47 protein-coding genes (1 of these 47 running past the window's edge) are annotated in these 57,119 nt (G+C 72.5%); 25 read left to right on the forward strand and 22 right to left on the reverse strand.

The features are described from left to right. Positions 1 to 9: 9 nt before the first annotated feature. Positions 10 to 636 (reverse strand): TetR/AcrR family transcriptional regulator C-terminal domain-containing protein, encoded by a 627-nt coding sequence (locus AB0L06_RS37025; protein ID WP_500235866.1) that lies wholly within the window; start codon positions 634 to 636, stop codon positions 10 to 12. Here AB0L06_RS37025 and AB0L06_RS37030 point away from each other — a divergent pair. Then, complete coding sequence (locus AB0L06_RS37030; RefSeq protein WP_500235867.1) at positions 616 to 1,371, forward strand: CocE/NonD family hydrolase C-terminal non-catalytic domain-containing protein; 756 nt, start codon at positions 616 to 618, stop codon at positions 1,369 to 1,371. The two genes, AB0L06_RS37025 and AB0L06_RS37030, sit on opposite strands and share 21 nt — an antisense overlap. Here AB0L06_RS37030 and AB0L06_RS37035 read toward each other — a convergent pair. The 4 genes from AB0L06_RS37035 to eno form a co-directional block, all read right to left on the reverse strand. Then, positions 1,368 to 2,291: a Ppx/GppA phosphatase family protein gene (locus tag AB0L06_RS37035; RefSeq protein ID WP_500235868.1), complete on the reverse strand. Its 924-nt coding sequence runs from the start codon at positions 2,289 to 2,291 to the stop codon at positions 1,368 to 1,370. The genes AB0L06_RS37030 and AB0L06_RS37035 overlap by 4 nt on opposite strands. After that, positions 2,288 to 2,842 (reverse strand): DUF501 domain-containing protein, encoded by a 555-nt coding sequence (locus tag AB0L06_RS37040; protein WP_500235869.1) that lies wholly within the window; start codon positions 2,840 to 2,842, stop codon positions 2,288 to 2,290. Before AB0L06_RS37040 ends, AB0L06_RS37035 begins: the two co-directional genes overlap by 4 nt. Positions 2,843 to 3,114: 272 nt before the next feature. Then, positions 3,115 to 3,579, reverse strand: coding sequence for an FtsB family cell division protein (locus AB0L06_RS37045; RefSeq protein ID WP_500235870.1), 465 nt, complete (start codon positions 3,577 to 3,579; stop codon positions 3,115 to 3,117). A gap of 62 nt (positions 3,580 to 3,641) precedes the next feature. Continuing rightward, the gene (eno, locus tag AB0L06_RS37050; protein ID WP_500235871.1) at positions 3,642 to 4,925 is read right to left on the reverse strand and encodes a phosphopyruvate hydratase; all 1,284 of its coding nucleotides are present in this window, start codon (positions 4,923 to 4,925) and stop codon (positions 3,642 to 3,644) included. Positions 4,926 to 5,182: 257 nt separating this feature from the next. On the opposite strand from eno, the gene AB0L06_RS37055 reads away from it, so the two are divergent. The 4 genes from AB0L06_RS37055 to AB0L06_RS37070 all read left to right on the forward strand — a co-directional run bounded on the left by AB0L06_RS37055 (position 5,183) and on the right by AB0L06_RS37070 (position 9,497). After that, positions 5,183 to 6,229 (forward strand): ABC transporter substrate-binding protein, encoded by a 1,047-nt coding sequence (locus AB0L06_RS37055; protein WP_500235872.1) that lies wholly within the window; start codon positions 5,183 to 5,185, stop codon positions 6,227 to 6,229. After that, positions 6,226 to 7,020, forward strand: a complete 795-nt coding sequence (locus AB0L06_RS37060; RefSeq protein ID WP_500235873.1) for an ABC transporter ATP-binding protein — start codon at positions 6,226 to 6,228, stop codon at positions 7,018 to 7,020. Before AB0L06_RS37055 ends, AB0L06_RS37060 begins: the two co-directional genes overlap by 4 nt. After that, positions 7,010 to 7,906 (forward strand): ABC transporter permease, encoded by an 897-nt coding sequence (locus tag AB0L06_RS37065; protein WP_500235874.1) that lies wholly within the window; start codon positions 7,010 to 7,012, stop codon positions 7,904 to 7,906. Before AB0L06_RS37060 ends, AB0L06_RS37065 begins: the two co-directional genes overlap by 11 nt. A 139-nt stretch (positions 7,907 to 8,045) precedes the next feature. Beyond that, positions 8,046 to 9,497, forward strand: a complete 1,452-nt coding sequence (locus tag AB0L06_RS37070; protein WP_500235875.1) for a sensor histidine kinase — start codon at positions 8,046 to 8,048, stop codon at positions 9,495 to 9,497. A gap of 41 nt (positions 9,498 to 9,538) precedes the next feature. Here the strand turns inward: AB0L06_RS37070 and AB0L06_RS37075 are convergent, their stop codons facing one another. Next, on the reverse strand, positions 9,539 to 10,294 hold the full coding sequence (locus AB0L06_RS37075; protein WP_500235876.1) for an alpha/beta fold hydrolase: 756 nt from the start codon (positions 10,292 to 10,294) through the stop codon (positions 9,539 to 9,541). Positions 10,295 to 10,334: 40 nt separating this feature from the next. After that, on the reverse strand, positions 10,335 to 11,330 hold the full coding sequence (locus tag AB0L06_RS37080; RefSeq protein ID WP_500235877.1) for an ArsR/SmtB family transcription factor: 996 nt from the start codon (positions 11,328 to 11,330) through the stop codon (positions 10,335 to 10,337). Positions 11,331 to 11,391: 61 nt separating this feature from the next. Between AB0L06_RS37080 and AB0L06_RS37085 the strand changes: the two genes are divergently transcribed. From AB0L06_RS37085 to AB0L06_RS37095, 3 genes are all read left to right on the forward strand, one after another. Beyond that, positions 11,392 to 12,567 carry an MFS transporter gene (locus AB0L06_RS37085; protein WP_500235878.1) on the forward strand — a complete coding sequence of 392 codons (1,176 nt, stop codon included), beginning with the start codon at positions 11,392 to 11,394 and terminating at the stop codon, positions 12,565 to 12,567. Positions 12,568 to 12,647: 80 nt separating this feature from the next. Further along, a complete protein-coding gene (locus tag AB0L06_RS37090; RefSeq protein ID WP_500235879.1) occupies positions 12,648 to 13,832 on the forward strand; it encodes a thioredoxin family protein in 1,185 nt (394 codons plus the stop codon). Between the two features lie 114 nt (positions 13,833 to 13,946). Continuing rightward, complete coding sequence (locus tag AB0L06_RS37095; protein WP_500235880.1) at positions 13,947 to 14,537, forward strand: dihydrofolate reductase family protein; 591 nt, start codon at positions 13,947 to 13,949, stop codon at positions 14,535 to 14,537. Positions 14,538 to 14,568: 31 nt separating this feature from the next. On the opposite strand, the gene AB0L06_RS37100 is transcribed toward AB0L06_RS37095, so the two are convergent. Then, complete coding sequence (locus tag AB0L06_RS37100) at positions 14,569 to 14,928, reverse strand: tetratricopeptide repeat protein (protein WP_500235881.1); 360 nt, start codon at positions 14,926 to 14,928, stop codon at positions 14,569 to 14,571. A 55-nt stretch (positions 14,929 to 14,983) separates the two neighbouring features. Next, complete coding sequence (locus AB0L06_RS37105; protein ID WP_500235882.1) at positions 14,984 to 16,366, reverse strand: glycerophosphodiester phosphodiesterase; 1,383 nt, start codon at positions 16,364 to 16,366, stop codon at positions 14,984 to 14,986. Positions 16,367 to 16,546: 180 nt separating this feature from the next. Here AB0L06_RS37105 and AB0L06_RS37110 point away from each other — a divergent pair, with 180 nt between their 5' ends. From AB0L06_RS37110 to tatA, 5 genes are all read left to right on the forward strand, one after another. Further along, positions 16,547 to 16,825 (forward strand): hypothetical protein, encoded by a 279-nt coding sequence (locus AB0L06_RS37110; RefSeq protein ID WP_500235883.1) that lies wholly within the window; start codon positions 16,547 to 16,549, stop codon positions 16,823 to 16,825. A 169-nt stretch (positions 16,826 to 16,994) separates the two neighbouring features. After that, positions 16,995 to 17,975, forward strand: coding sequence for a hypothetical protein (locus AB0L06_RS37115; protein WP_500235884.1), 981 nt, complete (start codon positions 16,995 to 16,997; stop codon positions 17,973 to 17,975). A 20-nt stretch (positions 17,976 to 17,995) separates the two neighbouring features. Continuing rightward, the gene (locus AB0L06_RS37120; RefSeq protein ID WP_500235885.1) at positions 17,996 to 18,931 is read left to right on the forward strand and encodes a threonine/serine dehydratase; all 936 of its coding nucleotides are present in this window, start codon (positions 17,996 to 17,998) and stop codon (positions 18,929 to 18,931) included. A 25-nt stretch (positions 18,932 to 18,956) separates the two neighbouring features. Continuing rightward, the gene (locus AB0L06_RS37125; protein WP_500235886.1) at positions 18,957 to 19,499 is read left to right on the forward strand and encodes an isochorismatase family protein; all 543 of its coding nucleotides are present in this window, start codon (positions 18,957 to 18,959) and stop codon (positions 19,497 to 19,499) included. A gap of 45 nt (positions 19,500 to 19,544) precedes the next feature. Then, positions 19,545 to 19,829: a Sec-independent protein translocase subunit TatA gene (tatA, locus tag AB0L06_RS37130; protein WP_500235887.1), complete on the forward strand. Its 285-nt coding sequence runs from the start codon at positions 19,545 to 19,547 to the stop codon at positions 19,827 to 19,829. A gap of 31 nt (positions 19,830 to 19,860) precedes the next feature. Here tatA and AB0L06_RS37135 read toward each other — a convergent pair whose 3' ends face one another. Beyond that, positions 19,861 to 20,202, reverse strand: a complete 342-nt coding sequence (locus tag AB0L06_RS37135) for a hypothetical protein (RefSeq protein ID WP_500235888.1) — start codon at positions 20,200 to 20,202, stop codon at positions 19,861 to 19,863. 293 nt (positions 20,203 to 20,495) lie between these two features. On the opposite strand from AB0L06_RS37135, the gene AB0L06_RS37140 reads away from it, so the two are divergent. Continuing rightward, positions 20,496 to 20,858: an ArsR/SmtB family transcription factor gene (locus tag AB0L06_RS37140; RefSeq protein ID WP_500235889.1), complete on the forward strand. Its 363-nt coding sequence runs from the start codon at positions 20,496 to 20,498 to the stop codon at positions 20,856 to 20,858. Continuing rightward, on the forward strand, positions 20,842 to 23,703 hold the full coding sequence (gene mgtA, locus AB0L06_RS37145; protein WP_500235890.1) for a magnesium-translocating P-type ATPase: 2,862 nt from the start codon (positions 20,842 to 20,844) through the stop codon (positions 23,701 to 23,703). Before AB0L06_RS37140 ends, mgtA begins: the two co-directional genes overlap by 17 nt. Here the strand turns inward: mgtA and AB0L06_RS37150 are convergent. After that, on the reverse strand, positions 23,692 to 23,943 hold the full coding sequence (locus AB0L06_RS37150) for a hypothetical protein (RefSeq protein ID WP_500235891.1): 252 nt from the start codon (positions 23,941 to 23,943) through the stop codon (positions 23,692 to 23,694). The genes mgtA and AB0L06_RS37150 overlap by 12 nt on opposite strands. A gap of 87 nt (positions 23,944 to 24,030) precedes the next feature. Between AB0L06_RS37150 and AB0L06_RS37155 the strand changes: the two genes are divergently transcribed. After that, a complete protein-coding gene (locus tag AB0L06_RS37155; RefSeq protein WP_500235892.1) occupies positions 24,031 to 24,384 on the forward strand; it encodes a hypothetical protein in 354 nt (117 codons plus the stop codon). Positions 24,385 to 24,409: 25 nt separating this feature from the next. Here AB0L06_RS37155 and nhaA read toward each other — a convergent pair whose 3' ends face one another. From nhaA to mfd, 6 genes are all read right to left on the reverse strand, one after another. After that, positions 24,410 to 26,293 carry a Na+/H+ antiporter NhaA gene (nhaA, locus tag AB0L06_RS37160; RefSeq protein WP_500235893.1) on the reverse strand — a complete coding sequence of 628 codons (1,884 nt, stop codon included), beginning with the start codon at positions 26,291 to 26,293 and terminating at the stop codon, positions 24,410 to 24,412. 41 nt (positions 26,294 to 26,334) lie between these two features. Then, a complete protein-coding gene (locus AB0L06_RS37165; RefSeq protein WP_500235894.1) occupies positions 26,335 to 27,279 on the reverse strand; it encodes an NADP-dependent oxidoreductase in 945 nt (314 codons plus the stop codon). Positions 27,280 to 27,375: 96 nt separating this feature from the next. Then, positions 27,376 to 29,580 (reverse strand): transglycosylase domain-containing protein, encoded by a 2,205-nt coding sequence (locus AB0L06_RS37170; protein WP_500235895.1) that lies wholly within the window; start codon positions 29,578 to 29,580, stop codon positions 27,376 to 27,378. Positions 29,581 to 29,723: 143 nt separating this feature from the next. Continuing rightward, the gene (locus AB0L06_RS37175) at positions 29,724 to 30,698 is read right to left on the reverse strand and encodes a nucleoside triphosphate pyrophosphohydrolase (RefSeq protein ID WP_500235896.1); all 975 of its coding nucleotides are present in this window, start codon (positions 30,696 to 30,698) and stop codon (positions 29,724 to 29,726) included. Further along, entirely contained in the window at positions 30,695 to 31,363 is a 669-nt protein-coding gene (locus AB0L06_RS37180; protein ID WP_500235897.1) for a SurA N-terminal domain-containing protein, read from the reverse strand. The genes AB0L06_RS37175 and AB0L06_RS37180 overlap by 4 nt, the downstream gene beginning before the upstream one ends. A 28-nt stretch (positions 31,364 to 31,391) precedes the next feature. Next, positions 31,392 to 34,940: a transcription-repair coupling factor gene (mfd, locus tag AB0L06_RS37185; protein ID WP_500235898.1), complete on the reverse strand. Its 3,549-nt coding sequence runs from the start codon at positions 34,938 to 34,940 to the stop codon at positions 31,392 to 31,394. A gap of 236 nt (positions 34,941 to 35,176) precedes the next feature. Between mfd and AB0L06_RS37190 the strand changes: the two genes are divergently transcribed. The 5 genes from AB0L06_RS37190 to AB0L06_RS37210 all read left to right on the forward strand — a co-directional run bounded on the left by AB0L06_RS37190 (position 35,177) and on the right by AB0L06_RS37210 (position 41,233). Beyond that, positions 35,177 to 35,770 carry a TetR/AcrR family transcriptional regulator gene (locus tag AB0L06_RS37190; RefSeq protein WP_500235899.1) on the forward strand — a complete coding sequence of 198 codons (594 nt, stop codon included), beginning with the start codon at positions 35,177 to 35,179 and terminating at the stop codon, positions 35,768 to 35,770. Continuing rightward, positions 35,767 to 37,335, forward strand: a complete 1,569-nt coding sequence (locus AB0L06_RS37195) for an MFS transporter (RefSeq protein ID WP_500235900.1) — start codon at positions 35,767 to 35,769, stop codon at positions 37,333 to 37,335. The genes AB0L06_RS37190 and AB0L06_RS37195 overlap by 4 nt, the downstream gene beginning before the upstream one ends. A 126-nt stretch (positions 37,336 to 37,461) precedes the next feature. After that, positions 37,462 to 38,460, forward strand: coding sequence for a class I SAM-dependent methyltransferase (locus AB0L06_RS37200; protein WP_500235901.1), 999 nt, complete (start codon positions 37,462 to 37,464; stop codon positions 38,458 to 38,460). 112 nt (positions 38,461 to 38,572) lie between these two features. Beyond that, entirely contained in the window at positions 38,573 to 40,105 is a 1,533-nt protein-coding gene (gene cysC / locus AB0L06_RS37205) for an adenylyl-sulfate kinase (RefSeq protein WP_500235902.1), read from the forward strand. A gap of 153 nt (positions 40,106 to 40,258) precedes the next feature. Further along, positions 40,259 to 41,233, forward strand: a complete 975-nt coding sequence (locus AB0L06_RS37210) for a sulfite exporter TauE/SafE family protein (RefSeq protein ID WP_500235903.1) — start codon at positions 40,259 to 40,261, stop codon at positions 41,231 to 41,233. Positions 41,234 to 41,991: 758 nt separating this feature from the next. On the opposite strand, the gene AB0L06_RS37215 is transcribed toward AB0L06_RS37210, so the two are convergent. From AB0L06_RS37215 to AB0L06_RS37225, 3 genes are all read right to left on the reverse strand, one after another. Continuing rightward, the gene (locus tag AB0L06_RS37215) at positions 41,992 to 43,275 is read right to left on the reverse strand and encodes an MATE family efflux transporter (RefSeq protein ID WP_500235904.1); all 1,284 of its coding nucleotides are present in this window, start codon (positions 43,273 to 43,275) and stop codon (positions 41,992 to 41,994) included. After that, a complete protein-coding gene (locus tag AB0L06_RS37220; RefSeq protein WP_500235905.1) occupies positions 43,275 to 45,944 on the reverse strand; it encodes a TrbL/VirB6 family protein in 2,670 nt (889 codons plus the stop codon). The genes AB0L06_RS37215 and AB0L06_RS37220 overlap by 1 nt, the downstream gene beginning before the upstream one ends. A gap of 332 nt (positions 45,945 to 46,276) precedes the next feature. Next, positions 46,277 to 47,341, reverse strand: a complete 1,065-nt coding sequence (locus AB0L06_RS37225) for a glycosyltransferase family 4 protein (protein ID WP_500235906.1) — start codon at positions 47,339 to 47,341, stop codon at positions 46,277 to 46,279. 232 nt (positions 47,342 to 47,573) lie between these two features. On the opposite strand from AB0L06_RS37225, the gene AB0L06_RS37230 reads away from it, so the two are divergent. Together AB0L06_RS37230 and AB0L06_RS37235 are read left to right on the forward strand one after the other, a co-directional pair. Beyond that, on the forward strand, positions 47,574 to 48,719 hold the full coding sequence (locus tag AB0L06_RS37230) for a DUF1972 domain-containing protein (RefSeq protein ID WP_500235907.1): 1,146 nt from the start codon (positions 47,574 to 47,576) through the stop codon (positions 48,717 to 48,719). A 65-nt stretch (positions 48,720 to 48,784) separates the two neighbouring features. Further along, entirely contained in the window at positions 48,785 to 49,648 is an 864-nt protein-coding gene (locus tag AB0L06_RS37235) for a phosphotransferase family protein (protein ID WP_500235909.1), read from the forward strand. 73 nt (positions 49,649 to 49,721) lie between these two features. Here the strand turns inward: AB0L06_RS37235 and AB0L06_RS37240 are convergent, their stop codons facing one another. Beyond that, positions 49,722 to 51,371, reverse strand: a complete 1,650-nt coding sequence (locus AB0L06_RS37240) for a PQQ-binding-like beta-propeller repeat protein (RefSeq protein ID WP_500235910.1) — start codon at positions 51,369 to 51,371, stop codon at positions 49,722 to 49,724. A gap of 249 nt (positions 51,372 to 51,620) precedes the next feature. Continuing rightward, on the reverse strand, positions 51,621 to 54,941 hold the full coding sequence (locus AB0L06_RS37245; protein WP_500235911.1) for a LamG-like jellyroll fold domain-containing protein: 3,321 nt from the start codon (positions 54,939 to 54,941) through the stop codon (positions 51,621 to 51,623). A 215-nt stretch (positions 54,942 to 55,156) separates the two neighbouring features. Between AB0L06_RS37245 and AB0L06_RS37250 the strand changes: the two genes are divergently transcribed. Then, positions 55,157 to 55,729: a hypothetical protein gene (locus AB0L06_RS37250; RefSeq protein ID WP_500235912.1), complete on the forward strand. Its 573-nt coding sequence runs from the start codon at positions 55,157 to 55,159 to the stop codon at positions 55,727 to 55,729. A gap of 3 nt (positions 55,730 to 55,732) precedes the next feature. Then, positions 55,733 to 57,119, forward strand: the 5' portion of a protein-coding gene (locus AB0L06_RS37255) for a right-handed parallel beta-helix repeat-containing protein (RefSeq protein ID WP_500235913.1). 371 nt of this gene lie beyond the right edge of the window; 1,387 of the gene's 1,758 nt are visible here — the first part of the coding sequence; the start codon lies at positions 55,733 to 55,735; its stop codon lies beyond the right edge, outside the window.

Raw genomic sequence — 57,119 nt, forward strand, 5'->3', positions numbered from 1 at the left:
TCGGTCAACTCATGACGACGAATCACACCCGCCATCACACCCCGACACCCTGATCAACCTCAGCCAAACACCAAGATCCAACGGACACGCCCTAGGGAACGAGGCCGTCGAGAAGGCGGTCCAGGGGACGGTCGAAGGTGCCGTCCGGCGGCGGGGCGGGGTCGGATCGGCTTCGAGCAGGGCGGCGAGGGCGGTGAGTCCGCCCGCTTTGGTGGCCCTGCGGAGGTGGCGGAGCTGGGCCTCGGGGTCTTGGGCGGCGACGTGGCGTTGGCCCGGTTCGTAGCCGACGTGGCTCGCGACGAAGCCCGTGACCAGCGAGAACACCTCCAGGGCCACGCCCGACGGCAGGCCGGTGGGCGCCAGGACGATCAGGGCGTGTTCCAGCACGCGCAGGGTGTTCGGGCCGAGGGTCCGGCGCGCGGGGAGGGCCGCGGAGAGCCAGGGGTGGGCGAGCATGTTCGCCCGCTGCACGCCCGCCAGGGCCCGCAGGTCGGCGCGCCAGTCGCCCGTGGCCGGCGGCGGGGCGTGCTCCCCCACCACGTGGTCGATCATCAGCTCCAGCAGCGTCTCCCGGTCGGGGACGTAGGTGTAGAGCGACATCACGCCCGCGCCGATGTGCGCGGCGACCTTGCGCATCGTGACGTCCGCGGCGCCGGACGGCCCCGCCGCGTCCGCGACCGCCGGACGCACACGACCGCCCTCGGCCAAGTCCTCCCCGAGGTCTTCGACGCCGCCCTCACCTGGCTCCGCGCCCCTCTCACCAAGGAGGTCCCCGTCCCCGCCAAGCCGCCCCGCCTCCACATCGGCGACGAGTGGCGCGACCTCGACACCTGGTCCGGCGCCCCGCCGGACACACGGTCGGCCCGCCAAGACGGGCCGGGTGCTTGGTGTCTCGAGATTTCGGAGGGGGCGGCAACGCCTGCGACGTTGCACACCGCGCCTGAACGGCCGCTGCCGTCCGCGGGTCCGCGGGTGGGGCGGCTTCTGTCGGCGCGGGGCGGTGTCAGGCGGGACGAGCGGTTTGCCAAGCGCTCCGACGTGCTGGTCTTCGAGAGCGCCCCGCTCAGCGAGCCCGTGGAGATCATCGGACCGGTGGCCGTGCGAATTCGGCTCTCCAAACCTGGGGATCTGTTCGTGCGGCTCAGCGATGTGGACGGCGACGGCCGTTCGCACAACGTCCGTGACGGCGCGGTCAGGACGGGAGGGGCCGAGGTGGTCGTCCGGCTCGGTGCGGTCGGGCACCGGTTCGCGGCGGGGCGCAGGGTGCGGGTGGTGATCAGCGGGCTGCCCGTGCCCCGGTACGCGAAGGGCGGCGCCGCCCCGTTCACCGTGGCCGCGCCGCCCGAGATCTCGATCGGCGAGGGGGGTTAGCCGAGGAGCGACCAGGCGATGCCGTCGAGGATGTCGTGCTCGCTGACCACGACCGCGCCGAAGCCGTACTCGCGCATGATCCGGTCGATGATGAGCGAGCCGGCGCCGATGACGTCCACGCGGCCGGGGTGCATGACGCCGATCGCGGCGCGCTCGGCGCGGGTGGCGTGCAGCAGGTTGCGGGTCACGTCGTGGACCTGGGCGGCCATGATCCGGGAGAGGTGGATCCGGGACGAGTCGTACTCGGGGAGGTCGAGCGCGATCCCGGCGACGGTGGTGACCGAGCCGGCGAGGCCGACCAGGGTGCGCGCCTCGTCCACCGGGACGGTCGCCCGGACGGTCTCCAGCGCGGCGTCGATGTCGGTGATCGTCGCGGCGATCTGCTCGGGGCTCGGCGGGTCGGCGTCCTTCAGGTGCCGCTCGGTGAGCCGGACGCAGCCGATGTCCATCGACACGGCCGCCTCCACGCCGGACGCGCCGAGCACGAACTCGGTCGAGCCGCCGCCGATGTCGACCACCAGGTAGGGACGGGCCGGACGCAGCGCCGCGAGCTCGCGGGTCGCGCCGGTGAAGGAGAGCCGGGCCTCCTCGTCGCCGGTGATCACCTCCGGGACCACGCCGAAGATGTCGACGACGCCGCTGACGAAGTCGGCCCGGTTCTCCGCGTCGCGGGTCGCGCTCGTCGCGACGACGCGGACCTTCTCCGCGCCGTGCGCCTCGATCATCCCGGCGTACTCGCGCATGGCGGTGAACGTCCGGTCGAGGGCCTCGGGGGCGAGCCGTCCGGTCCGGTCGACGCCCTGGCCGAGCCGGACGATCCGCATCTCGCGCTCGACGTCGGTGAGCGTGTCGCCCTCCACGTCGGCGATGAGGAGCCGGACCGAGTTGGTACCGCAGTCGATGGCGGCGACGCGTGTCACCGTTCCCCCTCCTGGTCTGGCCGATGGTCGTCGGACGCCTCGTCCGTGGTCTCCCCGGGGCAGACGCAGGGGCCGTTGCGCCACCATTCGGGCAGCTCGGCGAGGCCCTCGCGGCCGAACGGGTTGATACCGGGCACGGCGAGCTCGTGCGCGATCAGCGCGTGCAGGCACTTCACGCGCTCGGGCATGCCGCCCGCGCTCTGCATGCCCTCGGGCAGCGGCTCGACGCCCTCCTCCTTCGTCGCCTCGTCGCGGCGGCGCAGGTAGTCGGCGTGCGCGGCCTCGTAGGCGGCCCGGAGGTCCGGGTCGTCCGCGAGCCGGGCCTGCATCCCGCGCATCAGCCCGCCGCCCTCCAGCGTCCCGATCGCGGACGCCAGTTTCGGGCAGGTCAGGTAGAACAGCGTCGGGAACGGCGTGCCGTCCGGCAGCCGTGGCGCCGTCTCGATCACGGCAGGATTGCCGCACGGGCAGCGGTAGGCCACCCGCCGGACGCCGCGCGGCTCACGGCCGAGCTGCGCGGCGATGGCCGCAGTGTCGCGTTCGTCGATCATTTCCCGTCCCCACCCGCGGACCTCGCCGGCCCGCGTCGTGCCGCCTCCCCGCGGCACTGAATGCTCCGGCGTCCCGCGTCGCGGAACACCGTTCTCCAGGCGCCCCCGAGGGCGCCGTATCGGCCCGCCGGATTCCGTCACCCGGCAGGCCTTCGTCCCGAAGGCCCTGGCCCCGAAGGACGCCGTGACCTGCGGAACGTCGTAGCCCCGCGAAGACATCGCCCTCGCGGGGCATCACCCCGAAGGACATCGCCCCGGTGAGGGGCGGTGGCTCAGCGGGTGCGGTCGGCGGTCTCCACCGACCGCCAGAGCGTCTCGTACCACGGCGGGTGCTCGTCCACCCCGCCTCGCCGGACCTGTCCTTCGTCGCCCGCCCCGCCGTCCAGGACGATGTAGCACTTCTCGTGGGGCATGCAGTAGTGCAGCCTGCGCTTCGCCTCACGTTCAATGTACGACTTGTCGGTCAGCCGTTGCTTGCGTTGCGAGAGTTCCGCGACCTGTTTCTGCGCCACGGACTGCTTGTGCTCCAGGTCGGCGATCTCCTGGCGCTGCGCGATGTACTCCCGGACAGGGTAGGCGAGCGTCAGGGCGATGGCGCAGACCACGACGGCGAGGATGGCGGCCCGTCCGGTCAGGGCGGATCCGCCCTGCCTTCCGCGCTGCCTCCCCGATCCGGAGCCGGAGCCGGCCCTGGAGCCGGAGCCCGGGTCCGTCCGTCCGCCGTCGTCCGCCGCCATCACCGCTCCTCAGATCGGGGATCCGGCCGGGACGGGCTCCCGGCCGGTGCTCCGGACCGCGCTCAGGACCCCTGGGTGAAGCGCGGGAACGCGCTCGCTCCGGCGTACCGGGCGGCGTCGTCCAGGATGTCCTCGATGCGCAGCAGCTGGTTGTACTTGGCGACCCGGTCGGACCGGGCGGGCGCGCCGGGCTTGATCTGGCCGCAGTTGGTCGCGACCGCGAGGTCGGCGATCGTGGTGTCCTCGGTCTCGCCGGACCGGTGGCTCATCATGCAGCGGTAGCCGCTCGTCTGGGCGAGGGTGACCGCGTCCAGGGTCTCGGTGAGGGTGCCGATCTGGTTGACCTTGACCAGCAGGGCGTTCGCGATGCCCTCGCGGATGCCGCGGTCGAGGCGCTCGGGGTTGGTGACGAACAGGTCGTCGCCGACGAGCTGGACCTTCGCGCCGATGGCGTCGGTGAGGGACTTCCAGCCGGCCCAGTCCTCCTCGTTCAGCGGGTCCTCGATGGAGACCAGCGGGTAGGCGTCGACGAGCTCGCCGTAGTAGGCGGCCATGTCGTCGGCCGTGCGCTTGGAGCCCTCGAACTCGTAGACGCCCTCGGAGTGGAACTCCGAGGCGGCGACGTCCAGGGCGAGGGCGATGTCGCGGCCCGGCTCGAACCCGGCCTCGCGGATCGCCTCGAGGATGAGGTCGAGCGCGGCGCGGTTGGAGGACAGGTCCGGGGCGAAGCCGCCCTCGTCGCCGAGGCCGGTGTTGAGGCCCTGCCGCTTCAGGACGGACTTGAGCGCGTGGTAGGTCTCGGCGCCCCAGCGGACGGCCTCGGAGAACGTCGGCGCGCCGATCGGCGCGATCATGAACTCCTGGATGTCCACGTTGGTGTCGGCGTGCGCGCCGCCGTTCAGGATGTTCATCATCGGAACGGGCAGCACGTGCGCGTTCGGGCCGCCCAGGTAGCGGAACAGCGGCAGCCCGGACGAGTCGGCGGCGGCGCGGGCGACGGCGAGCGAGACGCCGAGGATGGCGTTCGCGCCGAGGGACGCCTTGTTCGGCGTGCCGTCAAGGTCGATCAGCGTCTGGTCGATCAGCCGCTGCTCGGTGGCCGGGTAGCCGACGAGCTTCTCGTCGATGCTCTCGTTGACGGCCTTGACGGCGCCGCGGACGCCCTTGCCGCCGTAGCGCTCGCCTCCGTCGCGCAGCTCGACGGCCTCGAACTGGCCGGTGGACGCTCCGCTCGGCACCATGGCACGGGACTCGGTCCCGTCCGCCAGAAGGACCTCGACCTCGACGGTCGGGTTGCCGCGGGAGTCCAGGACCTCGCGGGCGAGGACGGCCTCGATCGACGACACGGGCATCTCCCCAGTTGCATAGGCAAGCTCAGAACAGCGCGTCCGCGTGGGCGGACGCTCCCCGAGCCTATCCAGCGCCCCGAGCGGACGACCAACTGGCACGCCGGTACGGGCACGTCAGAACCGACACACCGCCTCTACCGGACGTGACACGACAAACCCGGTACGCAGTCGGGCCTCCCGGCCGCTTGACGCGAGCATTTCCCACATTGTCTACTTAGCGTGTCAATCCGACCTTATTAGTAGGGAATAGCGTGATGCACCGAAGGATCCGCCTGCACGCCGCCGCCGCGGCCCTGACCGTCCTGGCCGCCGCGGGGACGCTCAGCGCCTGTGGCGGCGGCGATGGCGGGTCCGGCGGCGCGCCCGCCCCGCTGAAGCTGGGGTACTTCCCGAACATCACGCACGCGACCGCCCTGGTCGGCATCCAGAAGGGCTTCTTCGCCAAGCACCTGGGCGCCGCGCCGAAGACCGCGACGTTCAACGCGGGCCCGGCCGCCGTCGAGGCGCTGTTCTCCGGCGCGGTGGACGCCACGTTCGTCGGGCCGAACCCGACCGTGAACGCGTGGGCCAAGTCGCACGGCAAGGCGATCAAGGTGATCTCGGGCGCGGCGTCCGGGGGCGTCTCGTTCGTCGTCAAGCCCGGCATCAACGGCCCGCAGGACCTCAGGGGCAAGAAGATCGCGACGCCGCAGCTCGGCAACACCCAGGACGTCGCGCTGCGCTACTGGCTGAAGAAGAACGGGCTGACCGCCAACAAGGACGGCTCCGGCGACGTCAAGGTCGTCCCGCAGGACAACGCGCAGACGATCCAGACCTTCCAGCAGGGCTCGATCGACGGCGCGTGGGTGCCCGAGCCCTACGCGTCCCGGCTGATCCTGGAAGGCAAGGGCAGGAAGCTGCTGGACGAGTCGTCCCTGTGGCCCGGCGGCAAGTTCGTCATCACCAACCTGATCGTCCGGCGGGACTTCGCCGACAAGCACCCGGACCAGGTCAAGAAGCTGCTCGAGGGTGTGGTCGAGACGACCGACTACATCAACGCCGACAAGTCCGGGGCCGAGCAGGCCACGAACGAGGCGCTGACGAGGCTGTCCGGCAAGCCGATCAAGCAGGACGTCCTCGACGCCGCGTTCAAGAACATCGCCTTCACCACCGACCCGGTCGCGTCGTCCCTGGTCGCGGGCGCGCAGCACGCCGAGGAGATCGGGATGCTGGAGAAGGTCGACCTGACCGGGATCTACGACCTCGGACCCCTCAACGACGTGCTCAAGGCACAGGGAAAGGCACAGGTCACCGACAAATGACACAGGCCGTCCAGGCCGCCGCGAGCCGGGCCGTGCCCTCCGGGGCAGCGGTCCGGCTCGACGGCGTCTCCAAAGCGTTCGGGCCTTTGCTGGCCCTCGACGACGTGTCCCTCACGGTCGAGCCGGGCGAGTTCGTGTGCCTGCTCGGCGCGTCCGGCTGCGGGAAGAGCACGCTGCTGAACCTGGCCGCGTCGCTGGACCGTCCGTCCGCCGGGACGATCGACACCGCCGGACGACGCGTCGCGCTGATGTTCCAGGAGCCCGCGCTGTTCCCGTGGCTGACGGTCACGGCGAACATCGAGCTGGCGCTGAAGACGCGTGGCGTCCCGCGCGCCGAGCGCCGCGGGCGGGCCGCCGAGCTGCTCGCGTCCGTGCACCTGGCCGGGTTCGAGAAGAGGCGTCCGCACGAACTGTCCGGCGGGATGCGGCAGCGCGTCGCGCTCGCCCGCGCGCTGGCCTTGACCATCGACACCGAGAACACCGGCACGCTCCTGCTCATGGACGAGCCGTTCGGCGCGCTCGACGCCATGACCCGCGACCTGCTGCACGACGAGATCGAGCGGATCTGGCGGGAGCGGAGCCTGAGCGTTCTGTTCGTCACGCACAACGTCCGCGAGGCCGTCCGGCTCGGCGACCGCGTGGTGCTGCTGTCGAGCCGTCCGGGCCGGGTCGTCGAGGAGTTCCCCGTCCCCCTCGCCCGGCCGCGCCGCATCGACTCCACCGAGGTCGCCGCGCTCGCCGGGACCATCACCGACCGGCTGCGCGAGGAGGTCGGACGCCATGGCGCCTGACGTGCGGACGAAGAGCGACAAGATCGACGCGGGCGCGAGGCCTGAGCTGGAGCGGCAGATCTCGGGGCTGGACGCGCTGGAGCTCGGCGGCGGGACGCGGCGCAACCCGGCCGCCCGCGCGTGGTCGGCGGTGTGGCCGATGGCGAGCGCCGTCGCGATCGGGCTGCTGGCCTGGCAGATCGTGGTGTGGTCGGGGTGGAAGCCGTCGTACGTGCTGCCCGGTCCCGCCGACACGCTGCCCGAGCTGGGCCGCCAGGTCACGACCGGGTCGTTCTGGGGCGCGGTCGGGCTGACGATGCAGCGCGCCGTCCTCGGGTTCGCGGTGTCGGTGCTGGTCGGGACGGTCGTGGGCGCGCTGGTGACGCAGTCGTCGGTGCTGCGCCGGGCGGTCGGGTCGCTGATCACCGGGTTGCAGACGATGCCGTCGATCGCCTGGTTCCCGCTCGCGATCCTGCTGTTCCAGCTGAGCGAGAAGGCGATCCTGTTCGTGGTGGTGCTGGGCGCGGCGCCGTCCATCGCGAACGGGCTGATCGCGGGCGTGGACTACACGCCGCCGATCCTGCTGCGTGCGGGGAAGGTGATGGGGCTGCGCGGGCTGAACCTGTACCGGCATCTCGTCCTGCCCGCGTCGCTGCCGTCGTTCGTGGCCGGGCTCAAGCAGGGCTGGGCGTTCGCGTGGCGGTCGCTGATGGCGGGCGAGCTGCTGGTGGTGATCTCGTCGCACACCTCGCTCGGCGTGCTGCTGTCGCAGGCCCGGGAGTTCTCCCAGACGGACGCGATGATCTCCTACATGATCGTGATCCTGGTGATCGGGATCGTGATGGACCGGCTGTTCGGCCTGGTGGACGGGGCGATCCGGAGCCGCTGGGGGCTCGCGGGGGACTGATCCGGAGCCGCTGGGGGCTCGCCGGGGACTGAGGCGGGACGCCGGAAAGGCCGTCCGGTAAGGGGGTTCCGTCCCGGTGTAACGGATCTTTGCCGGGTCCGGCGGGTCGCGTTTACCGTGCCCGGGGAACCCTCCGGGCGTGAACGGTCCGTCGGCGCGGCTGTGGCAGCGGGTGGCGCGGGACCCGTCGATCCGCACCCGGGTGACCGTCCGGGCGGTGATGATCACGCTCCTGCTGGTGATCCCGTTCTACCTGGTCGCGATGTTGCTGGTCACCGTCGAGGCGCGGCACTCCCAGGAGCAGAGGGTCGCCCGGCGGGCCCGCGTCGTCGCCGAACTCGTCCGGGACGGCCGGCTCGAGTCCCGGATCGCCGCGCCCCGCTCCGGCTCGCTCGCACAGGTCGTGGACGCGTCCGGGCGCGTGGTGGCGGCGACCGACGAGATGCGCGGACGCCCGGCGGTGAACTTCCGGATGCCGGTCGGCCTGGACAATCGCGTGGACGGGATCGGCTGCCACATCGACGCGCCCGGCGGCCGGTGCTTCCAGGTCGTGGCGATCCGGGCCGCCGGCAAGCAGGGCGATCTCGTCGTCTACGCGCTGGAGACGGCGCGTCCGTGGCTGCCGAGGCCGGGGGTGGCCGCGCTCTCTGCGCTGGTCATCCCGGCGGCGGCGGGGATCGTCGGGCTCGGCGCGTGGCGGGCGGCCGGGCGCGCGCTGCGCCCGGTGGACGCGATCCGCCGCAACCTGGACGAGATCACCGCGACCGACCTGGAGCGGCGGGTGCCCGAACCGTCCCGGCGGGACGAGATCCACGCCCTGTCCCGCAGCATCAACCAGACGCTCGACCGGCTGGAGGGGGCGGTGGCGCGGCAGCGCGCGTTCATCTCCGACCTGTCGCACGAGCTGCGCAGCCCGCTCACCGGCCTGCGGACGGAGCTGGAGCTCGCCCGCTCGGATCCGCACGCGTCCGACATGGCCGAGACGACCGAGGCGATGCTGCGCAACGCCGACCGGCTGGAGCAGGTGGTGAACGACCTGCTCGCGCTGGCCCGGCTGGACTCCGACAAGGGCCTCCACAAGGAGCCGCTGGACCTGCACGAGATCGCCGACCAGGAGGTGCTGCGCCGCCCGCGCCGGACGAAGGTGTCGGTCGTCGGCGATGACAAGGTCGTGGTGCGCGGCGGGCGGCTGGAGCTGGCCCGCGTCCTGACCAACCTGATCGACAACGCCGACCGGCACGCGGCCACGGCGGTCACGGTGCACGTCGGCGAGGACGGCGACCACGCGGTCGTGGAGGTCGTGGACGACGGCGGCGGCATCCCGCCCAGGGACCGCGAGCGGGTGTTCGACCGGTTCACCCGGCTCGCCGAGGCCCGGCACAAGGACGCCGGGGGCACCGGCCTCGGCCTCGCCATCTCCCGCGACATCATCGAGGCGCACGGCGGGACGCTCGCGATCGCCGACCGCGCCGACGGCTTCGAGGGCGCCCGGTTCATCCTCCGCCTCCCGAAGAACGGCGGCTCGGACCCGTCCCGGAGGCGGAACAACCACCCCCACGACGACCCGCCGGGATCGGAATCCCATGACTGACCCCGGTCTTTGGCTGACCTGGCCTGTCTGACCTCGGACGGTCAGCTTTCGAGGAACTCCGCGATCGCCCCGGCCAGCTCCTTGCGCGTCACGGCGCTCATGTGGTTGCCGGGGATCTCGGCGTAGCGGCCGTCCGGGAGCACGGTGGCCAGGTCCTTCGCGGAGCCGTTGTCGTGGTCGTCCGCCCCGGCGACGACCAGCGTCGGGAGCGTCATCTTCGCCAGCTCCTCGCGCGGGGTGTTCACGAAGGTGTCCAGGACGCGGAGCAGGGCCGTCCGGTCGCCGCCGACGGTCTTCAGGAACGCCTCGGCGCGCCACTCGGCGGTGCCGCGCTCGAACGTGCCGGGGTTGCTGAGGACGTTCCGGAAGTGGTCGCCGCGCCCCTCGGTCGAGGTGATCCCGGTCAGGCCCATGCCGGCGAGGATCGCCCGCACCGGGGTCGCGCCGCGCGCCAGCATCCGGGCGGTCGTGCGCGCGCCGAGCGAGTAGCCGCCGAGCACGTAGTCGGTCAGGTCGAGGTGCTCCAGCAGGTCGAACCCGTCGTCGGCGAGGACGTCCGGCGGATAGTGCGCCGGGTCGTGCGGCTTGCCGCTGTCCCCGTGCCCCCGCAGGTCGGGCATGATCACCCGGTAGCCGAGGTCGGCGAGCGCCTCGGCGTGCCCGTACCGGATCCAGTTCACCGTCGCGGTGGAGAAGTAGCCGTGGACGAGCACCAGCGGCCGCCCCTCCCCCAGCTCACGGAAGGCCAGCCGCACGCCGTCGCGCGCCGGGAAGTACTGAACGGGCACGTCGATCATCCCCCCAAAATACCCGCCGTCCCCGCCTTCGGGACACGCGTCAGGGTGTGAGCTGGGCGGTGATGAGGGCGTCGCCGGTGCGGGTCCGGTAGTAGAGGACGGAGCGGCCCGAGCGGCGGCGGTCGGCGAGGCGGGCGTCCAGAAGGATCTTGAGGTGGCGGCCGACGGAGCCGAGCGGGAGGCCGGTCAGCGCGACGAGCTGGGTGGTGCTCTTCGGGTCGGAAAGGAGGGTCAGGACGGCGGCGCGGCCTTCGCCGAGGAGGCGGGCGAGGGCCTGCGGGGCGAGGACGGGGTCGGGGGTGGCGAGCTCGCCCGCGCAGGGGTAGTACTTGGCGTACCGGACGCCGTCCGGCGTGGCCCCGTCCGACCAGCTCACCCAGCCTCGGGACGAGGTGATCGGGACGAGGAACAGCCGCACGCCGGAGACGTCGCGCGGCGGGTGCTCGGCGGCGTTGATCCGCAGGCGGCCGTCGCCGAGCCAGCGGATGCCGGGGCTCAGCCCCTCCAGCGCGGCGGCCCAGCCGTCCCGGCTGAGCTGGCGGGTCCGGGCGATGATGTCGGCTTCCAGGACGCGTCGGCGGCGCGTCCAGAACGGTTCGACGGCGTAGCGCCAGACCTCGGCGAGGGCGTCGGCGGCGATGGTGGGCAGGTCGTCGCGGCACAGGATCTCCGGCAGCGGCCCTCCCACCGAGACCGCGAGGTCGGCGCGGGCCTGCGCGGGCGGGGTCGCGCGGACGACCGCCAGTTCGTCCTCGAAGTCCGGTTCGAACGCGCCCCTGGGCGGGGGCGTGAGGAAGTCGGCGTTCCACCTCGTCCTCGAGGGGACGAGGCCCTCGAGGAGGATCCGGTGCGCGACCGGGTTCGCCCTCATGTGCGCGCGGTGGGCGGGCAGGACGGCGTCCATCCAGGCGCGGCGTCCGGGATGGTCGGCCTGTTGCGCTTCGAGGTCGCGCAGGCTGCCCAGGGTCTCGGCGAGCGGCGACAGGACGAACCGCCCGCTCGCCAGGGTGTCCGCGTCGAACAGCCACTCGCCCATGATGTTTCGCCTCCGCGCGAAACACTAAACGTCCCAGGACATGCGGCGAACAATCCTGTTCATGCGTACATATCGGGATCTGTTCCGGACGCCGGAGTACACGCCGCTGTTCGCGGTGGGCTCGGCGAGCACGGCGGGGAACGCGGTGAGCGGGCTCGCGCTCGGCACCCTGGTGTTCGAGGCGACGCGGTCGCCGCTGCTGTCCTCGCTGGCGATGTTCGGACCGTCCTTCGCCCAGCTCGTCGGGGCGACCACGCTGCTCTCGGCCGCCGACCGGCTGCCGCCGCGCGCCGCCCTCACCGTGACCGGCCTGGTGTTCGCCCTGACCACGGGCCTGATCGCGATCCCGGGGATACCGATCGGGGCGCTCTTCGCGCTCCTCGCCGTGCAGGGGCTCGCCGGGTCGCTCGCGGGCGGTGTCCGGTACGCGATGCTCACCGCGATCCTCCCGAAGGACGGATACATCCTCGGCCGGTCGGTGCTGAACATGTCGAGCGGGCTCATGCAGATCGGCGGGTTCGCGACCGGCGGCCTCCTGGTCGCGTTCCTGTCACCGCGTGGAACGGTCCTGGCCGGCGCGGGCCTGTACCTGGCCTCGGCGGTCGGCGCGCGGTTCGGGCTGTCGGCCCGTCCGGCGCACGCCAAGGGGCGCCCGTCCATCGCCGCGACCTGGCAGGGGAACGCGCGGCTGCTGACGTCCCCGTCCCGGTTGTACGTGTACATCGCGCTGTGGGTGCCGAACGGGCTGATCGTCGGCTGCGAGTCGCTGTTCGTGCCGTACTCGCCGTCCCACGCGGGCATGCTGCTCGCCGTCGCGGCCTTCGGGATGCTCACCGGGGACGTGCTCACCGGACGGTTCGTCCGGCCGGAGTGGCGTGAGCGGCTCGGCCCGTACCTGCGGCTGCTGCTCGCCGCGCCCTACCTGGTCTTCGCGCTCGACCCGGCCCTGCCCGTCGCGGTCGCGGCCGTCACCATCGCGTCCGTCGGCTACTGCGCGACACTGCTGCTCCAGGAGCGGCTCCTGGCCCTCACCCCGGACGAGCTGCACGGGCAGGCGCTCGGGCTGTTCTCCTCGGGGATGCTCGCGCTGCAGGGCGTCGGCGCGACGATCGCGGGCGCCGTCGCCCAGTTCACCGGCCCGGCCACCGGGATGGCGGTGATGGGGGGCGCGTCGGTCCTGATCACCCTCGCCGTCGCGCCGGGCCTGCGTCCGCCGGTGCCCGCCGAAGCGGTCTAGACCGTCCCGGATTCTCCAAATCGCGGCCATGTTTCCGCAGGTCGGGCATCCCCCGATCCGCGCGCGGAGATCACCGTGAGGTGACCGAGCAGAGCAGCGGGCAGAACGGCGAGTACGACGAGCGGCTGTGGAACCGGGGCGACGTCGTCCTGCGGTTCCCGGACGACCGCTCCGTGGGCGAGGTGCAGATCGTCGCCGTCGGGACCGAGGACGACGACATCACACTCGTGGACGCGCGCGGCGAGGTGACCGTCCCCGCCGGGCACATGGCGTCCCTGGAGATGCCGGACGGCGCCCCCGCCGGCGACCTGGCGTTCCTGGACGATCTCCCCGAGGACGCCCTCGCCGGTTTCGCCGCGACCGGGGTCATGGCCGCGGGCCTGAACCGCCTGGCCCGCCAGAAGGAGCTGTTCCAGGTCGTCCTTGAGGAGCCCGCCGGCGACGACGCCGCCCTGGGCCGCCTCGCCGACCTCCCCGAACTGGAGATCCTCGGCATCGAGGACGACACCAGCCCCGGCCACTGGTTCGGGCGCTTCGCCGGAACCGGCCTCATGAACCTGGAGGTCTCCCGCCGCAACACCGACCTCGAGGCCCTCGCCGGGATCGGCTCGATCGACGGCCTCTACTCCCTGCGCCTGCTCTCCGACGAGCTGATCGCCGACGGCCTCGACTCCCTCGGCTCCCTGGACGGCCTGGAGTCCCTCACCGTCTGGACCGACACCCCGCTCGAACCGTCCCACTTCATGTTCATCACCCGCCTCCCGGAACTGGAGATCCTGGAGGTCAAGTCGTCCGAGGGCGGCGACCTGCTCCGTCCCGACCACCTGCTCGACCTGATCCGCACCCTCCCGGACGTCGAGATCAACGGCCTCTGGTACCCGGCGGAGAAGCTCCCGTCCCTCACCCCGCAGGACATCGCCCACGTCGGCGACCAGAACGTGGTCGCCATCGACGACGCCGACGACTTCGACCGCCTCGTCGCCCGCGCCGGGGAGAAGCCCGTCCTGGCCTACTTCACCGCCAAGTGGTGCGGTCCCTGCAAGCAGTTCGGCCCCATCGTCGAACGCTTCGCCGCCGACAACGCCGAGCGAATCTCCACCGCCCGGATCGACATAGACGCCGCGCCCGAACTGGCCGAACGCTACGAGATCCAGGGCGTCCCCACCGTCCTGGTCATCCGCTCAGGCGAGGTCGTCGCAGGCCACGGCGGCTCCCTCCCCCGCCGCGACCTCGACCACTTCATCAAACACGCCCTCGAACACTGACCGGTCCGACCCCCCGGTGCCCCCGAGGCCGCAGCTCCCATCGTTGCTTCGAGCCGTCGCGATGAGTTTTCGGGGGCTGGACGGTCAGAAGGGGCGACAGGAAGGAGGCCGCGCATGGGCAAGGTCATTGCGATCGAGCATCTGACGCTGGACGGGGTGATGCAGGCTCCGGGGCATCCGGAGGAGGATCCGCGGGGAGGGTTCCGGCATGGCGGCTGGGCCGCCGAGCGGCAGGATCCGGCGATGCAGGCGGCCATGGGGACTCGGATGACGGAGGCGTGGTCGCTGCTCGTCGGGCGGGTGACCTACGCGCGGTTCTTCGACTACTGGCCCAAGCAGCCGTCGAACCCGATCACGGACGCGTTCAACCGCGTCCAGAAGTACGTGGTGTCGACGACGATGACCGAGCCGCTGCCGTGGGCGGGGTCGACGCTGCTCGACGGTGACGGGGCCGAGGCGGTCGCGAAGCTGAAGCTGCGGCTGGACGAGAACCTGGTGATCTTCGGCAGCGGGGGGCTCGTCCGGTCGCTGCTGCGGGACGGGCTGGTGGACGAGATGGTCCTCGTGATCCACCCGATCCTGCTCGGCTCGGGGATCCGGCTGTTCGCCGAGGAGGGCGATGAGCTGACCGCGTTCGACCTGGTCGGCTCGGTCGTCACCGAGAACGGGGTGTTCGTCGGGACGTACGCGTTCGCGAAAGGCTGAAGGCCCGTCCCGGGCGGGACGGGCCTTCGGATCAGTCGACGAGGTTCGCGGCGGTCACCGAGACCTCGATCTCGCCGGACGGGGTGACCCCCATCGCGGTGGCGAGCTTGCGGTAGCGGGCCGCCTCGTCGGAGCGGTCGCGGCGCTCGAGCGTCCGGGCCATGGCCTCGTACGCCCAGCCGTTGCCCGGGTCGATCTCGAGCAGGCGGCGGAACGCGTCCTCGGCGCGGCCGAGCTGGGCGCTGTGGAAGTACGCGCGGGCGAGCAGCTCGGCGACGGAGCCGTTGCCCGGCTCGGCCTCGGCGACCGGGGCCAGGATGCGCGACGCCGAGATGTAGTCACGCGCGTCGAAGAACATCTGGGCGCGCTGGAACTCGTCGTAGGTGTTCATCTGCTCCCTCCCGGTCCTGCTGTTCGTTGAACCTTCAACCAGGAGGGTCCGCGTTTCATTCCACGGCGACGTCGCGGAAGGAGACCTCAGGGCCGTCCTGCCCGGACGGCTTGATCCGGCCCAGGTAGAGGTACCGCCCGCGATAGGACGTGTCGGACACGGTCGCCCCGCCGGCGCCCTCGCGCCGGACGGTGATCGTCCACGGCGCGACGATCACCTGGACGCCCACCGTCGTGCCGGGCCGGGTGATCGGCGGGGTCCGGACGGACGTCAGCAGCCGGTGGTCCTTGTAGAGGTCGAGACGGCCGTCCTGGCGTAGGGCGAGGTCGTAGCCACCGGTCCGGGCGCCGTACGGGTCGTCCGTGGGTGAGGAGAACTGGATCGCGGCGGCGTCGGCGCGCCGGGCGCTGAGCCGGTCGAAGCGGACGGTCGCGCGCAGCGTGGAGGAGCGTCCGAGGGTGGCCCAGCCCTGCCGGGTGTAGAGGTCGGCGCGGCCGTACGGGATCGTCCACCAGCCGGGGGCGGTGAAGCGTCCGCGCTGGTAGAGGGTCATGGCGGCGGCGGTCTGGTCCTGGCCCATGTGGCCCGGCCAGTACGTGCCGGTGGCGAACGGGTCGGACGTGCGACGGTAGCGGGATCCGTGCAGGTAGACGGGGTCGTCGGTGTCGATCCCGCGCACGCCGAGCCGGTACAGGCGGTCGCGGCGCGTCTGGGACTCGACGTTGAAGCACGCCACGACCAGCCCCGCCCGGACGTACCGGGCGATCAGGGCGTCCGAGAGCTGCGAGTTGATCGAGACGCGCTGGATCCCGGCCTTCTTGACCTGCGAGGGCGTGGCGGCGTCCGCCTGACGGTCGGTGCCGACGAGGAACTGCGCGGTGATGCCCGCCTTCCGTGCCGCCACCGCGTCCGCGAGCCGGTCCGTCTGCATCTGGACGTGCCCGGCGAGGTGGCGTGCGACGACGTGCTTGATGACGAGGCGAGCCGCGCGGGAGTCCTTGGGGTGAGCGAGGAGCTGCTTGCGCGGCGCGTACTTCGCCAGCACCTCGTCCAGGAGGAGCGGGTGGGTGTCCTTGGCCGTCCCGCCGAACCACGCGTGCGCGTCGATGCGGAGCTTCTTGAACTGCTCGCTCGTACGGGCGTCGACGCGTCCGCGCTCTGGCGTGATGCGGTCGACGGACAGGTCGTGCCAGACGCCGCCGACGCCGTCCTTGAGCACCTGGACGTCGAACTCCAGCAGATCGGCGTCCGGATCGCGGATCCCGGCCTCGAACGCCGAAGCCGTGTTCTCCGGCGCGAGGAACGACCCGGACGCCCGGTGCGCGATGAAGAACCGCTGCGGCAACCGGAACCCGGTGCCCGTCTCCGCGCGGGTCGGGGGTGTCCAGATCGGGACAAGGACGACGGCGGTCACGGCGGCGACGAGGGGGCGGCGCATGGCGATCCTCGCTGGTGGGGGGGCGTGCCCCGGACGCTACTGACCCCGAGTGATCACACCGTGTCATTGAGGTGAACTTGCCCCACATACCTGGTTCTCCGTGTTCGCCCTTATAAGCACGGGATTCCAGTTAGATGTGCACCACTTCGTTCATGTCACCTTCACCCCAGAAGGAGCTCGATGCTCAGGAAGCTGCTCGTCACCGCCGCCACCGGCCTCGTGGCCACCGGCGTCGTCACCGGCGTGACCGCCCCGGCGAACGCCGCCCAGGCGTCCGCGCCGACGGTGTCCGCCGCGCGCTGCCACTCCCACAAGGTGCACCAGCACTGGGAGTGCGTCACCCCGGGGTCGTACTGCCCGAAGGCGGCGCGCCTGCACTACGGGTACGCGTACAAGACGGGCAAGCGGTACCGCTGCGTCCGGTACACCAACGGCCAGTGGCGCTGGAAGCGCGCCTGACACCTTGCGGTAGATGCCGCCCCGGCCCGCCCGGGGCGGTTCTTTTATGCCCGTTCGTTCTGGGACCCGGGCGTCGGGCGGTGGCCGGGGGACGGTGGAGGGCGATCGCGTCCGGCCGCCGGGCAGCAGGGTCCGGCGGGACGCCCGCATCCCGCCCCCGGGAGGAGCCTTGCGTACTCACCACTTCGCCGCCATCGCCGCCACCGCGGCACTCGCGGGCGGTGTCTTCGGCTACCTCGTCCACCCCTCGTCCGGCTCGGCGGCCTCCGCCGTGCCCGTCGCGGCCCCGCGACATACGTCCGGGACGCTGCACGTCGCCCTCAACATGCCCGCCTCCGACCGGACGCGGGCCTCGGCGCTCGGCTTCACCCTCTTCGACGTCGGCCCGGACGAGGTCGGCTCGCTGCCCGGGGACGGCCGCGCGCTGGTCTGGGTCGGGAACACCACGTGCGGCGGCTTCGACCAGTCCGCGAGCGACTTCGGCTCGACCGTCCAGCGCCTCGCCCACGACCCGCGCGTCTACGGCTGGTACCTGTCGGACGAGCCGAACCCCGCCGAGTGCCCCGGCATCGTGGGGCAGATCCGTAAGCGCGCCGACCTCATCCACCGGTACGCGCCGGGCCAGAAGGCGTTCGCGTCGCTGACCGACTGGACGATGACGCCGCTCAAGCCGTCCGCGACGCACCTGGACCTGATCGGCCTGGACCCGTATCCGTGCAGGTCGGACGCGTCGGACTGCGATCCGAAGGCGATCGGGAGGATGGTCGCGCAGGCCGACCGGGCCGGGTTCGCGCGGGCGATGATGGTGCCGGTGGTCCAGACGTTCGGACAGGGGTGCAGCGCGGGCGAGAAGAACTGGAAGTTGCCGACCTCCGCGCAGCTCACGACCATCCTCAGGCAGTGGGACGCGCTGGTGCCGCGGCCCGCGTTCGACATCAGCTACTCGTGGGGCCACCAGTCCGACTGGGCCTGCCCGACGCTCGCCGACTCCCCCGGCCTCCAGCAGGTCATGAAGCTCCACAACACTCGTCCGGCGCGGCGTCCGACCACTCCGGAACCGAGCACGCCGGGCACACCCAAGCCGACCTCGCCGGAACCGACGACGTCGCCGAGCTGCGCGGCGACGCCGGGCGGGCAGGATGGGACGTGATCTCACCCGAGGGAGCCTCCATGATCGAGAAGTCGGACGTCCGCGCCGCCGCCGCCCGGATCGCCGGGCATGTCCGGCGGACGCCGGTCATGGAGAGCGACGCGTTCGGCGTCCCGCTGTGGCTGAAGCTGGAGCAGACGCAGCACGGCGGGTCGTTCAAGGCGCGCGGCGCGTTCAACCGGCTGCTCCTCGCCGCCGAGCGGGACGGCCTCCCGTCCGCCGGGGTGGTCACGGCGTCCGGAGGGAACGCCGGGCTCGGGGTCGCGCACGCCGCCGCACGGCTCGGGACGCCCGCGCGGGTGTTCCTGCCGCGCAACGCGCCCGCCGTGAAGGTCGAGAAGCTGCGGGCGCTCGGCGCGGACGTCCGTCCGGTCGGCGAGAAGTACGCGGACGCGCAGGAGGCCGCGCTCAAGGACGTCGCCGACACCGGCGCGCTGCTCTGCCACGCCTACGACCAGCCGGAGATCGCCGCGGGCCAGGGCACGATCGGGCTGGAGCTGCTGGAGCAGACCGGCGGCGCGTTCGACACGGCGCTGGTCGTGGTCGGCGGCGGGGGCCTGATGGCCGGGATCGCGACCGCGCTGGACGGCGAGGCGAAGGTCGTCGCGGTCGAGCCCGAGCGGTGCCCGACCCTGCACACGGCGCTTGAGCTGGGCGAACGCACGACCGTCGCGGTGTCGGGGGTGGCGTCCGACTCGCTCGGCGCGTCCGAGATCGGCGAGATCGCGTTCGATGTGGCGCGGCGGACGGGCGTCCGGTCCGTCCTGGTGCCGGACGAGGCGATCGTCGAGGCGCGGCGGGCGCTCTGGGAGCGGCACCGCCTCGTCGCCGAGCACGGCACCGCCGCCGCGCTCGCGGCCCTGCTCACCGGGGCCTACACGCCCGCGGCGGACGAGCGGATCGCGATCGTGGTGTGCGGGGCGAACACCGACCCGTCCGATCTGGTGACCCGGTAGCCCATCCGGTGCCACTATGTCCGACATGAGCGAAATCACTGTGACTCCTGAACGCACGGCCCTGGTCGCGATCGACCTGATGGAGCGGATCGTCGCGCTGCCGACCGCCCCGCACAGCGGCACGGACGTCCTCGCCCGGTCGCTGAAACTGGCGGACGCCCTGCGCGAGGCCGGCGGGTCGGTCTTCTGGGTGCGCGTCGAGCGTCCCGGCGTGGACGAGCAGCCTCCGGGCAGCGGCCTGTCCCCCGAGATCGAGGTCGCCGCGTCCGACGTGGAGGTCGTGAAGCGGACGTGGGGCGCGTTCCAGGACACCGAGCTCGAGGCCGAGCTGCGGAGGCGCGGCGTCGACACGATCATCCTGACCGGCCTGGTGACCAACTTCGGCGTCGAGTCCACCGGACGCGTCGCCGAAGAGGCCGGGTTCCGGACGATCTTCGTCGAGGACGCCATGAGCGGCGTGGACGCCCACGCGCACGAGTTCGCCGTCGACTACGTCTTCCGGAAGCTCGGCCCGGTGGCGTCCGCGGACGAGATTCACCGGGCCGTTGTTTGCTCGCTTGCGCGATGACTTTAGAGTGGTGATGGAAACGTCCCTGGAAGGAGTCGAGTCGCCATGGGTGAGCTGTCGCCGTCGCACTGGCTGATCGTGATCATCGTGGCTCTGCTGCTGTTCGGCTCGGCGAAGCTGCCCAAGATGGCACGCTCGCTCGGGCAGTCCGCGCGGATCCTCAAGGCCGAGATGAACGGCCTGCACGACAAGGAGAAGGACGAGGACGCCCCCGCGTCCCCGTCCTCCCCTTCACCCGAACCCCGTCAGGTCGCGCAGGCCGCTCCCCCGGCGGAGGCCGCCCCGCGCCTGGTCAGCCAGGACGGCCAGGCCGTCGACCGCCAGGGCTGACCATGACGGGCACGCCCGCCCGGCCCGCCGCCTAGTGCGGGCCGGGGCGGCTGCGTGTGATGATCCAGTCGACCGTGTGCTGGGTGCGGGTGATGCGCTTGCGGACGTGCGGCTTGACCGGCGGCGCGGACGGGCCGGCCACGACACGGCCGGCCGGCGGGACGGCCACCCGGGCGGGCTCACCGGCGCTCTCGGCCGCGACCTCGGCCAGCGCGGACAGCAGGCGGGCGGCGCGGGCCAGTTCGCGCAGCGCCTCCGCCTCACCCGAGGTGGTGTCCGCGGTCAGCGCGCCCGTGTACAGCGCCTCGACCTCCGCCATCCGGACGCCGAGCGACAGCGTGGCGGCGTCGGCCGCCTTCTTCCCCCGCTTCATGCTCAGTGGTGCTCCCTCCGCGTTTCCCCGTACGTCCAGCAGTGTCTCCGCGATCACTCATTTGCGCAATCACTTTAATGTTCTCCGCACTCACCTCGTTTGATGCGCGCCGCAGCCGAGAGGTTGCCCTCCGGAGCCGATCCGGCCGGACGGATCTCACCCCGGACCGGACGGATCCCACCCCCGGTCGGACGGGCGTTTTGGATACCCTCGTACCAGAGCGGCGCCCACGCGGGGGCGGCTCATGGACGGCGCCGCACGGGCGGGGCCACGAACGGGCGGGAGGCGCACCGGTGAAGGAGCGGACGCGGGACACGGCGCGGCCCCCGGAGACGCTCTCGCCCGAGCTGCTCCAGGAGGCGGCGGGCCGCTTCGGCATGCTCGCCGCCACGATGCGCCTGCACATGGTGTGGGTGCTCGCGCAGGGCGAGCAGGACGTCAGCTCGCTGGCCGAGAAGGTCGGCGGCACGGTGCCCGCGGTCAGCCAGCACCTCGCCAAGCTCAAGCTGGCCGGGCTCGTCCGGTCCCGCCGGGAGGGCCGCCACCAGGTCTACGTGGTGGACGACCCGCACGTCGCGGCGATCGTCGCGCAGATGGTCGCCCACCTCCAGGGCGTCCCCGTGGAAGCGGCCCCCGTCCGTGGCCTCGGCGCCTGAGTCCGAACCGTTCGGCCTCGCGGCCCCGGCCGCCGAGGACCTGGTCGTCCCGCCGCCCGCGGACGCGCCGGACGACCTGCCCGACCTGCCCCGCTCCCACGCCATGCTCGCCGGGTACGCGGAGCGTCCGCCGCTGTCGGTGCTGCGCGGCCTGGAGACCTCCGCGCGCGGGCTGACCGAGGCCGACGCCGAGGACCGGCTGCTCCACCAGGAGGCGACGGCCACGTCCGCCGGCTCCGGGCGGGCCGTCCTGCTGCGGCATCTGCTGGTCGTCGCCAGGGACCCGTTCGTGCTGGTCCTGGTGCTGCTGAGCGCGGTCACCGCCGTCACCCGCGACCCGGCGGGCGCGGCGCTGATCGGCTCGCTGGCCGTGCTCAGCTCCCTGCTCCGGCTGCGCCAGGAGCGGCGCGGCAACCGGGCCGCCGCCGAGCTGCGCGCCCTCACCACGACGACCGCGACCGTGCTGCGCCGCGCCGACGCCGGATCCGCCGGCGTCGAGCGGGAGGTGCCGGTCGAGCAGGTCGTCCCGGGGGACGTGGTGCGGCTCGCGCCCGGCGACATGGTCCCGGCCGACCTGCGGCTGCTGAGCGCGACCGGGCTGCGCGTCGACCAGGCCGTCCTGACCGGCGAGTCGCTGCCCGCCGCCAAGCGCGCCGCGTGGACGGGACGGGCCGCGCCGCCGCCCGATCCGGACACGCCGCTGTTCGACCGTCCCGAGCTGTGCCTGATGGGGACGAGCGTGGTCAGCGGCACCGGCACGGCCGTGACGATCGCGACCGGCCCGCGCACCCACTTCGCCGCGCTCCAGCGGGACGTCCCGCGCGCCGCGCCGGAGACCGCGTTCGACCGCGGCGTCCGGACGGTGTCCTGGGCGCTGATCGCGATGGTCGCGGCGGCCGTGCCGATCGCGCTGCTGTTCACCGAGCCCGGCCGCACCCCGTGGTCGCACGCGCTGCTGTTCTCGGTGTCGATCGCGGTCGCGCTCACCCCCGAGATGCTGCCGCTGGTCGTGACGACCACGCTGGCGCGCGGCGCGGCGGCGCTGACCCGGGACGGCGTGATCGTCAAGCGGCTGCCCGCCGTCCACGACCTCGGCGCGATGGACACGCTGTGCGCCGACAAGACCGGCACGCTCACCCTCGACCGGCTGTCGCTGACGTCCCATGTGGACGCGTCGGGCGGGCCGGACGAGGAGGTCCTGCGCTGGGCCCGGCTGAACGCCTGGTTCGCGGCCGAGCTGGTGCCCGAGGCCGCCGGCGACACCATGGACGACGCGCTGCTGGACGGCGCCGAGCCGCCGTCCGACGACGTCCACGCCGTCGACGCCGTCCCGTTCGACTCCGACCGCCGCCGCGCGACCGTGGTGCTGCGCCGGGACGGCCACCTGGGCCGCGACCTGCTGGTCACCAAGGGCGCGGTCGAGGACGTCCTGCCGCTCTGCGACCGCGTCCGGACCGCGGCGGGCGACGTGCCGCTCACGCCGGACGAGCGGGACCGGCTCGCGGCGCTCACCGAGGAGCGGTCCGCGACCGGCGAGCGGCTGCTCGCGGTGGGCGTGGCGGACCGTCCGGCCTCCCGCCGCGACTACGCGCCCGGCGACGAGCGCGGCCTCACGCTCGTCGGATTCGTCGGGTTCCGGGACGAGCCCGACCCGTCCGCCCCCGCCGCGCTCGAACGGCTGGCCGGGCTCGGCGTGGCGCTGGTCGTGGTGACCGGCGACCACCCCCTCGTCGCCGTCCGGACCTGCCGGGACACCGGCCTCACCCCGGGCCGCGTGGTGCTCGGCACGGAGCTGGACGACCTCACGGGCGCCGAGCTGGACGCCCTGCTCACCCGCCCCGACGGCTCGTTCACGCCGGACGGCGCCACCCCGGTGTTCGCCCGGGTCGACCCGCGCCAGAAGGCCCGGGTCGTCGGCGCGCTGCGCCGCACCGGCCGGACGGTCGGGTTCCTCGGCGACGGCATCAACGACGCGCCCGCGCTGCGGGCCGCCGACGTCGGGATCTCGGTCACCGGCGCGGTGGACCTGGCCCGCGAGTCGGCCGACGTGGTCCTGGCGGGCCGCGACCTGTCGGTCCTCGCGCACGGCATCACCGAGGGCCGCCGGACGTTCGGCAACGGCGTCAAGTACATCCGGATCGCGGTGACCTCGAACCTGGGGAACGTCGTGTCCATGCTGGCGGCGAGCGTGCTGCTGCCGTTCATGCCGCTGCTGCCGCTCCAGGTGCTCGTCCAGAACCTGCTGTTCGACGTCTCGCAGCTCTCCCTGGCCCAGGACCGGGTCGACCCGGCGTCCCTGCGCGGCCCCCGGACCTTCGACCCGCGCGACCTGGCCCGGTTCGTGGCCGTGTTCGGGCCGCTCGGCGCGTTCTTCGACCTGGTCTCGTTCGGGCTGTTCTGGTGGCTGCTGGACGTCCGGACGGGCGCGGGCGGCGAGGCGCTGTTCCACACCGGGTTCCTGGTGGAGAACCTGCTCGGGCAGGCCCTCACCCTGCTGGTCCTGCGCGGCCGCGGCCGCCGCCGCGGATCTCCGCGGGCGGCCCGGACGGTCGTCGCGGCGGCCTGGCTGCTCTCGCTGACCGCGCTGCTCGTGCCCCTGTCGCCGCTGGCCGGGCCGCTCGGGCTGGTGCCGCTCCCGCCGGCCGCGATCCCCGTGCTGGGGGCCGTCCTGGCCGGGTACTGGGCGGCGCTGGTGGTCGTCCGGAACCGCTACTTCAGGGCAGAGAACCCCGAAGCGGACGCCCTCGCGGCGGTCGACCCGAGATCAACGGGCGACCCGGGATCAACGGGCGATCCGGGGGCGGCGGGCGATCCGGGGGCGGCGGGCGACGCATCAGTGGCGTGACCGGTCGGTCTTGTCCGGGCTGCCCTCCTCGCCCAGCTGCCTCTTGATCCGGTCGCGTTCGGCCTCCAGATCGGCGATCTGGCCCTCGATCTCCTCGCGCATCTGGAGATCTTGGCCGGAGTCGCCGAAATCCTGCGGGATGGCGCCGTACTCGGCGCCGAGCCCGGTGTTCTGGCCGCGCAGCCGGTTCAGCGCCGCCTCGACGTTCTCCAGCCGTTTTCGCAGGTCAGAAGCGCTCATGCCGGATGATATTCCCGTCCATCAGGGCACATAACGCACGCCAGACCCGGGAATCACTCAAATAAGGGACAAAGGAGGGGGAACGGTATGGTCCGCCGACACGACAACGAGGAAGAGCAGCAGCGGTACGAGGCCGAGATGGGCGACGACGAGCAGGACTACACGACCCGCTCGACCGAGCGCTACATCGAGGATCCGCCCGAGGACCTGGTGATCCAGGACGATCCCGACCCCGGGGACGGACGGCTCGGCATCCTCCGCGAGACCGGCGAGGAGTACCGGCGCGGCGACCGGCGGCGCGAGGAGACCGCCTGGGAGGACCGTCCCGCCGAGATCACCGCCATCCGGGGCCCCGGGGGCGAGTGCCCGGACGAGGACGCCTTCGCCGACGACCTGCACGCGCAGACCCGCCCCGGCGGCTACTCCGCGGAACCGGACTGACCGTCCCGGCCGCCCCTCCTCGCGACTACTCCGATGAACCCGGCCGGCCGTTCCGGCCGCCCGCCGAGGCGATGGCCGCCTCGACGGCGGCGGAGAACGCGTCCAGATCGTGGGAGCCCCCGTACTCGACGCCGTTCAGGAAGAACGTCGGCGTCCCGGTGACACCCGCCCGCTTCCCGCCCCTCCTGACCTCTCCCACCCTGCGTTCCAGCTCCCTGACGTCCTCCCAGGGGAAGAAGCCCAGCCGTTCCGAGTAGGCGAGCAGGTCGCGGTCGTTCAGCGCGAGCTGGTGCTCGAACAGCAGACGGTGCATCTCCCAGAACCTCCCGTGGGACGCCGCGGCCTCGGCGACCAGCGCCGCGGGCATCGCGTGCGGGTGGATCTCCTGGAGCGGGAAGTGCCGGAACACCAGCCGCAGCCGGTCCCCGAACCGCTCCTTCAGCTCGTCCACGACGGGCTGGACGGCCCCGCAGAACGGGCACTCGTAGTCGCCGTACTCGATCAGCGTGACCGGGGCGTCCGGCGGACCGAGGACGTGGTCGGCGGACGTGACGGGCGGCAGCGGCTCGCGCGCGGCGACCGGCACCGCCACGGCCGAGACCGGGGCGCACACGCCTCCCCGGTTCCAGGCCAGCCGGAAGATCACCCAGCCGAGCCCGGCGGCCAGCAGCGACCCGGCCAGGATGCCGATCTTCGCCTGGGACTGCAGGTCCGGCCGGTCGTTGAAGGCGAGGTCGGTGATGAACAGCGACACCGTGAACCCGATGCCCGCGACCGCCGCGCCGCCGAGCAGCTGCCCCCACACCAGGCTCCCGGGCAGGTCGCCCCAGTTCATCCGGAGCGGGATCCAGGTGCCGAGCGCGATCCCGGCGAACTTGCCGACGACCAGGCCGAGCATCACGCCGAGCGTGACCGGGGATGTCGCGGCCCGGCGCAGCGACTCCGGGTCGAGCCGGACGCCCGCGTTGGCCAGCGCGAACAGCGGGACGATCACGTAGCCCGTCCACGGATGCAGCATGTACTGGAGCCGCTCGTTGACCGACACGGTCGACACGACCGAGCGGTGCAGCTCCCGCGCCAGCTCCGGGCTCGGGTTCCGCTGAAGCCTCTGCATCAGCTCCCCGGCGCGCAGCCGCGCGGTGTCGGGCGGCGCGTACACGTTCACCAGGACGCCCAGCAGGATCCCGGCGATCGTCGGGTGGACGCCGCTGCGCAGCACCGCCACCCACATCAGGAACCCGAGCAGGAGGTAGACCGGCCCGCGCCCGACCCGCAGCCACCGGACGGCCACGATCAGCGCGAACAGCCCGAACGCGACGAGCAGCGGCACGACCGCGAGCTCCTTGGTGTAGAAGATCGCGACGACCAGGATCGCGCCCACGTCGTCCACGACTGCCAGGGTCAGCAGGAACACCCGCAGCGGGTCCGGGCAGCGCGCGCCGATCACCGCCAGCAGCCCCAGCACGAACGCCGTGTCGGACGCCATCGGGATGCCCCAGCCGCCCGAGCCGGGCCCGCCGACGTTGACCGCGTAGTAGAGCAGCGCCGGGACGATCATCCCGCCGAGCGCGGCCACCGCCGGGACGGCCACGACGCGCCGGTCGCGCAGCTGCCCGACCTTGACCTCGCGGCTGATCTCCAGGCCGATGACGAAGAAGAACAGCGCCATCAGCCCATCGTTGACCCACTCCCTGAGGGTCAGGCCCAGCACGTGGTGGCCGAGGATGACCGAGAGCTCGGTCTCCCAGAAGTGCTCGTAGGTGTCGCGGAAGGGCAGGTTCGCCCAGAGCAGCCCGGCCGCCGTCGCGGCGAGCAGCACCAGCGTGCTGCCGGTCTCGGTGGCGAGGAAGGCGCGCAGCCCCTCCGGGCCGCCGCGCCCCCGCTCCGCGGCCGGTTCGAAGGACTTCATCAGGCCGGACGCTCCGCCCATCGGGCCGTCTCCAGCCGCGCTCAGAGGCGGATCACGGTCTTGCCGCGCGCCCCGCCGCGCTTGGCTTCGGCGATCGCCGCGGGCGTCTCGGACAGGTCGACCTCGCGGCTGACGCGCACCGAGAACTTCCCGCGGTCGATCAGCTCGGCGAGGACCGTGAGCAGCTCACCGGACGCCTTGTTCTGGAAGTTGTAGGCCTTGATGCCGCGCTTCTTCAGGCCCGCCGTGTTCGCCTGCCCGATCGTGGACAGGACGACGCCGCCCTTCTTCAGCACCCCGGCCAGCAGGTCGAGCCGCCGCTCGTCGTCGACCAGGTCGATCAGGACGTCCAGGCCGTCCGGGTGGGCCTCGGTGATCGACTCGAACAGGTCGCCGTCGCGGTGGTCGACGGTCTCGTCCGCGCCGAGGGTGAGCATCATCTCGGTCATGTCGGGCGGCGCGGTGGCGATCACGTAGCCGCCCTTCAGCGCCGCGAACTGCACCGCGGCCTGCCCGACACCGCCGGTCGCGCCGATGATCAGGACGTTCTTCCCGTCCTCCACCTTGGCCTTCTCGACCATGTTGTAGGCGGTCATGCTCGCCGTCGGGACGGCCGCCGCCTGGCTGTAGACCATCTTCTGCGGCATCGTCGCGACCGGGCCGTCCTGCGCGCCGATGGCGAACTCGGCGTAGCTGCCGAGGCCTCGCGGGATGCCGCCGAACGACCCGTACACCTGGTCGCCCACCCGGAACCGGTCGACGCCCTCGCCGACCGCCTCGACCACGCCCGCGCCGTCCTGGCCGAGGATCAGCGGGAACCGCGCCTCGAGGACGTCCTTCAGGTAGCCGTCGGCGACCTTCCAGTCGAACGGGTTCATCCCCGCGGCGACCAGCTTGACCAGGATCTCGCCCGGTCCGGGCTCCGGCCGGTCGAGGTCCATGAGCGACGGCGTGGCGCCGTACTCCGACACGGCGATGGCACGCATGCGGCTCCCCTCGTCTTCCCCCCGTCGGGGATGATCTACCCAGGGGTTCGGGAAACCACACGACCGCGCAGGTCAGAGCCCTGCACGGCTCTCGGATCAGGGCTGGGGACTCGGCGAGAGGGTCGGGGACGGCGGGGTGGTCGGCGAGGTGCCGCCACCCTTCTTGTCGCCACCCTTCTTGCCCTTCTTATCCTTCTTGTCCTTCTTGGACGGGTCGGTCTCGCCGTCGCCCATGCTGAAGTAGTGCGACGGCGGACTGTGGAAATCGGTCCCGGACGTGCCGTCCAGCGCGGCCGACATCGTGTCCTGCCAGATCGGCGCCGGGATCGTCGCGCCGAACACCTCGCCGTAGCACTCCCCGCTCATGCACAGGTTGTCCATCGGGTACTTGTAGCCGCCGCGCGGGTCGCCGACCCACACCGCGGACGCCAGGTCCGGTGTGTACCCGGCGAACCAGGCGGCGGAGAAGTTGTCCACCGTGCCGGTCTTCCCGGCCGCCGGGCGCCCGATCCCCGACCCGGCCGCGGTGCCCTTCGTGAGCACGCCCTGCAGGATGTAGTTCACGGCGTCCGCGACGCCCTTGTCGAGCACCTGCTTGCAGCCCGCCGACGGCACCTTCATCGCCTTGCCGTTCGTGTCGGTCACCGACGTGATCGCGACCGGACGGCAGTACTTCCCGCGCGCGGCGAACGTCGCGTAGGCCGAGGCGAGCCGCAGCGGCGACACCGGGTTGAAGCCGAGCGTGAAGGACGGGTACTCCTCCAGCGGCTTCCCGTTGGCCTGCCGCATCCCGAGCTTCTCGGCCATCTGCACGGTCTCGCAGAGCCCGATCTCCTTCTCGAGGCCGAGGAAGAAGGTGTTCACCGAGTGCCAGGTGCCCGTGACCAGCGAGAACTGCTGGCCGCCCTCGCCGTCGGCGGAGTTGCGCAGCGAGGCGTTCGGGTCGCCGACCCGCTTGCCGTCGCAGTTCCGGTAGCCGGTCGGGGTGAACGACGTCGGCGCGTCCATCATGGTCCCGAACGGCATGTCGTCCTGGAGCGCGGCGGCCAGCGTGAACACCTTGAACGTGGACCCGGACTGCATGCCGATGCTCGACCCGTGGTCGGCGTCGGCGGCGAAGTTGATCCAGGTCTTGCCGCGCTGGTTGTCCGGGCCGAGGTCGCGGTCGACGGCCATCCCGCGGATCGCGCCCGTGCCCGGCTCGACCAGCGCCTCGGCGGCGGCCTTGTGCGCGGAGTTGCGCGGCGGGACGTGGCCGTCCACCGCCTTCTGCGCCGCGTTCTGCGTCTTCCAGTTCAGCGTCGTCCGGATCGTGAGGCCGCCCTGCTTGAGCAGCTTCTCCCGGTCCGCCTTCGTCTTCCCGAACGCCGCGTTCGTCAGGATCTCCCGCTGCACGTAGTCGCAGAAGAACGGCGCGGAACTGCTCACGCAGCCGTTGCGCGCCTGGTGCACGTGGAGCTGGACGGGCTGCTTGGCGGCGGCGTCCGCGGTGGCCTGCGGGATCCATCCCAGCTGGGCCATCCGGGCGAGCACCACGTCGCGGCGCTGGCGCGCGGCGTCCGGGTGGTTCACCGGGTCGTAGGCGAAGGGGTAGCGGACGATGCCCGCGAGCAGTGCCGCCTCCGGCAGGTTCAGCTGCGCCGCGTGCTTGGAGAAGTAGTGCCGGGACGCCGCCTCGACGCCGTACGCGCCGTCCCCGAAGTAGGCGATGTTCAGGTAGCGGCGCAGGATCTCGTCCTTGGAGTACCGCTTCTCCATCGCGACCGCGTACCGCAGCTCGCGCATCTTGCGTCCCGCCGACAGCTCCGTCGCGTCCTTGCGCTGGGTCGCGGTGGTGGCCTGGGTGAGCAGCAGGTTCTTGACGTACTGCTGGGTGATGCCCGACCCGCCCTGGGTGACCTGCCCGTGCCCGAGGTTGCTGATCAGCGCGCGCAGCGTGCCCTTGGAGTCGAGCGCGCCGTGCTGGTAGAACCGGCTGTCCTCGATCGCCAGGACGGCCTGCCGCGCGACCGGCGCGATCTTGGCGAACGGGACGTCGATCCGGTTCTGGAAGTAGAACGTCGCGATCGAGCTGCCGTCCGCCGCGAGGATCGTGGACCGCTCCGGCACGCCGCTGGTGTCGACGCCGTCCGGGACGTCCTCGAACCAGCCGGCGGCGTCGCGCGTGGACACCCCCGCGGTGAAGGCCGCCGGCAGCAGCAGGAGCGCGACCAGCACCCCGGCCAGCGTCGCGAAGCCGAACAGCCCGCGCACGGCCCGGAGCTTGTCCGGCGTCTCGTCGTCCCGCAGTCCAGGCAGCACCGCCCCAGGGTAAACGGCTGACCAAGCCCCGGCCAGACCTTCGCCGATCTTCCTCGGGACGGTCCGGATCCGGTCGCAGGGCCCGTGGCAACGGCCCTGAGACGCCCTGGGACGATCACCCGGACGCGGTCACCCGGCCGCCGTCACTCCGATTCGGCGGGGTGCTTCCGCTCCCACGCGCGGACACGGTCCGCGAACGCCCGGGCCGCCGCGCGCAGTTCGGCCTCGGCGTCCACACCCTCCGCCTGAGCCTGCCTGACCAGCGAGAACAGCCGGGATCCGAGGTCGGAGCCGGCCACCTCGTAGTCGTCCTCGGGCAGCTCTACGCGCGCCGCGCGGCGCTGCAGCTGCGCGGCGAGACTCAGCGCGGGCTGCCCCATCGGGACGCCGTCCAGCACCGAGGCTGCCTCGCCCTTCTTCTCCGCCCGCTCGGCCGCCTTGATCTGCTCCCAGTTGGCGTTCACCTCGTCGGCGTCCCGGACGGTCACGTCCGCGAACACGTGCGGGTGCCGCCGGACGAGCTTGTCGACGATCCCCGCGGCCACGTCGTCGATGGTGAACGCGGTGTCGTCGTCCCGCTCGGACGCCACGACCGCGTGGAACGCGACCTGCATCAGCACGTCGCCGAGCTCCTCGCGCAGCGCGCCGTAGTCGCCGCCGGAGATCGCGTCGTCGACCTCGTACGACTCCTCCAGGAGGTACTTCATCAGCGACTCGTGGGTCTGCTTGCGGTCCCACGGGCACTCGCGGCGCAGCGTGTCCATGACCGTGACCAGGTCGAGGAGCCGCGCGCCCGGCAGGTCGTACGAGCCGTGCAGCGCCTCGACGTCGAGCGGATCGTCCACGACCCGCTGCCCGATCTCGCGCATCAACCGCTCATCGCCGTCCTGCCCGGCGACCCAGACCACCCCGGGTTCCCGACGCGCCAGGTCGACCAGCGCGGACGGGTCCGGATCGGTGACCTGCTCGGCGTGGATCCCGGCCTCGGCGAGGTAGGGCAGCAGCGGATGGTCGTTCCGCGCCAGCACGCGCGGGGCCGAGCGCAGCGCCTCCCAGGCGCGCCAGGTCAGCAGGCCGGGCGCGACCCGGTGGGAGGTCGCCAGCAGGATGAGACTCATGGGTTATGCACACCTGATTCGAAAGCGGACAGCCGGTACACGACCGGGTCGATCGTGATCTTCTCCGGGTCGTACACGCCGTACCGGGGGTTGAGGCGGATCTTCAGCTCCTTCGCCGCGTCCGTGAACGCCTTGGCCACCCGCTTGAACGCCTGCTGCGTCGCGGGCGACTGGGCGTTCTGGTCCGCGCCGAACCGCTCGATCAGCTTGAGCTCGATCACCTTCGACCGCGCCATGTCCCGCACCCGGTCCGTCGGCAGGCCGAGCAGGAGGGTCCGGGACACCGCGTTCACCGCCGGGTCCTGGTTCAGCAGCGCGACGACCTGGGAGACGTCCCCATCGGTCGCCTCGACCCCGTTGTCCTTCGCCGCCCGGTCCGCGATCTTGAGGTAGACCATGGTGTTCAGGGTCATGCGGAGGTCGAGCTCGCTCACCTTGGAGGGATCCAGCAACTCCTGCTTGCGCTGTTCATCCCGAATGGCGTTGGCCTGGGGATCGGCATTGATCTGCGGCTTCCATTCCCGGACGGTCCCGTTCAGTGTGGCGACGCCGATCCGGTCATCCCCCACCAGCGCCGCGGCACCCGCGCTCACCTGACCGCACCCCGACAGCAGGACGGCCGACAGCGGCAGGGCGGCGAGTGCCGTGATCCTCGTCTTCTTCATGATCGAAACCCTAGGCATGATCGAAACCCTAGGCCCGCGCGGGTTCGAGGAACAGGGCCTCGACGAGGTCGGTGGCCCATTTCAGCAGCTCCTGGTCGCGCAGCGGCGTCCCGCCGAGCGGCTTGGTCTTGGGCGCCGGGACGAGCAGCGTGTTCGTCGCCGGCTTCAGCAGGCTCTTCGGGTAGAGCCGCTGCAGCCGCACCTGCCGCGAGTCGGGCAGGTCGGCCGGCGCGAACTTGATGAACGTGCCCTGGACGACCACGTCGCTCAGCCCCGCCTTCCGCGCCTTCGCCCGGAACCGCGCGACCTCCAGCAGGTTCAGCACCGGGACGGGCAGCGGGCCGAACCGGTCCTTCAGCTCGTCCGCGACGGCGGCGATCTCCTCGTCGGAGGCGATCGCGGCGATCCGGCGGTAGGCGTCGAGGCGGAGCCGCTCGCCCGGGATGTACTCGTGCGGCAGGTGCGCGTCGACCGGCAGCTCGACCCTGGTCTCGGGCAGCTCCTCGGCCCTCGCGCCGCCCTCCTTCAGGTCCCGGACGGCCTCGCCGACCATCCGGACGTACAGGTCGAACCCGACGCCCGCGACGTGCCCGGACTGCTCCGCGCCGAGGATGTTGCCCGCGCCGCGGATCTCCAGGTCCTTCATCGCGACGTACATGCCCGCGCCGACCTCGGTGTGCTGCGCGAGCGTCGCGAGCCGCTCGTGCGCGGTCTCGGTCAGCGGCGACTCCGGCGGGTACAGGAAGTAGGAGTAGGCGCGCTCGCGGCCGCGTCCGACGCGTCCGCGGAGCTGGTGCAGCTGCGACAGGCCGTACATGTCGGCGCGGTCGACGATCAGGGTGTTGGCGTTCGGGACGTCCAGGCCGGACTCGACGATCGTGGTCGCCACGAGCACGTCGAAGTTCTTCTCCCAGAAGTCGACCATGACCTTCTCGAGCTCGTGCTCGTTCATCTGGCCGTGCGCGACCGCGATCCGCGCCTCCGGGACGAGCTGCTGGATCTGCGCCGCGACCTTGTTGATCGACCGGACCCGGTTGTGCACGAAGAACACCTGTCCCTCGCGCAGCAGCTCGCGCCGGATCGCGGCGCCGATCTGCTTCTCCTCGTACGGCCCGACGAAGGTCAGCACGGGGTGCCGCTCCTCCGGCGGGGTGAGGATCGTGGACATCTCGCGGATGCCCGTCAGGCCCATCTCCAGGGTGCGCGGGATCGGCGTCGCCGACATCGCCAGGACGTCCACCTGGGTGCGCAGCCGCTTCAGCTCCTCCTTGTGCTCGACGCCGAACCGCTGCTCCTCGTCGATGATCACCAGGCCGAGCTGCTTGAACCGGGTCTGCGCCGACAGCAGCCGGTGGGTGCCGACCACGACGTCCACGGTGCCCTTGGCCAGGCCGTCCAGGGTCTCCTTGATCTCGGCCTCGGTCTGGAACCGGCTGATCGGCTTCACGGTGATCGGGAACGCCGAGAACCGCTCGGAGAACGTCGACAGGTGCTGCTGGACGAGCAGCGTCGTCGGCACCAGCACCGCGACCTGCCGCCCGTCCTGGACGGCCTTGAACGCCGCCCGGACCGCGATCTCGGTCTTGCCGTAGCCGACGTCGCCGCAGATCAGCCGGTCCATCGGGACCGGCCGCTCCATGTCGGACTTGACCTCGTCGATCGCGGCGAGCTGGTCGGGCGTCTCCACATAGGGGAAGGCGTCCTCCAGCTCGCGCTGCCACGGGGTGTCCGCGCCGAACGCGTGGCCGGGGCTCGCCATCCGCGCCGAGTACAGCCGGATCAGCTCGCCCGCGATCTGCTTGACCGCCTTGCGCGCCCGCGTCTTGGCCTTCTGCCAGTCCGCGCCGCCGAGCCGGTGCAGGCTCGGCGCCTCGCCGCCGACGTACCGGGTCAGCTCCTCCAGCTGGTCGGTCGGGACGAACAGCCGGTCGCTCTTGGCGTACTCCAGGATCAGGTACTCGCGGGTCGCGCCCTGCACCTTGCGGCTGACCATCTCGACGTACCGTCCGACGCCGTGCTGCTCGTGCACCACGTAGTCGCCGGCCCGCAGCTGCAGCGGGTCGATGCCGCCGCGCCGCCGGGACGGCATGCGCCGCATGTCCTTGGTGGACGACTTCTGCCCGGACAGGTCGGTCTCGGTGAGGACGGCGAGCTTCACCTCGTCCCAGACGAACCCGTTCTCCAGCAGGCCCGTCGACACGTTCACCAGGCCCGGCTTCGGCTCGCCCGGAAGGTCGGTGAGCGTCGCGCCGAGCCCCTCCTCGCCGACCAGCTGGACGAGCCGCTCGGCGGGCCCGTGCCCGGCCGTGACCAGGACGACCCGCCAGCCGCCGTCGATCCACGCCTTGAGGTCGCCCATCACCCGGGCGGTGTCGCCCCGGTACGCCTCGGCGGGGTGGACGCGCAGGTCGAGCTCCTCCTCCTGGGTGAGGGCGGAGACCGTCCAGCGGTGCAGGCCGAGCGCGTCGTTGTGCTCGACGACCTCCTCCAGCGACCGGAACGCGGCCGCGCCGAGGTCGATCGGGGCCTCGCCGCCGGCCGCCGCGTTCACCCAGCTCGCGTCCAGGAACTCCTGGCTGGTGCGGACGAGCTCGACGGACCGCGTGCGGATCCGCTCCGGCTCGCACACCAGCAGCGCCGAGCCCTTGGGCAGCAGGTCGGTGAGCAGCTCCATGCTCTCGGCGAGGACGGGCGAGAACGCCTCCATGCCCTCGACCGTGTCGCCGTCGGCGATCCGCAGCAGGATCTCCTCGAGCGCCGGGTGCCGTCCGGCCAGGTCGCGGGCGCGCTCCCGGACGGTGTCGGTCAGCGGCAGCTCACGGCACGGCGGGGCCCACAGGCCGTCCCGCGCGATCTCCAGGGACCGCTGGTCGGCGGCCTTGAAGTAGCGGATCTCCTCGACCGTGTCGCCCCAGAACTCGACCCGGAGCGGGTGCTCCTCGGTCGGCGGGAACACGTCCAGGATGCCGCCGCGGACGGCGATCTCACCGCGCTTCTCGACCAGGTCGACGCGGTGGTACCCGGCGTCCACGAGCCTGCGGACGATGTCGTCGAGGTCGGCGTCCTCGCCGCTGTGCAGCCGCACCGGCTCGAGATCGGCGAGCCCGGCCACGATCGGCTGCAGAACGGCCCGGACCGGCGTGACCACGACATCAAGCCGGCCTGCTTTCCCCAACCAACCAACCCCGTCCGACCTCCCGGCTGCACCTTCGTCCACATCCGGGTGGACGAGCCGTCGCAGGACGGCGAGGCGCTGGCCGACGGTGTCAGAGCGGGGCGACAGCTTCTCGTGCGGGAGGGTCTCCCAGGCGGGGAAGTGCGCGACGCGGTCGGTTTCGAGGAGGCTGGTGAGCGCGGAGGCGAGATCCTCGGCCTCGCGCGCGGTCGCGGTCACCGCCAGCACGACCCCGCCGTCACCGGCGGGGCCGGTGCGGTGCAGGGCGCGCGAGAGCGCGGCTCCGAGGATCGGCCAGAGGGACGGCGGCGCCACCACGGACCGGGGGTCGTCGGGGCTGGCCAGCGCGGTGCGGAGCGCCTCATCGGTGTAAGCGAGATCAACAAGTCCAGAAAGCGTCATCACAGCCTGCAACGTCATCGCCCCGCCGAACAATCCGCGGCGCCCGCTGCCACGACCTGATTCGGGGCAGCCCGAAAAGCCGGAGAATCCACTACCACCCCGGTACACGCCCCACCCTACGCGGCGCCCACGACAACCCGCGCGGACTCGTCCCACTCGCCGCGTCGCGCATTCGGCCGTAAATCGTTTGACGCCATCGTCTAATCTGAGACATCGATGTCGCAAACGAGACACTGATGGGTAGCATGCGAAGCACAGACGAGATCATCGAGGCCGCGAACCGGCACCTGACCGCCGACCCGATCGCCTCGATGGCCCAGCTGGCCGAGGCCGCCGGAGTGAGCCGCGCCACCCTGCACCGGCACTTCGCCACGCGGGAGGACCTGCTGCGCGCGCTCGGCGAGGCCTCCGCCCGCCGCTGGGAGGAGTCCCAGGACGCGGCGGACATCGACGCCGCGGCCGCGTCCGGCGACCCGGACCGCCTGGCCACCGCCCTGCGCGCGATGCTGACCGCCTTCGTCGTGGACGCCGGCGACTTCGGCTTCGCACTCACCGACCACTTCGTGAACCACCTCCCGGAACTGGTCGAGTGGGCCACGCGCCTGGAAGAGCGCGAGATCGCCTTCTACGCGGCCTGCCAGGACGCCGGGGTCCTGCGCGCCGACCTGCCGGTCCGCTGGGTGAGCAACACGGTCTACGGCCTGATGATCAGCGTCCGGGAGAGCCTGCGCCGCGGCGACGTGGCCCGCCGCGACGTCCCCGACCTGCTCCTCGGCACCTTCATGACCGGCGCGGGCCCGACCGAGAACGACAACGGAGGAAGACCATGACGACCGCGAAGCCGGTCGAGGGGACCCGGCGTCCGGACCAGGACGCCCGGACCGGAACGCCCGCGCCGCATCCCCGGCGGTGGGCGGGGCTGGCCGTGCTGTCGGCGAGCCTCCTGCTCGTCGTCATGGACATGACCGTCCTGAACGTGGCGCTGCCGGAGATCGCCGCCGACCTGCGGCCGGACTCGATCTCGCTGCTCTGGATGGTCGACGTCTACTCGCTCGTCGTGTCCGGGCTGCTGGTCACGTGGGCGGCCGTCGGCGACCGGTGGGGGCGCAAGCGGATGCTGCTCACCGGGTTCGCCCTGTTCGGCCTGGCCTCGCTGGCCGTCATGTGGGCGAACTCACCGGGCGCGGTCATCGCCGTGCGCGCCCTGCTCGGGGTCGGCGGCGCGATGATCATGCCGTCCACGCTGTCGATGATCCGGAACCTGTTCACCGACCCGCGCGAGCGCGCGACGGCGCTCGGGATCTGGGCGACCATGGCCGCGCTCGGCGGCGCCCTCGGCCCGATCCTGGGCGGCGCGCTGCTGGAGGCGTTCTCCTGGCACTCGGCGTTCCTGGTGAACGTCCCGGTCATGGCCATCGCGCTCGTCGCGGGCTGGTTCCTGCTGCCCGAGTCGCGCAACCCGAGCCCGGGTCCGTGGGACGCGCTCGGCGCGGCCCTGTCGATCGTCGGGATGGTCGGCCTCGTCTACGCGATCAAGCACTTCGGCAAGGACGGCGTCACCGGCGAGTCGCTCGCCGCCGCCGCGGTCGCGGTCGGCGCGCTGGGCTGGTTCGTCCGGCGCTGCCTGCGCCGCGAGCACCCGCTGCTGGACGTCCGGCTGCTGCGCGGACGGGCGTTCTCGGCCGGAGTCGTCACCGCGCTGACCGTGAGCGTCGCGGCCGCCGCGACGATGCTGCTGCTCGCGCAGTGGATGCAGGTCGTCCAGGGGTACTCGCCGCTGGAGTCCGGGATCCGGCTGCTGCCGGAGGCGGTCGGCGCGGCGGTGTTCTCGCCGCTCGCCCCGGCCATCGCGAACCGGATCGGCGCGCGGGCCGTGCTGTCCGGCGGACTGCTGCTGATCGGCGCCGGTTTCGCGGCCCTGTTCCTCGGCCCCCAGCCGCTCGGCTATCCGACCGTCGCGGTCTCGCTGTTCGTCGTCGGGGTCGGGCTCGGCGCGCTGGCCGTGGCGTCCGCGGTGATCATGGCGGGCGCGCCCGCCGAGCGGTCCGGCAGCGCCGCAGCGTTCGAGGAGACCAGCTACGAGCTGGGCGGCGCGCTCGGCGTCGCGGTCCTCGGCAGCGTCGCCGCCGTGATGTTCCGGAACGGGCTGCCGCTGTCCGACCTGGCGTCCGCCGGGATCACCGGACGGGCCGCCGACCAGGCCCGCGAGTCCATCGCGGGCGCGATCGAGGTCGCCGGCCCGGGCGGCGCGCAGGTGGTCGAGCAGGCCAAGTCGGCGTTCACGACGTCCCTGGAGTGGACCGGGATCGCGGGCGGCGCGCTGATGCTGGCCGCCGCCGTCGCGGTCTGGCTGCTGACCCCGCGCGACCTGGACCTGACCGAGGTCGAGCACTGACCCGGCCCGAGGACGCGGCGGGCGGGTTTCGGGCGGACCGCAACACGCTCGTGCGTCTTCCCAGGAACCCGCCAAGAAAAGATAAATAGCGGACACTGTGCGATCTCGCGGCTACGCTGCGCACTTGTGACCGATCTGCGCACCACACCGGTCAGCCCGGACGTCCTGTTCTCCGAACGCGTCCGGCAGTACGCCGCCGACCGGGCGCCGCACCGGCTGCAGCTGCTGGAGGCCGGCTGCGGGTGGGGGCATCCGCTCGACCTCGGGCGACTCGACGTCCAGGCCACCGGCGTGGACCTCGACCTGCCCGCGCTGCGCGCCCGCACCCGCGCCCGCGCCGACCTGGACGCCTGGCACCTGGGCGACCTGCGGGACGTGCCGATGCCGCCGCGCGCCTTCGACGTGGTCCACGCTCCCTACCTGATCGAGCGGCTGCGCAACGCCGAGCTCGTGCTCGACCGCATGGCGGCCGCGCTCAAGCCCGGCGGCCTGCTCCTGGTCCGGATGCGCGACCGCGACACCGCCTTCGGCTTCCTCGACCGCAACGTCCCCGGCCTGCTACGCCGCCTCGCCGTCCGCGCCGCGTCCAGCCGCGTGCCCCGTCCTCGTCCGGCGGCCCGCCGTCCGGCTCCCGAACCGGAGCACGTCTCCGGGACGCTGGCGCCGGAGCCGCGCGACGGCTTCCGGCTCGACGACGCGACGCCGCCGGACGGACTCCCGGTGATCGGCGCGCTGGTCGACGACGCGCTGGTCGACGGCGTGGCGGAGGCGGGCGCGGCGGGTGGGCGTGCGCGTGTGCCGGGTGGGCGCGCGGCGGCGAGGCGCCTGGTGTCCGGACGCGCGGACGGGAACGGGGGCATCCCGCTGCCGCCGCCCGCGCCGACGGTGTACGACCGGGTCGCGTCGCGGGCCGGGATGGAGTGGTACTGCGGGATGCGCGGCCTGGTCGTGGCCGAGCAGTACGCCTCGCGGGACTGCATGACCGTCCTCGGCGCGGGGACGGGGCTGGTCGCCGCGGCGTGCCGCAGCGTGGCGGCGGCGAGCCGGGGGCGGCTGACCGCCTCGCACTCCGAGGTGGTCCTGGTGATCCGCAAGCCGGAGAACCGGTACGCCAGAGTGATCTGACGGAACGGCGTGCGAGATGCGCGGCGGCCCGCGGGCTCGGTAAATTCCTGCGGTAAACCCCTAGTGACCTGGATCGGCCCGGCCTGTGCGCCGGGCGGGATCGGAGACCGCGGTGACCGCCGAAGCCGGCCTTCCCGACATGCTGCGCGACCTGCCCACCTGGACGCCCGACCCGGTGGAGCTCGCGGATCTGGAGCTGCTGCTGTCGGGCGTGTTCCGGCCGCTGCCGGGGTTCCTCGGGTCGTTCGACACGGCGATGGTGATCGCCGGCGGGCGGCTCGCCGACGGGACGCCGTGGCCGGTCCCGGTCACGCTGACCGTCCCGAAGGAGCTGACGGCGCACGAGCGGGTCGTCCTGCAGGATCCGGAGGGCGTGCCGCTGGCCGTCCTGACGGTCGGCGAGGCCTGGCAGGACCCGACCACCCAGAGCTGGCGGCTCGCCGGTCCGCTGGAGGCGCTGCGCGCGCCCGCGCACGGGCCGTTCCACAGGCTGCGCCGCCGTCCGGAAGAGATCGAACCGGTCGAGGGCCCGGTGTTGGCCGTCGCCGTTCGCGAGCCTCTGCACCGGCGTGGTCTCGGGCAGATCCGTCAGGTCGCGGAAGGGTTGGGCGCGCGTGTGCTGGTCCTGCCGCTGCTGAGCGGCGGTCATGACGAGTCCCTCGTGCGCGCGCTTCTCGCCGTCCGGCGGGAGCTGCCGGAGGGCACCCGGGTGATCCCGGTGCCGCTGCCCGCCCGCCCCTCGGCCACCGCCCGCGCCGCGGCCGGTGAGCACGCGCAGGACGCCGCCAACGGGCGCGACGCGGACGCTGAACGCGACACGCTCCTGCGCGCGCAGGTGGCCGCCGCCTACGGCGCGACGCATCTGCTGGCGTCCGCCGAGGTGGAGGGCACGGCGATCCCCGTGATCGTCCCGGAGCCTTGGGCCTACGACGCGGACGTGGAGGTCTGGCGGCCGGTCGCGCGCATCGAGCCCGACCACGTCAAGGCGGAGCTGACCGTCGAGCAGCTCGGCGAGCTGCTCGACCGCGGGGAGCCGGTCCCCGACTGGTTCACCCCGCCCGCCGTCGCGGCCGAGCTGGCCGTCGCGCGCCCGCCGAAGCACGAGCGCGGCCTCACGGTCTTCTTCACCGGACTGTCCGGGTCGGGCAAGTCGACCATCGCGCGCGGCGTCTACGACGCCGTCGTCGAGCGCGGCGGGCGCACCGTCACCCTCCTGGACGGCGACGTCGTCCGGCGCCTGCTCTCGGCGGGCCTGACGTTCTCGCGCGGCGACCGCGACCTGAACATCCGCCGCATCGGCTTCGTCGCGGCCGAGATCACCCGGCACGGCGGCGTCGCCGTGTGCGCGCCGATCGCGCCGTACGCGGCCACGCGCGCCGAGGTCCGCCGGATGGTCGAGGCGGCGGGCGACTTCGTCCTCGTGCACGTCTCCACGCCGCTGGAGGAGTGCGAGCGCCGCGACCGCAAGGGCCTGTACGCCAAGGCGCGCGCGGGGCAGATCCCCGAGTTCACCGGCGTCTCCGACCCGTACGAGGAGCCCGTGGACGCCGACCTCACCCTCGACACGTCCCGGATGACGCCGGACGAGGCCGTCGCGGCCGTCGTCGGCCTGCTCACGGACGGCGCCTGGCTCCGCCCGGAGTAGGGGCCCCACCCCGGCAAGGGGGCTCCCGCGGTTTTGGGAGTGCCCGCAACGGGGGTTTCCCACAGCGGGGTTTCGCGCGCCGGGGTTCTGCCCGGTGGCGAACCCTCGTAGGCTGGTTATCGAGTTTTCCGACATGTCAGGTAGGTCATGCCGATGCACTTCGATTGGGCGATGGCCGGCGGCTCGTTCCTCGTCGCCGTCGTCGTCGGACTGACCGGGATGGGCGGCGGGGCGCTGATGACCCCGATGCTGGTGACGTTCTTCGGGGTCAGTCCGCTGGCCGCGGTCTCCAGCGACCTGGTCGCGGCGGCCGTGATGAAACCGGTCGGGAGCGCCGTCCACCTGCGCCGCGGCACGGTGAACCTGCGCCTGGTCGGCTGGCTGTGCGCGGGGTCGGTGCCCGCCGCGTTCGCCGGGGTGCTGGTCGCGCGCGCCCTCGGCGACGGCGCGGGCGTCGAGGACGTGGTCCAGAAGGCGATGGGCGTGGCGCTGCTGGTCGCCGCCGCCGGGATCGTCCTCAAGGCGTGGCTGACGCGCGGGCGCGCGTCGGGCGACGAGGGCGAACGCGCGCCCGACATCGTCGTCCGGCCGCTGCCGACGGTGATCGTGGGGCTGGTCGGCGGGCTGGTGGTCGGGATGACCTCGGTCGGGTCCGGATCGCTGATCATCGTGGCGCTGCTGACGCTGTACCCGGCGCTGCGCGCGAACCAGCTCGTCGGGACGGACCTGCTGCAGGCGGTGCCGCTGGTGTTCTCGGCGGCGCTCGGGCACCTGCTGTTCGGCGACTTCCAGTTGCAGGTCACCGCGGCGCTGCTCGTCGGATCGATCCCGGGCGTCTACCTGGGGTCGCGGATCTCGTCGCGCGCGCCGGGCGGGATCATCCGGCGCGTGCTGGCGTTCGTCCTAGTGGTGTCCGGCCTGAAGATGTTCGGCGTCACCGCCGTCCCGCTCGCCTGGGTCATGGTCGCCATGGCCATCGCGGCCACGGCGTTCTGGGCCCTGTCCCGCGCGCGTGCGCGTGCCCGCGGCCCACGGCAGGACGGCCCCGGCGGCGAACGCGAATCCGGACAGGAGCAGCCCGGAGACCAGCCATCCTCCGGCCACGTCGGTGACCCAGTGGCGCCCTAGGTCGAGCCTTGTGTAGCCCTCGACCACCCCGGACAGCACGACGAGCGTGAACGCGGCGGTGATCCAGCGGGGGCTCGACGCCCAGCGCATTCCTCGTGCGCGCGCGTACTGGAAGACCAGGAAGACGCAGAAGCCGCCCTGCGCGAGCAGCCGCATCGTCGCACCGGACGGGTACGTGCCCGGGTTGGTCGGCGGATGCCCGCGGTCCACGAGCGCGGCGAGCGCGAGCTGCCCCCAGTACTGCGTCACGAACATCGCCGCGATGAGGACGACCGGAACCCACCGGCGCCGCCGCGCCAGGAGCAGCGTCACGACCATGGACGCGATCGCGAAGTAGCGCGTCGCGGGACGGTCGCCGACCTGCGTGACCTGCGCCATCAGGGTCGTCCAGCCGCCGTGCAGGCGGTGCGCGGCGATCCAGTGGTAGACCGGCCAGTCGATCGCGTGCTGCCCGAACCGGAAGGCGGCGAGCCGTCCGAACGGCCACGCGACGACCAGGGTCGCACCGATGACCGCCGCACCGAGCAGCACGAACGCGGCCCACGGGCCGAGCGTCCGGACGAGCTCCGCGCGCGCGTCGAGGAGCCTCCGCCGGACGCGTCCGACCGGGTTCGCGCCGTTCAGGGCGTCCGAGACCTTCCCGACCAGGGTCGGACGGGCCAGGAAGACCACCCCGGCGATCAGGACGGAGGCGAGGACGACCGCGCCGCAGAGCACAACTGGCATGCGGCAAACGATAGTCACCCGGCAATCAGGAACTATCCAGAAACCTCGTACACGGCGGCCCGTTCAGGCGTTTCGGCCGGACGCGGATCTTCCCGGCGCAGCAGGAACCAGAGCAGCGCCGCCGAGACCAGCCCGCCGCCGCCGAGGCAGTACGGCGCCAGCGCCGCGCGACCGGGAGCCGCCGCGAGCAGGACGAGCAGCACCAGCAGCCCGAACGCGCTCTCGACGCCCCGCACGGCGAACACCATCCGGGACTTCTTGCGCGCGGTCGCCAGGCTCGCCAGCGGCAGCGTGCAGGCGAAGCAGACCGCGTACAGGCCCCATCCGGCGAGGGCCGTCCGGTTCACGTCGAAGGAGCCGCCGGTCACGACCGGGCCGAGCCAGTCGACCAGGACGATCCCGCCGAGGCTCAGGACCAGCGCGATCCCGGCCATCAGCCCGCAGGCGCGCAGCGCGGCCCGTGCGGGCATCGGCGTGCCCTCCCGCTCGGCCTTCGCGAAGTCGCCGAGCAGGAACCAGCCCGCGCCGTTCACGAACGTCATCGCGGGCGCGAGCAGCAGCCGCGCCGCCTCCACCCCGGCCAGCGCCGCGGTCGACGCGAACGCCGCGATCATGATCCGGGCCAGCAGCAGCGCGCCCGGCCGGACCCCGGCCTGCACCGACCGCCACCAGGCGAACTCCAGGATCTCCCGCAGCGCCGTCCCGCGCAGCGGCGCGCCCGCGTACTCCTCGGCGGGCAGCCGGACCCTGGCCAGCACGATCGAGGCGACGCAGCCGACGCACATCGCGGCCAGCAGCAGCTCGACCGAGCCGTCCACGCCGGCCCCGACCGCGATCCCGAGGGCCGCGAGCGTCACCACCAGGTAGGACGCGTCGTTGAGGGTGAGCCGCCAGAACTCCATCCGCGCGGTGAAGATCCGCCGTCCGGTCTCATTCAGCAGCCACAGCGCCACGAGCAGCGCGAACAGCGCCGTCCCGGCCACCCCGGCGAGGCCCATCGCGACCGACACGACCGCCCCGACCACCGCGCCCGCCGCGACCGTCCCGGCCACCGACCAGATCAGGGCGCCCCGGACCTTCGGGTCGAACCGGTCGAAGACCGTGAGGGTGTCCCCGACGAAGCTGGTCTGCACGGACGTGATCATGACCAGCACGGCGAAGAACAGCGCGTACGCCCCGTACCCGGACGCCCCGAGCGTCCGCGCCGCCAGCGACTGCACCACCAGGCTGCCGCCCGCCGTGACGAACTGCACCGCCACCGCGCCGCCCGCCGACGACAGCAGCTTCCCGGCCTTCCCTGAGAGCCCCTTGCGCATCAGTCGAGGTCGTAGCGCTTCGGCGCCGACTCGCCGGACGCGTCCTTGGCGCCGTCGTCCTTGGCGTCCTTGGCATCGGCCGCCTTCCGGGCCGATTCGTCCTTGACCGGCTCGGCCGAGAGGCCTCCCTTAGCAGAACCGGAATTCCCTTGCTTCGCGCCCGACTTCGCTAGGCCGGCCGCGGAGAGCATCTCGTCATCCACAATCCGGAGGTCTTCCACCGTGCGTCCGGGGTCGCCCGCAGAATCGGAAGAGCCCTCAGTCCAGAGGTCCACGGGGATGCGCGATCCGGCGTCCTTCCCGCCGGGCGCCTCGTCCGCTGGGGCGTCCTTCCCCTCGTCCTTGCCCGCGGCGCGCGGCGGCGTGGAGGCCAGCCCGGTCTCCAGCGCCTTCGCCGGGTCGCGGAACGAAACGTCCTCCCGAGAGGATCCACGCGAATGAGCCCCACCGGAACGCGACCGTCCACTGCTCCGCCGCGACCGCCCGGAAGCGACGGGCGCCCCGTCCTCCCCGGCCGTCGAAGCCTTCTCGCCGGGCTCGGATCCGGTGTTCGAAGCCCCCAGCTCGGGCGCCCGCCCGAACCCGCTCTCCGCCGCCGCGTCCGCCCGCGAGCCACCGCTCAGCGGGTCGGCGGAACGCGAGCCGACGCCGAGCGGATCGGACGAGTCGGCCCCCAGCGGATCGGCGGCCGAGCCCGCGGAGTGCCGTCCGGACCGCGCACCGGCGACCCGCCGCCCGTCCACGTCAGAGGTCCCACGCGTCCCGCGCTCAGCGCCGGACGTCCCGAACCCCGAGCCGTCCCCACGAGAGGAGACCCCGGCGGCCGCGTCCCCGGACCATCCACTGTTCCCGCCGGCCACATAAGTGTCACCAGGCGCCGAATCACGCCCCCGAGCCCCAGCCGCACCAGAAGGCGAGCCAGGCCCACTCCGACGCGAGCCCGCACCGCCCGCCTGCCCATCGGCCCCAGCACCACGCGTGCCGGTGCCCTCCACAGACGCGCCAGCGCCACGAACGCCGGTCTCATTCGCTTGGGAGGCGGCACCACTGCCATAGGCACCGGTACCCGCACCCCGGGCGCTGGCGCCCTCCACAGACGCGCCGCCGCCACGGGCACTGCTCTCGTTCGCGTGCGAAGCGGCGCCGCTGCCGTAGGCGTCGGTGCCGTAGGCGTCGGTGCCTGCACCACGCATGGTGGGGGCGTCCACGGACGTCCCGGCGCCACGGACGCCGGTCTCGCTCGCGTGGGAGGCGGCGCCGCTGCCGTAGGCGCCCGCGCCCCGGGCGCTGGTGCCGTCCACGGACGTCCCGGCGCCACGGACGCCGGTCTCGTTCGGGTGCGAGGCGGTGCCACTGCCGTGGGCGTCGGTGCCTGCACCACGCGTGGTCCGGGCGTCCACGGACGTGCCGGCGGCGCGGGGGGCGGCGGGGTCTGCGGGCGGGTTGGTGCCGCGTGTGGTGGTGGCGTTGGTGCGCGGGGTGCCGTTGACCTGAGGGGTGGCGTTGGTGCGGGGGGTGTTGACGTAGGAGTTCGTCGCGTCTGGGCGGGGGGTGCCGTTGGTGTAGGCGCTGCCCGGGTGGGACGGGGTGGGGTCCGTGGGCGGGAAGGGGGGGTTGCTGCGGCGAGGAGAGGTGTCGCCGTGGCGCGGATAGGTGTCGGCATGGCGGGGGGAGGTGTCACCGCGGCGGCCCGGGGCCGCGCTGTGGCGGCCCGAGTCGGTGGCGCGGGGGTCGGGGTAGACGACCGGGTTGGGGGACGTGTGCCCCGCGGGGAGCGCCGGACGGGCGGTGGGGCCGTAGACCTCGTCGTCGGACCAGACGGTTTCGAGGCGGCGCTCGGGGCCGCCCGGGCGGGAGCCCCGGGGGCCGCGCCGGAGGGGGCCGCCGGAGGTGGCGCGCAGGAAGGAGACGACACAGGCGAGGATCGCGCCGATGGCCAGGCCGATGACCGCGTTCTGCGGCAGCTGGTCAGGGGTGGACGCGCCGGAGTCGGCGCTGTCCACGAACTGCACGCCGTCGTTGGCGTTGGCGCGGGCGGACAGGACGCCGCTCTCCTGGGACTGGAGCTTGGCGAGGTTGGCCGCCAGCACCCGGCCCTCGCGGGTGCTCGACGAGGTGTTCTCCAGGGAGCGGGTGATCTCCCGCTCGCTGTTCTGGATGTTCTTGAGCTGGGTGTCGAGCTTGGCGGTCGCGGTCGCGATCGTCTCCTCCTGGTACGCCTGGACGACCGCGTTGGCGATCAACGCGGCCTCGGGCATGTCACCGCCGGAGGCGTTCACGATCACCACGCCGCTGTCGGGCTTGGTGGAGGTCTTCACGCGTCCGCGCAGGGCCGCCGCGGTCAGGGCGGGGCCGTGCTTGGACTTGATGAGCTCGGCGGCCCGGCCGAGGACGGGGGCCGAGCCCGCGAAGGCCGCGCGCTGCGCGGTGTAGGCGGCGTAGCCGGGCCCGGACACCACGCCCTGCCGCAGGACGTTGTTGTTGTTCGTCGGGTCGGTGACGGCGAAGCGGGCCGTCGCGGTCGCGCCCCCGAGCAGGAACGCGGTCGCCGCGACCGAGGCGAGCACGCAGGCCACCACGATGAGGGACGACATCAGCCGGTAGCGCCACACGGCCTCGACGAGACTGATCTCGGAGGTCGCCGGTGGGGCGGGGTTCGGTGCGGTCATCGTGTTGCTTCTCATCCTCTGGGCGGTCGGGCAGATCCTTGCGGAGGGGGGAGAACAGAACGGGCGGTGGCGACAAAGCAGGCTACGCGGTCGCCGCCGTCGCGTTCATCTCCGCTCGAAGATCAGGAGCGGTCGAGGCTCGGCATCGGTCATCGTCGTCGCTGGTCGGAGGCGTCGGCCGGGGCGGGGACTTTCGCGGGATCGAAGGCGTCGGCTCGGGCGGGGCTTCGCGGGATCGGAGGTTCGCGGGATCGGAGGCTCCGGCCGAGTCGGAGGCGTCGGCCGGATCGGGTCGGGGGACGTGGAGGGACGAGGTCGGATCGGGCTCCGGGTCAGGGGGTGGGGGCGGTCAGGGCGGTGACGGCCTCGCGGAGTTCCCGGTGGTAGCGGGCGGTGCCGAAGCGGGTGGTCGCGTCCGCGCGGGCTCGTTTGGCCATGGTCAGGGCGGAGTTCCAGTCGTCCAGCAGGCGGGTAAGGGCGTCCGCCAGGGCCTCAGGGTCGTCGGGGGTGACCCGGACGCCGGTCTCGCCGTCGATGACGATCTCGGTGAGCCCCTGGGTGGCGGAGACCACGACGGGCCGGCCGGCCAGCATGGCCTCCACCGCGACGTTACCGAACGGCTCGACCCGCGAGGGCACGATCGCGACGTCCGCTTCGGCGAAGGAGGCCCACACCGAGGGGCGGAAGCCCGCGAACTCGATCGCCGGGCTGCCGCCCGCGAGGGTGCGCAACTCCTCCTCGAACCACTCGTAACCTGGGAAGACGTCGCCGACGAGGGTCAGGCGGACGGGGACTCCGCGATCATGCAGGAGCCGGACGGCCCGGACCGCCACATCTGTGCCCTTGCGGGGTGACAGCCGTCCGACCAGGACGATACGGGCCGTGCCGGACAGTTCGGCGCGGGGTTCGGCGACCGGCTCGGACGGCCCGTCCACGCCGTTGTAGATGATCTGGGCGCGGCCGCCGGCGGAGCCGAGCGCGGCGGCGCTGGCGCGGCTGTTGACGATCACGGAGCGGGCCAGGCGCAGCGGGGCGGCGAGGGCCGTGCGCACCGGGCCGGGGACGCCGTCCTCGGCCTCGTGGACGTGGCACAGCGCGGGGACGCGCGCCAGACGTGCCGCGACCAGCCACAACGGGATCGTCACGGTGTTGACGTAGAGGGCGGTGGCCCGTTCACGGCGCAGCAGCCGCCACGCGGCGGGCAGCGAGCGGGCCGAGTCGAACGCGAGCCGCAGCATGCCCACCGGGGTCATGTACGCCTTGCGCAGGACGGGTACGGGAATCACCTCCACGCAGGCGCCGGCGTCGCGGAGCGCCTGCGAGAGGGGGCCGTCGGCCGGTAGCGTCACAAGGACGTCCCTGTCGCGAGCGAGACCGCGCACGGATTCGACGAGCATCCGGTCGGATCCGTAGAGATCCGGTGACGGATGCGCCAGCACCACGACGGGTCTGGTTCCTCGCTGGCCCACACTTCCCCTTCCGCCGCATCTGTCAGGCTTTGATAGAACAGACTCCCGCAACCCTCAGATTAACTCCGCATTACCCCTGGATGCGCGAGGCCCGTCCGGTCCTCCCCCCGCCGGCCCGGGCAGCCGCAGGGACCGCAATCGAAGGCATCGGAGGCTCCCCGTGCGCATCGCCATGATCGGCACCCGAGGTGTTCCCGCACGTTACGGCGGGTTCGAGACCGCCATCGAGGAGATCGGACGCAGGCTCGCGGACGCCGGGCACGAGGTCACGGTCTACTGCCGGGGCGAACGGCATCCGGACAGCACCTATCTGGGGATGCGGCTCGTCCACCTCCCGGCGGTGAAGAAGAAGGTCGCCGAGACGCTGACCCACACCGCCCTGTCGGTCACGCACGCCGCGGGCCGCCGGGTCACCGGGCGCGGCCCGGACGCGGCGCTGGTGTTCAACGCGGCGAACGCGCCCCTGCTGCCCGTCCTGCGCGCCATGCGCATCCCGGTCGCCACGCACGTGGACGGCCTGGAATGGAAGCGCACGAAGTGGAGCGGCTCGGGACGGCGCTACTACCTGGCCGTCGAGCGGCTGGCCGTGCGCTGGTCGGACGCCTTGATCGCGGACGCGATCGGCATCCGCGACTACTACCGGGAGAAGTTCGGCGCGGAGTCGGTCTTCATCCCGTACGGGGCGCCGATCCTGGAGGGCGCCGACACCGGCAAGCTCGCCGAGGCGGGCTACGAGCCGGGCGGGTTCCACCTGGTCGTGGCCCGGTTCGAGCCGGAGAACCACGTCCACCTCGCGGTCGAGGGGTACCGGCGCAGCGCGGCGCGCAAGCCCCTGGTCGTGGTCGGTTCGGCCCCGTACGCGGACGAGTACACCGCGCGCGTGCGCGAGCTCGCGGGCGACGACCCGCGCATCACCTTCCTCGGCGGCGTCTGGGACCAGGATCTCCTCGACTCCCTCTACGCGGGCGCGCTCACCTACGTCCACGGGCATTCCGTGGGCGGGACGAACCCGTCCCTCCTGCGCGCGATGGGCGCGGGCGCGTCCGTCCTCGCCTACGACGTGAACTTCAACCGCGAGGTCCTCGGCGAGGACGCGGGACGGTTCTTCGGCGATCCCGCGGCCCTCGCGCACGAGCTCGAGGCCGCCGAGGCCGACCCGGGCCATGCCGCCGACCGCGGCGAGGAGGCCCGCAAGCGCGCCGCGGAGCGCTACGTCTGGGACGACATCGCCCGCGACTACGAGCGCCTCTGCGAGGACCTCGCCGAGCGCCGCCTGACCCGCCGCACCGTCCGCCCGAAGCGGTGACGACCCGGCGACCGGCAGGGCCGCATTCCCCTTCCTCCCAGGTCACGGTGCCGCAGGGGGTCTTCGTGCGGGCTCCGGGGGCCGGGAACGTGCTGGTGCCCGTTTCGTCGCGGCGGGAGGCGCTGGCCGGGGTCTCGCTGCTGACGAAGTCGAAGCCGGTCGCGGTGACGGCGCAGTGGGCGCTCTACGGAGCCGTGGCCTTCGCGGGGCCGCGCGTTCTACCCGGGACGCGGACGTCCTGGGAGGCGCCCGGCGATCCGGCGCTGTGGCAGGACGTCGCGGACGGCGTCGGCGGATTCGATGGCCTGGCGGTCTACGAGCGTCCGCAGGCATCGCGCAGTGGAGTAGCGGCGGTGCTACTGCGCGCAGGCCAACCTGTCGGTTTTCTGAAAGTTCGTGAGGACGCGGGCGAGCTCGATCGTGAGGAGCGAGCGCTGCGCGCGTTCGCGAACGGCTGCTCCGCCGCCTTCCGCGTCCCGATGGTGCTGGGACGGGGCGAGACGGCGGGCGGCCACTGGATGGTCATCGAGGCCATGCCGCCGCGTCCGGCGCGTCCCGTCCGGAGGCCCGATCTCGCGGGCGTCGTCGAGGCCGTCCAGGGCGCCCTCGCTCCCGTCCTGCCGCGCGGGGAGGCTCCAGAAGCCTGGCGGCCCATGCACGGGGATCTCACCGCCTGGAACCTGCGGATGTGCGGGCGCGGCCTGCCCTGGCTGATCGACTGGGAGGACGCGGCGTGGGCTCCCCCGCACGCCGACCTCGTCTACTACCGCGCGACTGCGAGCGCCGCGCTGGGCGCTCCGCTGGGGACGCTGCCGCCGGACGTGTCCGAGGCCGCCGCCTTCTGGACCGAGCGCGTCGCACGCCGCGCGGGCGGAGACCACGACGCGGCCCTCAACCAGCGCCTCCTCGACATCCTCCGCGCCCTCTAGACGACACCTCAGGCAACGCAAAAGCCGCCACCCCAGGACGTCAGGGGCGGCGGCTTCCGCGTTGCGCGTGCGCCTAGCGGGTGACGGCGTTGGAGGCCGGGGTGGTGAAGCTGTTGCCCAGCGCGTCCTTCACGCGGATCTTGTAGGTGTGCCGCCCCTTCGGGGCGGCGGTGTCGGTGAAGCTCAGCGACGGCATCGCCCAGAACGTGGACGTCTTGGTGATGCTGCCGATCGGCTTGGTGCCGCTGTCGCGCAGGACCTCGTAGGTGAGGCCGGCGTTGTCCATGTCCCAGGTGGCCGTCCAGCTCAGGGCGACCTTGCCGGACGAGACGGACGCGCGCGGGGCGGCCATGGCGCGGGGGCCGGACTTGTTCGGGGCCTTGGCGCGGATCCCGAACCGGACGAGGCCCTGCTGCGCCTTGCCGTTCACCGAGGGGAACTCGCCGCCGAGCGCGATGATGTTGGCGTTCCCGGTGATCGCCCACGCGGCCTGGTACTGCTTGGTGAACGTGCCGGAGGCCAGCGTCGGGAACCAGTGCAGCAGGCTCGGGATCGGCTGCTTGCTGTAGTTGCTGTTGCTGCCCGGCTCGCTCTGGTCGCGGCCGGTCGGCGCGGCGGTCTCGGCCAGCGTCCGGTGCCAGGAGGCCGGGGTCGTCTCCTGGAACGCGCCGAGGGACGAGCAGTCGTGCGCGTGCGACACGCTGTACACGGCCTTGCCGAGCGGCAGGATCGAGTAGGTCGCGCCGTAGCAGTTGTCCAGCCAGACCAGGTCGCCGCCGCTGGCCTTGGCGGCGAAGCGCCCGTCGTACCAGTGGTGGCCCTCGCCGTCGGCCGCGCCGAACACCGTGTCGCCCTGGACCTGCAGGTCGGTGACGTACGAGAAGTCCGTCCCCTGCCGGGACGGGACGGGGCGGCTGCTCCACGGGGCCAGGGCGCCGTTGGAGGTGTAGACGGCGCCGACGCCGACCTTGGCCTGCCCGTCGAGCTGCTGGAAGCGTCCGCCGATCAGGACGGTCTTGCCGCCGGGGGCGAGCGCGAGCGCGAACACCTCGTCGTCGTCCGCGGTCGGGCGCCAGGTGTCGATGTTGGCGCCGTTGGACGCCTTCACCGCGGCGAGCCGGGTGCGGGCCTTGCCGTTGACGTTGAAGAAGTTGCCGCCGAAGTAGACGGCCGAGTCGGTCGCGGCGATGCCGCGGACCTTGTTGGACACGACCGGGTTGAACGCGTCGACGAGCTTGCCGGTCTTGGTGTCGAAGGCGGCGAGGCGAGTGTGCGCCTTGCCGTCGACGGTGGTGAACTCGCCGCCGACGTAGACGCGCTTGCCGTCCGGCGAGGCGACGACCCGCAGGCCCTGGCCGTTCAGCTTGTGGTTGAACGTCGTGACGAGGTTGCCCGTGCTCAGGCTGAACGCGAGGAGGTTCTGGCGGGTGACCTCCTTGGCGTTGCCCGGCTTGGTGCCCGGCGGACGCGCCTTGGTGAAGTTCCCGGTCGCGTAGACCGTGTCGCCGACCGTCGCCATGCTCCAGACGACGCCGTTCACCTGCCAGGTCGGCAGCGCGTCGGCGCTCATCGTCGCGGGCGTCCCGGACGGCGGCGCGGTGTCGGCGGTCGCGGAGCCGACCGGGACGAACGCCGCGCCGAGCAGCGCCGCCCCTCCGGCGAGCGCGACGCCGGATCGTCTGATCCGGCGGGTGGACGTTTCTGGTCGCGTGTGAGCCCTCACGAATCGCTTCCCTCAATGCCCCGGAGACTCGGTGGCCGCTCGGCCACCACGGTCAGGGGGAGATCGTAGTACTTGTCCGCATTCGCCTCAGCGCATCTCAGAGAAAGACAGCAAAGAGGGCGAGTCCTCGGAAGAGGACCCGCCCTCAGACGCGGGGGCGCCCGGCGAACCGCCGGACACCCCACGCGCTTCGGCTTTGGCCGGACGACGTGGCGCGCTCCGCTCAGGCGCACCACCCCGGAGACCAGGTCAGGGGGCCAGACGGTCCGCCCGGAGGTCATCCAGCGAGAGACGCACCGGAACGGCCGTGTTCTTCGCAGTGTAGGCCCGCACCCCGACGCCGCCCCCGCGTTGCAGAGCGGCTGTGGCGTCGGTCATAGAGAGCGTCCACGCCGAAGGCTCGGACTGCCCGGCGGCCCAGACCTTCGCGCGCAGCGTCGTCGGGGCCGTCCCTACCGCCTGGACGCGCACGCGCAGCCGCGTCCACGCGTTGAACGCGATGCCCGAAATGACCTTCTCCGACCCGAGCGCGGTCTCCGTGCCGGACGCGTTCGTCTTACTCAGACGCAGGTAGACCTTGCCCGCCGCCATCCGGACGCGGGCCCGGTACTCGCCCGCGCCGCCGATCGTGCGGGGCGTCCCGTAGGCCGCGACGCCCGCGCCGGTCGGGTTGCGGTCGGCGGAGAGCTGGAAGGTCAGGTCGTTGCTCGTCGACGCCACCGACTTCAGCCCGGCGCCGCCGAGCGCGCCGGCCTTGGTCATCTTGATCCAGCCGACGCCGCCGCTGGTCGAGAACGTGCCGCCGTAGACCGTCCACGCGCCGCCCGGCGTCGTGGAGCCCCACCCGGACGCGACGGTCCGGGTGAAGCCGTCGGTGACCAGGTTCTGCGGCTTGACCGCGACGGACGAGGTGAACTCGGTCGCGACGCCCTTGTCGTCGGTGACCTTCAGCTTGACCGTGTAGCTCCCGGCGGCCTGGTACAGGTGCACGGGCTTCACGCCGGCGCCGGTCGTCTTGTCGCCGAAGTCCCAGGCGTAGGACTTGATCGAGCCGTCCGGGTCGGACGACTTCGCCCCGTCGAACGTGCAGGACAGCTGCGCGCAGGACGGCGTGAACGTCGCGACCGGCGGCTCGTTCGGCTTCTCGGCCCCGGACCCGATCGCGAAGTGCCGGTTCAGGTCGGCGCCGGTCAGCACGGACGGGTAGTACGCGACCTCGTCGATGTCGCCCTTGAAGTACGCGCTGCCCGCCTGCGGCCAGCTCGCGAGGTTGTCGCCGCCGATCCGCCAGTAGCCGTCGTAGTTCTGCCCGAACGTGGTGTCCGGGTCGGCGGCCTGCTGCTCGCCGTCCACGAACAGCTTCATGCCCGAGGACGAGCCGAGCGTCCCCGCGACGTGGTGCCACTTCCCGTCGTTCAGGCCGGAGCTGCTGCGCACCGTCTTGGTCTGACCGTCGTAGACGCCGAACATCACGGCGCCGTCACCGGTCATGTACAGCTGACGGTCGTAGGACGCGCTGAGCCCCGACTCCTTGTCGCCGAACCCGATGATCTTCCCGCCGGACGTGCTCGTGGTCTTGACCCAGGCCTCGAGGGTCAGCTCGTCCGGGTTGGGCGTGGGCGCTCCCCCGGCCGTCCCGTCGGGGGAACCGTCGAAGGTCGCGGCGTGGCCGTCGTCTCCGGCGATCGCGCCCTGGGCGTTCCGGTCGACGCCGGAGCCCGCGGTCAGGTCGCCCCCGCCCGCGTAGTCCAGGACCTTGCCGGACGGCTCGTCCAGGCGCCAGTAGCCCGCCGCTCCGTCCGCGGCGACGATGTCGGCGTACGAGCCGACCTTGCCGTCACCAGGCCGGGCCGCGCTGGACGGCACGGTGCGCGTCCCATTGCCCGAAGGATCCTTGGCACGGACCTCATAAGTGTGATCAACACCCGGCGCGGCCGTCTTGTCGATGAAAGCGACGGTCGGCCGCTTCCAGAACGTCGAGGTGCGGGTGACGGTTCCGATCGGGTCCTTGGCGCCGTCCCGAAGCACCTCGTAGGTGAGGGCGGGGTCGTCCATGTCCCAGGTGGTCTGCCAGCTGACGCGGATACGCCCACCAGGCAATGACGTCGCTGTCGGCCCGGGGGCAGGGGTGGCGAAGCCGTCCGGACGCGGGGCGGACTTGTTCGGCGCCTTCGCACGGCTGGCGAACCGGACGAGCCCCTGCTGCGGGGTGCCGTTCACGCTCGGGAACTCTCCCCCGAGGGCGATGTAGTCGTCACTTCCGGTGATCGCCCAGGCCGCCTGGCCCTGGCCGGTGAACGTGCCGGCGGTCAGCGTCGGGAACCAGTGCATCAGGCTCGGGACGGGCTGCCGGCTGTAGTTGCTGTTGCTGCCCGGTGCCGAGTGGTCGACGCCGGTCGGGTCAGCGGTCTCGGCGAGCGTCCGGTGCCAGGTGACCGGGTTGGTCTCACGGAAGTCGCCCGTCGAGGTGCAGTCGTGCGCGTGCGAGACGCTGTAGATCGTCTTGCCGCGCGGCAGCATCGAGTACGTCGCGCCGTAGCAGTTGTCCAGCCAGACGAGCTTGCCGTCGTCGGCCTTGGCGGCGAAGCGCCCGTCGTACCAGTGGTGGCCCTCGCCGTCGGCGGCGCCGAACACCGTGTCGCCCTGTACCTGCAGGTCGGTGACGTACGAGAAGTTGTCGCCCTGCCTGGACGGGATGGGCCGCGCCTCGAACGGCAGGGTCGCGCCGCTCACCGAGTCGATCTGGCCGATCCCGACGTGCGGCTCGCCGTTGATCGTCTGGAACCGCCCGCCGACCAGGACACCGCCCTTCGGCGCGATGGCCAGCGCGAACACCTCATTGTCGTCCGCCTTCGGCGCCCACGACAGGTTCGTCCCGTCGGACGCCCTGACCGCCGCGAGCCGCGTCCGGCCCTGGCCGTTGACGTTGAAGAAGTTGCCGCCGAAGTAGACGGTCGAGTCGGTCGCGGTGATGCCGCGGACGATGTTGGACACGACCGGGTTGAAGGCGTCCACGAGGGCGCCGGACGCGGTGTCGAACGCGGCGAGGCGGGTGTGCGACCTGCCGTCGACGGTCGTGAACTCGCCGCCGACATAGACCCGCTTGCCGTCCGGCGAGGCGACGACCCGCAGGCCCTGGCCGTTCAGGCTGTGGTCGAAGGACTTCACGAGCTCGCCGGTGCTCAGGCTGAACGCGAGGAGGTTCCCGCGGTCGACCTCCTGCGTCCCCGGGGCCGCGCCCGGCGGACGGGCCTTGGTGAACTTGCCGGTCGCGTAGACCGTGTCACCGACGGTCGCCATGCTCCAGACGACGCCGTTCACCTGCCAGGTCGGCAGTGCGTCCGCGCTGACCGTGGGCGGGGTGGCGGCCGAGTCGGCGGCCGTGCTCGACACGGTGGCGGAGTGCTCCGGGACGGCGAAGACGATCGCGCCCGCGACGGCGGTCGTCAGCGCGACGCCTCCGGCGAGCGCGGCGCTCCGCCGGGAGAGGCGGGGGACGCGGGGGGCTCGGCGCCGCGCGGGGTCTCCGGACGGGCGCGAGGTGAGTCGTCGATTCAGACGAACATTCACAAGCTGGGATCCTCCACAAGAAGGGAGCGGGGCGGGACAACAGCCCCCAGAAGTAAGCGTTAGGTTAACGACTACCAGCCGGACGGCCCTGGGCGGAGTGGCCAATGCGCCTGAATCGTGACCGGGGGTCCCGTCCGTCCGCCTAGACTCGTACGACCTCCCCCAAGCCTGGCACGTCGGCCGGGCGCGTTCCCGAACCTCGAGGAGTTCTCCCCATGGCCGTTCCGCGTTCGCTCCGAGTCGCCCCGGTCGCGGTGCTGACCGTGGCGCTGGCGCTGACCGGCTGCTCGTCGGAGAAGAAGAAGGACGCCAAGCCCGGCCCGCCGCCCCCGGCGCCCAGCGAGCAGCCCGAGGGGCAGGCCAACGCCGCGCCGGGCGCGAAGGCGGTGACGATGTCGGGCGGGCTGAAGAAGCCCGTCACCTACAGCGACAAGGTCACGGTCGCGGTCAGCGGCGTCCGGTACGTGAAGAATCACAAGCAGGGGCCGGGCGAGGTCACCGGACAGACGCTCACCATCTTCACACTGAAGTTCAGCAACGGATCCGGGCAGGCTCTCGACCTGAACGGCGTGAAGGTCGTCGCGAAGTACGGCGCGGGCAAGCAGACCGCGAGTCCGACGTCCTACGCGAACCTGAACGATTTCTACGGGACGGTCAAGCCCGGCGCGAGCAAGTCCGCCTCCTACGCGTTCGACCTGCCCAGCCAGGGGTACAAGTCGGTTATGCTCGGCGTCTCGTTCGACGGCAAGCACAAGACCGCCCTTTTCACCGGCGCGATCCACCCCTAGCTCATGCGTATCAGCCGTACCGCCCGGGTGGGGATGGGCTTCGCGATCGCCGTCCCGGTCGTCGCGGGCGGTGTCATCGGGTGGCAGCAGGCTTTCCAGGTCGACCCGGAGAGCAGGCCGCGCGCGGTGAACACCAGCCCCGCGCCGCAGGCCGAGTCCGGCGCGGGCTCGCTACCCGTCGGACGCACCTCCTACAGGATCCCGCGCGGGGCCGTGATCGTCGCGCCGTCCGGCAGTGACGCCGCCGCCGGATCGGCGTCCGCGCCGCTGCGCACCCTCGCCGCCGCGATCACCCGCGCGCCCGAGGGCGGCACGATCGTGCTGCGGCACGGCGTCTACCACGAGTCCGTGACCGTCCCCGAGGGGCGGCGGCTGATCATCCAGGCGCATCCGGGCGAGGCCGTGTGGCTGGACGGAAGCTCCCGCATCACCTCCTGGAAGCGGTCCGGGTCCGTGTGGGCGGCGGGCGGCTGGACGTACCGCTTCGACGACAGCCCCAGCTACACCAAGGGCGCCGCGGACGGCACCAACCCCGCCTTCAAGTTCCTCGACCCCGCCTACCCGATGGCCTCGCACCCCGAGCAGATCTGGGTGAACGGCGTCGCGCAGCAGCAGGTCGCGTCGGCGGGCCAGGTCAGGCCCGGCACGTTCTTCGTGGACCTGCGCGGCCGGCGGCTGCTGCTCGGGTCCGACCCGTCCGGGCGCGAGGTGCGGGCGAGCACGCTCCAGGAGGCCGTCACGCTCCAGGGCGCGGGCTCGGTGCTGCGCGGGATCGGCGTCCGCCGGTACGCCACGTCCATCCCGCAGCTCGGCACGGTCAAGGTGCTCGGCGCGAACGTCACGGTCGAGAACCTCACGGTCACCGACTCGGCGTCCACGGGCCTGTCGGTGGACGCGCCGCACGCCCGGCTGAGCGGGATCACCTCGCTCCGCTCCGGGATGCTCGGCATGCACGCCAACTACGCCGACGACCTGCGGATGGAGAACGTCCTCGCGAAGGGCAACAACACCGAGCACTTCCGTCCCGCGCCGGTCTCCGGCGGCATCAAGATCACCCGGTCCCGGAAGGTCGCCGTCGCCGGCGGGGTCGTCTCCGACAACCGCGGCAAGGGGCTGTGGTTCGACGAGTCCGTCCAGAACATCACGGTCACCGGGCTCCGCGTCGTCCGCAACTCCGACCACGGCCTGGTGCTGGAGCTCTGCGCGCAGGCCGTGATCGCCGACAACGTGGTGGGCGACAACGGCGAGGACGGCCTGAAGATCAACGACACCTCGGCCGTCCGGGTCTGGAACAACACCCTGACCCGCAACGGCCGTGACCTGCACCTCATCCAGGACCACCGCGCCGACGACCCGACCGCCCCCGCGCACGCCACCGGCAGCGACCCGA

The sequence above is a fragment of the Spirillospora sp. NPDC052269 genome, assembly GCF_040679435.1.
In the GTDB taxonomy this organism is placed as follows: Bacteria; Actinomycetota; Actinomycetes; order Streptosporangiales; family Streptosporangiaceae; genus Spirillospora.

Coding starts and splice junctions, on each gene's coding strand:
- AB0L06_RS37025 (WP_500235866.1), bottom strand. CDS start 636: ATGCGCAAGGTCGCCGCGCACATCGGCGCGGGCGTGATGTCGCTCTAC.
- AB0L06_RS37040 (WP_500235869.1), bottom strand. CDS start 2,842: ATGATCGACGAACGCGACACTGCGGCCATCGCCGCGCAGCTCGGCCGT.
- AB0L06_RS37045 (WP_500235870.1), bottom strand. CDS start 3,579: ATGGCGGCGGACGACGGCGGACGGACGGACCCGGGCTCCGGCTCCAGG.
- AB0L06_RS37055 (WP_500235872.1), top strand. CDS start 5,183: ATGCACCGAAGGATCCGCCTGCACGCCGCCGCCGCGGCCCTGACCGTC.
- AB0L06_RS37060 (WP_500235873.1), top strand. CDS start 6,226: ATGACACAGGCCGTCCAGGCCGCCGCGAGCCGGGCCGTGCCCTCCGGG.
- AB0L06_RS37065 (WP_500235874.1), top strand. CDS start 7,010: ATGGCGCCTGACGTGCGGACGAAGAGCGACAAGATCGACGCGGGCGCG.
- AB0L06_RS37075 (WP_500235876.1), bottom strand. CDS start 10,294: ATGATCGACGTGCCCGTTCAGTACTTCCCGGCGCGCGACGGCGTGCGG.
- AB0L06_RS37080 (WP_500235877.1), bottom strand. CDS start 11,330: ATGGGCGAGTGGCTGTTCGACGCGGACACCCTGGCGAGCGGGCGGTTC.
- AB0L06_RS37085 (WP_500235878.1), top strand. CDS start 11,392: ATGCGTACATATCGGGATCTGTTCCGGACGCCGGAGTACACGCCGCTG.
- AB0L06_RS37095 (WP_500235880.1), top strand. CDS start 13,947: ATGGGCAAGGTCATTGCGATCGAGCATCTGACGCTGGACGGGGTGATG.
- AB0L06_RS37100 (WP_500235881.1), bottom strand. CDS start 14,928: ATGAACACCTACGACGAGTTCCAGCGCGCCCAGATGTTCTTCGACGCG.
- AB0L06_RS37105 (WP_500235882.1), bottom strand. CDS start 16,366: ATGCGCCGCCCCCTCGTCGCCGCCGTGACCGCCGTCGTCCTTGTCCCG.
- AB0L06_RS37110 (WP_500235883.1), top strand. CDS start 16,547: ATGCTCAGGAAGCTGCTCGTCACCGCCGCCACCGGCCTCGTGGCCACC.
- AB0L06_RS37120 (WP_500235885.1), top strand. CDS start 17,996: ATGATCGAGAAGTCGGACGTCCGCGCCGCCGCCGCCCGGATCGCCGGG.
- AB0L06_RS37125 (WP_500235886.1), top strand. CDS start 18,957: ATGAGCGAAATCACTGTGACTCCTGAACGCACGGCCCTGGTCGCGATC.
- tatA (WP_500235887.1), top strand. CDS start 19,545: ATGGGTGAGCTGTCGCCGTCGCACTGGCTGATCGTGATCATCGTGGCT.
- AB0L06_RS37135 (WP_500235888.1), bottom strand. CDS start 20,202: ATGAAGCGGGGGAAGAAGGCGGCCGACGCCGCCACGCTGTCGCTCGGC.
- AB0L06_RS37150 (WP_500235891.1), bottom strand. CDS start 23,943: ATGAGCGCTTCTGACCTGCGAAAACGGCTGGAGAACGTCGAGGCGGCG.
- AB0L06_RS37155 (WP_500235892.1), top strand. CDS start 24,031: ATGGTCCGCCGACACGACAACGAGGAAGAGCAGCAGCGGTACGAGGCC.
- nhaA (WP_500235893.1), bottom strand. CDS start 26,293: ATGAAGTCCTTCGAACCGGCCGCGGAGCGGGGGCGCGGCGGCCCGGAG.
- AB0L06_RS37165 (WP_500235894.1), bottom strand. CDS start 27,279: ATGCGTGCCATCGCCGTGTCGGAGTACGGCGCCACGCCGTCGCTCATG.
- AB0L06_RS37175 (WP_500235896.1), bottom strand. CDS start 30,698: ATGAGTCTCATCCTGCTGGCGACCTCCCACCGGGTCGCGCCCGGCCTG.
- AB0L06_RS37180 (WP_500235897.1), bottom strand. CDS start 31,363: ATGAAGAAGACGAGGATCACGGCACTCGCCGCCCTGCCGCTGTCGGCC.
- mfd (WP_500235898.1), bottom strand. CDS start 34,940: ATGACGCTTTCTGGACTTGTTGATCTCGCTTACACCGATGAGGCGCTC.
- AB0L06_RS37190 (WP_500235899.1), top strand. CDS start 35,177: ATGGGTAGCATGCGAAGCACAGACGAGATCATCGAGGCCGCGAACCGG.
- AB0L06_RS37195 (WP_500235900.1), top strand. CDS start 35,767: ATGACGACCGCGAAGCCGGTCGAGGGGACCCGGCGTCCGGACCAGGAC.
- AB0L06_RS37210 (WP_500235903.1), top strand. CDS start 40,259: ATGCACTTCGATTGGGCGATGGCCGGCGGCTCGTTCCTCGTCGCCGTC.
- AB0L06_RS37215 (WP_500235904.1), bottom strand. CDS start 43,275: ATGCGCAAGGGGCTCTCAGGGAAGGCCGGGAAGCTGCTGTCGTCGGCG.
- AB0L06_RS37220 (WP_500235905.1), bottom strand. CDS start 45,944: ATGACCGCACCGAACCCCGCCCCACCGGCGACCTCCGAGATCAGTCTC.
- AB0L06_RS37225 (WP_500235906.1), bottom strand. CDS start 47,341: ATGCTCGTCGAATCCGTGCGCGGTCTCGCTCGCGACAGGGACGTCCTT.
- AB0L06_RS37250 (WP_500235912.1), top strand. CDS start 55,157: ATGGCCGTTCCGCGTTCGCTCCGAGTCGCCCCGGTCGCGGTGCTGACC.